The sequence below is a fragment of the Paenarthrobacter sp. GQ52 genome (assembly GCF_059759005.1).
Genome location: NZ_JCAXEJ010000021.1, coordinates 1 through 54,873, shown reverse-complemented (window position 1 = coordinate 54,873; position 54,873 = coordinate 1). Strand labels below are relative to the sequence as shown.

Sequence of the window (54,873 nt, the reverse complement as noted above, 5' to 3'; positions counted from 1 at the left end):
AGGAGAGGAATGCAGATGCAGTTTAGCTATGAGGTCAACGACTCCTACGCGGAGGTGAAGAGCGTGGGCCGGCTGAACATGGTGGCAGCGCCCAAGCTTCGGGAAGTAGTGGCCGAGGTTGTGGCCGCCGGCTCAAGCCGCGTGGTGGTGAACCTGGCAGAGACCGACTTCATGGATTCCTCCGGGCTCGGCGCACTCATCGGCTGCCTCAAAGCTGCGCGTCAGGCAGGCGGTGACCTTCGTATCGCAGGAGTGCAGCCGCAGGTCAAAATGGTCCTGGAACTGACCAACATGGACAGGGTACTCACTGCGTACCCCACCGCAGAAGCTGCGTTCGGCGATGACTGAGGTCATCGCCCACCGGGGCTTTCACGGGCCGTCCAACGAGGAAGCCATCGAGGCCATCCACAATGAGTTGGACGCCCTGTGGGACGACGCCTCCTTCGTGCCCGACATGGACCGGATGACCTTCGCTACGGCCGTCATCGAGGCTGCGGCGAACATCGTGCAGCATGCGCTTCCTGTGGCGGACGAGCCCGTGGAGATCGACGTGGACATCAGCGTCCGTCCCACTCGGCTGGTGGCACGGGTTAGTGCTTTCAACGCCCGTGAGCCATTTGCGAATGACATGCAGGCTTCGATGCCGGATTCGGATGCGGAGTCCGGGCGCGGGTTGGCTCTCATCGAGGCGCTGGTGACCACTGTGACTTTCGAGCGCCAAGACGGCACCAACACGTGGATTCTGACCCGCGATACCTGATCCTCTCTCACATCCCGCGCCCTTGAGCGCAACGCTCTATCACCTCCCGCGCGCTTGAGCGCCACGCTCTATCACCTCCCGCGCGCTTCAACCCGACGCTCTATCACCTCCCACCTGCTTCAGGCGCAACGCTCTATCACCTCCCACCTGCTTCAGGCGCAACGGGTTGTTCTGCCCATCGCCGCGCGACAAGTCTGCGTGAAAGCATTCGGTGAGATCCGCCGTCGAGCGCTAAACGAAACTGGGGACTAAATGAATTGCCGCACGCTTCGAACATCAGCACGCCCCTTCGCGCTGGCCGCTGCCCTTGTCGTGGGATCTGTTGGGATTGCCGGCTGCAGCGTCCCCGGCGAAACCAAACGGGAACCCAGCAAGGCACCTCCCATTACTTCCGAACCTGCTCCTGTGGCTGAAAGCATCGCCAAGTACGACGCTCTGACCGCGGAACTTGTTGCCGCCCTGGAAGAGAAGATGCCCGGCATCACCTGGGCCGTGGACGATACGGCAGACATGAGTCCAGCCCAAGACGGCAGATGCATGCTCTATCTGCAAAGCATGCAAAGCAGCGCGGACATCGTGGAACCGTCCAGGAACTTTGAGGATCTCTTCGCTGCGGCCGATCCCGTCCTGGAGAAGCACGGATTCCCTGCCTTCAACGGCATCGATCCCGTCCCCGGCGGGTGGGTGGTAACGCGCAGCACAGATGCTGTTGGCGCCACGGTGAGCATCCGATCAAAGTTCCCGGCCTACCTCGAACTCACAGCCCCGGTTAGGTCCGAGAGCTGCGACCCGGAGGAAATCCCGGCCAGCTGACCAAACCCGCGGGATGTGAGCGAGCGACCCACCCAAACCCGCGGGACGTGAGAGAGCGTGCGGGCTAGTCTTTCGCGATTGCCTCCTTTAAAGCGCCGAGCACCAGCGTGACAGAAGCCCTGTTGGCGTTCGGGCCCATCATGCCGATGCGCCATACAGTGTCCGCGAACTCCCCGACGCCCGAGCCGATTTCCATGCTGAAGTTCTCCAGAAGGTAAGCGCGGACGGCAGCCGAGTTGACGCCGTCGGGCACTTTCACGGTGGTGAGACTCGGCAACCGGGCGCCCTCGGCAGCGAACAATTCGAGCCCCATCTCCTGAAGCCCAGTCTGCAAAGCCGCGCCAGCTGAACGGTGCCGGGCCTGCACATTCTCAAGGCCCTCAGCAAGGATGCGGTCCAGGGCGGCTTCGAGCCCGGCGACCATGGTGACCGGCGCTGTGTGGTGGTACGTCCGGGCACCACTGGCGGCACCGACATACCCGCCCAGCAGCCCGATGTCGAGGTACCAGGAGCGCGGATCTTTGACGCGTCGCTCAAAGGCACGGTCGGACACCGTGAAGGGCGAAAGTCCCGGCGGCACACCAAGGCATTTCTGCGTTCCGGCGTATCCGACGTCGATCCCCCAGTCGTCCGCTCGGAGCTCCAGTCCGCCAATGGACGTCACGGCGTCAGTGATCAGCAGGGCGTCTCCCTTACCGACACCCAGCGCGGCAATGTCCGAGAGCACGCCGACGGAAGTCTCAGCGTGGACGGCGGCGATCACCTTGGGATTCGGGTGCGCGGACAGAACGCGCTCGGCATCTACGGGCTGGCCCCACTCGTGATCGACGCGGATCACCGTGGCCCCGCAACGCCGGGCGACTTCACACATGCGCGCCCCGAAGAGTCCGTTGACAGCGACTACTGCCACGTCGCCGTCGGACACGGTGTTCACGAAAGCCGCTTCCATCCCGCCGGAACCTGTGGCACTCAACGGGAGTGTGCGCGCATTGGAGGTACCCCAAACAGTCCGGAGGCCTTCGCAGGTGTGGTCGAGCCGTTCGATGAACACAGGATCAAGGTGGCCGAGCACGGGATAGGCCAGGGCAGCCATGGCTTCGGGGTAGCAATTGCTCGGGCCAGGACCGAACAGGAACCTGGACGTCAGAATGTGCGGCATGTGCGAACTCCTTCAGCTGGTTGAGGTCATTCTGCCCCAGCCTGCTGCACGGAGCTAACCAAACGCACCCCAGCACCCTGCAGCCGTGTCCGGTCAACGCCCCAGATCACCAAAGCGCCCAGCGCGAAGACTGCCCCAAGAACACTGGCACCGGCCCAACTCCAGGCGTCGAAGACCGGCGCAACGGCTGCTGCTCCCACGGCACTTCCCACCGAGTAGAACACCATGTAGCTGCCAATGATGCTGCTGGCCGAGTCTTCGGCGCCCGCCACGATCATGGTCTGACTGGTCACGTGGACGGCCTGCACCGCGGCGTCCAGCACCACGATGCCGGCGATGAACCAGAGCAGCGACCAGCTCCCCAGGGTCAACGCGAGCCACGAGCCCAGGAGCGCCACCAAACTGATGCCCGTGACCCGTTGTCCCCATCCGCGGTCGGCCGCAGCACCGGCCTTGGATGCGGCCAGTATCCCTACAAGACCGGCAAGCCCGAACAGCCCGACAACGCCCGGCGGAAGGTTCCAGGCGGGGCCGCTGAGCAGAAGCGACATGCCGCTCCACAGCACTCCAAAAGACGCGAACAGCAGCATGGTGATAAGCGCACGGGTACGGAAAACGGGATTGCGCCGCGTCAGGACCACCGCTGATGAAACGGCCTGCCAATAGCGCGCCTCGCCCCTTGATGTCTGCTCCCGTGGCATGGCGCGGAGGACTGCCAGCGACAGGACCACAGCAGCAAGTGCGGCAAAGATGTAAACCGACCTCCAACCCCAGAGGTCCGTCATGCCACCGGCCACGGTCCGCGCAAGGATGAGGCCACTCACGACGCCGGCGGTGACAGTTCCGATGTTTCCGCCTCTTTTGTCCGGGGTACTGGAGGCGGCGGTGTACGCGACGATGGCCTGTACAACGGATGAGGCCAACCCCAGTGTCCCGAACGCAAGCAGCAAGGCAGCTTCGGAGGAAGCCAGGGTCACGCCACAGGCACCCACAGCACTCGCTGCCACCTGAACGGTGATGAGTATGCGGCGGTCCACCAAGTCTCCCAATGGCACCAGGAGAACCAGCCCCACAAGATACCCGGCTTGTGATGATGCCACGACCCATCCGATGCTCGCCGCGGGGATACTCAGGTCGAAACCGATGCGCTCCAAGAGGGGCTGGCCGTAGTAGATGTTCGACACCATGAACCCGGCCACGACGGCGAGCAGCAGCAAGAGGCTACGGCTGAGTCCCTGTGTGGTTTTCGTCAGCTGATTACTGCTCATCTTTCCGGCCTCAAACTTTCGGTTTCAATATGCAACCATCCGAGCATATGGCAGAATGGTTTCATGTTGCAACCAAGTGATATCGCATGGACTGACCCCGAATGTCCGGTGGCAAGGGCAGCCGACCTCGTGGGCGACAAGTGGACCCTGCTGATCATTCGGGACTCACTGGACGGCAAGCGGCGGTTCTCAGAATTTGAGAGGTCGCTGGGGGTGGCGAAGAACATCCTTTCGGACCGCCTTCGCCTCCTCGTGGACAGGGGCGTCCTGACCCGTATCCCGAATGACCGCGGGACGCGGAGTGAATATGAGCTAACGAGCGCTGGGCGAGACCTCTTTACGTTGATCCTCAGCCTCCGGCAATGGGGCGAACGCAACGCCTTCAACGCCGGCGAAGCCCACTCCGCCCTCGTGGACCCAGCGACGGGTGAGCCGGTCCCGCAGCTCCGCCCACTCCGGGAAAACGGCGCGGAACTTACACCGGAACAAACACTGCTGGTCAAGGTTGGCGAATCGCTGCCGTAAAGCCGCCCTCTCAAGACCCGCCAAGTCCAAACTGCTAAGGTTACTCACCAATACTGAGGCCGCCACGAATAGGGGACGAGAGTGACGACTGAAGGAAAACAGGCGCCCGAGCAAGGCGTCAGCGGCGAGGTAAGCCAAGACCGATTCGTCGCCGGGCAGGACCTGACGCGCTGGAAATCCCCTGCCGGCCGGGCGCTGGCAGGCGGCGCTGAAAAAGTTACGTCCCTGCTCGGCCCTTATGCAGCGCTGATTATCACGCTTATTGCAGGACTTGGCATCGCCCTGTCACTGGCCCTTGTGTTCGGCGAGGTCTACGAGTCCGTGACCGAAGCTGACGGCGTGGCCGGATTGGATGATCCCGTGCTGGCGGCAGCCAAGACGGTGCGCTCCCCCGCCTTGGACGTAGCCACCACCGCCTACACGAATATTGGCGGCACCGTTGGCATGCCCATCATTGCCGTGGGCATCATGATTTTCCTGGCCACCAAACGGCGATCATGGACACCTGTCATCCTGATGCTCGCCGCCGGGCTGGGTTCCCTGATCATTACCATCCTGGGCAAGCCGCTCTTCGGCCGCGCCCGCCCGGACCTCGTTGATGCCATCCCTCCCTACGAGCACTCGGCATCTTTCCCCAGCGGCCACTCGCTCAACTCACTAGTGATCGCCGGAATCGTGGCTTACTTGATCATCCTCAGGCTCAAGACCACCAAGGCGAGGATCATCACTGTTCTCGTGGCGGCAGCGTTCGCCTTCACCATGGGTCTAAGCCGCGTTTATCTAGGTCACCATTGGCTGACGGACGTCCTGGCGGCATGGGCCATCGGCATCGCTTGGCTGGCGTTGGTAATTACCGCCCATCGCCTCTACCTCACGGTCCGAACACGCCGTCACAGGGCGATAGTCTCTTGACACCAGCCCGCTCACTCGGCTTAATTGAATTACGTATGCTGAAATAACAGTTCCATGATGCGGAAGCTTGAAGCACGGGCTTCCTCCTGTACCAGCAGGAGTTCCGCATAGCCCACACCATGGATGCCAGCATTTTGCATGAGGATGACACAAGCATGGAGCTTGCAGTATTCAACAGTGTTGACCGTGACGAGGCCATCAGGACTCTCACCCCCTGCCTGGACATCAGCCGCTGGGTGGAAGCAATCGTCGACGCGCGCCCCTACGCCGGCGTCGACGAGCTGCTGGGGCAAGCCCAGCGCGCCGCCGAGCCGTTTACCGCGGCCGAGGTGGAGTCCGCCATGGCACACCACCCACGGATCGGCGAACGTCCCAAGGCCCAGACCACCGAGGCGGCCATGTCGCGTTCGGAGCAGGCAGGTGTGGATCCCGGCGACAACCAGACAACAGCAGCACTCGCCGAGGGAAACCGCGCCTACGAAGAAAAATTCGGCAGGGTCTTCCTGATCCGCGCTGCAGGCCGCAGCGCGCAGGAAATGCTGGGGGCCCTACAGGAGCGCCTCAACCACACCCCCGAAGAAGAAGACACAATCGTGGCCGGCCAGCTGCGGGAGATCGCACTGCTGCGCCTCTCCGGACTGATCAGCGAAGGAGTCAACGCATGAGCGTTTCACAAGTAACAACCCACATTCTGGACACCGGTTCCGGCCGCCCGGCGGCGGGTGTCGCCGTCGTACTTTACGTCCGGGAAGGTGACGACTGGACCTTGGTGGCGAAGGGCGAAACCGACGCCGATGGCCGCATCAAGACCCTTGGTCCGGAACGGATTCCCGGTGGTGCTTACCGCCTGAACTTCGCCACCGGCGCCTACTACGAGGGCCTCGACACGGAGACGTTCTTCCCGGAAGTCGACCTGAACTTCACAGTTTCGGACGCCGGCGAGCACTACCATGTGCCGCTCCTGCTGAGCCCGTTCGCCTTCTCGACCTACCGCGGCAGCTAGCCACCCCCACCGAGTTCACAGATAAACCCCATGTTCTTCGGAAACATGGGGTTTATCTGTCACTTGGGCGGAGAAAGGTACGCTTGAAGGCATGGCTTCAGAGGACACCACCCCCAACTCCGCCCGTCGCGAGATCACGGTTCGCCGGGCACCCAAGTTCGTACCCTTCATGATTCTGGGAGCCGTGGTTGGTGCAATCGTGGCTGCAATCATCGCCTACGGCCGCCAGGCCGACCCCGCTTTTGATGCCGGCACGGTGTTTGGATTCTTCCTCATCGTCTGCGCAGGCGGCGGCGTCATCCTGTTCTCCATCCTCGCCCTGATCCTGGACCGCCTTAGCGTCAAGCGCACCCAGCGCGCCGTGGTGGAGCCCGTTCCGGACTCGGTTCCGGATGAAGGACCAGAGAACGACGACGTCCGCTAAGTCAGGCGCCCGGCCCGCCTCTTCACAGGGGTCCCGAATGTGAGACACACCGCATTTTCGCGGGAACACGCCAGTTCAAGGGGTCACATAGGCAGCGGGGGAACGTACCACGGCCACAACATGAGACAATCGACCAGTGGCACGTGGCGACGGAAAACTTTCTCATGATCTTCTCCCCGGCGAAAAAGGCCCCCAGGACGCTTGTGGCGTCTTTGGGGTTTGGGCTCCCGGTGAAGAAGTAGCAAAACTCACCTATTACGGGCTGTATGCGCTGCAGCACCGCGGACAAGAATCGGCTGGTATCGCTACCAGTGACGGCAAGCGCATCAATGTCTATAAGGACATGGGCCTTGTGTCCCAGGTCTTCGATGAGACAACCCTGAACACCCTTACCGGGCACCTGGCCGTTGGCCACTGCCGGTACTCCACCACCGGTGCAAGCCACTGGGCCAATGCGCAGCCAACCCTGGGTGCGACAGCAACCGGCACGGTTGCCTTGGCTCACAACGGCAACCTGACCAACACCGCTGAGCTTCGGGAAATGATCCTTGAGCGCAACGATGGCCAGCTGACCGGTGAAATGAAGCAGGGCAACACCTCGGACACCGCACTGGTGACCGCTCTCCTCGAGGGCGAAGAGGGCAAGACCCTGGAGCAGACCGCCTTGGAGCTGCTGCCCAAGATCAAGGGTGGGTTCTGCTTCGTCTTCATGGATGAGGGAACCCTCTACGCAGCCCGCGATACCTATGGCATCCGTCCGCTGTGCCTGGGCCGTTTGGAGCGCGGCTGGGTTGTCGCTTCCGAGCAGGCCGGCCTGGCTACTGTTGGCGCTAGCTTCATCCGCGAGATCGAGCCCGGCGAGTTCATTGCCATTGACGAGGACGGCGTCCGTTCGCAGCGCTTCGCCGAGGCAACCCCCGCCGGCTGTGTCTTCGAATACGTCTACCTCGCCCGCCCGGATGCTGCCATCGCCGGCCGCTCCGTGTACGAGGCCCGCGTGGAAATGGGTCGCCAGCTGGCCCGCGAAAACACGCATGAGGCCGACCTTGTTATCCCGGTGCCCGAGTCCGGCACACCCGCCGCTGTGGGCTACGCAGAGCAGTCCGGCATTCCGTTTGCGCACGGCTTCGTCAAGAACGCCTACGTGGGCCGCACGTTCATCCAGCCGTCGCAGACCCTGCGCCAGCTGGGTATCCGTCTCAAGCTCAACGCCCTGGAATCCGTGATCCGTGGCAAGCGCATTGTTGTGGTGGATGACTCGATCGTCCGCGGCAACACCCAGCGGGCCATCGTTCGGATGCTCCGCGAAGCCGGCGCCGCCGCAGTGCACGTCAAGATCTCCTCTCCCCCGGTTCAGTGGCCCTGCTTCTACGGCATCGACTTCGCGTCCCGCGCGGAACTCATCGCCAACGGCGCCACCATCGAGGAGATCTCCCAGGCAATCGGCGCTGACTCACTGGCCTACATCTCCGAAGACGGCATGATCGGCGCTACCCAGCAGCCGCGCGAACGCCTCTGCACGGCCTGCTTCACCGGCAAGTACCCCATCGAGCTGCCGCACGCGGACAAGTTGGGCAAGAACCTGCTGGAGCGCACCGACCTTGGCGGCCTGCCTGCTGCAGACGAGGCCGCTTCGGTGGACGATTCCGAGGACCCTGCCGAGAAGCCGGGCGCCACGGGTTGCGATCCCGGACCCGACGCCGAATTCGAAAACCTGCTTACCGACGCTGATCGTTTGACCGACGCCGACAAGAAAGAGTCTGTATGAGCTCCGCAACACCCGCCGCTGAGAATAACTCCGGTATCACCTACGCCTCCGCGGGTGTCGACGTTGAAGCGGGGGACCGCGCAGTCGAACTCATGAAGGGCGCCATCAAGGCGACGCACAACTCCTCGGTGATTGGCGGCGTCGGCGGTTTCGCTGGCCTGTACGACGTCTCCCGGCTGCTGACCTACAAGAAGCCGCTGCTGGCAACGTCCACTGACGGTGTTGGCACCAAGGTTGCCATTGCGCAGGCCATGGACATCCACGACACCATCGGTTTTGACCTGGTGGGCATGGTGGTGGACGACATCGTTGTGGTGGGTGCTGAGCCGCTCTACATGACCGACTACATCGCCTGCGGCAAGGTTGTCCCGGAGCGCATCGCGGACATCGTCCGCGGTATCGCTGCTGCGTGTTCCGTGGCCGGCACCGCCTTGGTGGGTGGCGAAACCGCTGAGCACCCGGGTCTCCTGGGTGAGCACGAGTACGACGTCGCAGGTGCCGCAACAGGCATCGTCGAGGCAGACGCCCTGCTCGGCCCGGACCGCGTCCGCGCTGGCGACGTGGTCATCGGCATGGCTTCCTCCGGCCTGCACTCCAACGGCTACTCCCTGGTCCGCCGCGTCATCAACCACGCCGGCTGGGCCCTGGACCGCCAGGTCTCCGAACTCGGCCGCACGCTGGGCGAAGAACTCCTGGAGCCCACCCGCGTCTACGCAGCTGACTGCCTTGACCTCGCCCGCACCTTCCCGGTCACGGGCAGTGCAGCAGTGCACGGTTTCAGCCACGTCACCGGTGGCGGCCTGGCTGCCAACCTGGCCCGTGTCCTCCCGCAGGGCCTCGTAGCCACCGTGGACCGCAACACCTGGGAACTGCCTGCGATCTTCAAGCTGGTCTCCGAGCTCGGCAACGTTCCGCTGGCCGACCTGGAGCGCACGCTGAACCTCGGTGTGGGCATGGTTGCCATTGTTTCCGCCGAGGCAGCCGATGCTGCAGTGGCCCGCCTCAACGACCGCGGCCTGCCGTCCTGGGTCATGGGTACCGTTTCGGCTGACAGCGACTCGATCGATAAGACCGGCCCGGACTACGTCCAGGGCGCCAAGGGCGTCGACGGCGGCGCTGTCCGTTTGGTGAACGCCTACGCCTAAGCGTTATCGCTTCATAGAGAGCGGCCGGGCAGTCATGGACTGCCCGGCCGCTCTTTTTGTATGCATTTGAGTCAGTAGGGACACCCATATTCGTTCCCGCTGCGGAAAAGAGCGTCCGACACCCACATCCGGGCAGCGCCGACCCGTTTGCGAGGCACTTGGGAATATGCGCGGCGCCCGGCCGCTCTTTCTGCTGCTGCCCCTCCTAGACCTGTACCAGGCTAAGGACACCACCCTGCGGGTCCTGAATGGTGGCAAGTGACCCCGTTTCGGGTTTGTCCTCCGGTTCAACGAGGAGCTCTCCCCCGGCTGCCGCTGCTGCTTCCGCTGCTTTTCGCAGATCCGCTACGCCGAAGTAGATCTGCCAGCCGGCCTCGTCGCCCTCCTCGGCAGGAACTATGCCAGCCACTTCGTCACCCTTGACCATCAGCGTGCTGTAGCTGCCGCCGTCGTCCTGGGGATATTCGGTGACCTCATGCCCGAAAAGCTGCTGGAAGAACGCGACGGCGGCTTGCGGCTCGGGCGTCAGCAATTCCGCCCAGGCCAACGCCCCGGGCTCGTTGAACAAGTGACTGCCCACATGGGTGCCGGCCTGCCAGATGCCCGTGGTGCCGCCGCCCGGAGGCTCGATGAACGCCAAGACCCCGGTGTCGGCCACGGCCTCTGGGCCGAACTGGAGTTTCCCTCCCGCGTGGACCGCGTCCTCCGCGATTTCCTCGGTGTCGGTGGCCGAAATGTATATGTTCCACTGGCCACGTGTTCCGGCGGCCTCCTGCATGGAGTTCTGCGGGGCGATCACAGCCACCAACTGATCCTTGACGAAGGCCTGCGCATAACTGCGGCCATCCGGCGTGGGCAGGTCCTTGAAAGTCCAGCCGAAGACCTGTTCATAGAAAGTCTTGGCTGCCGCGACGTCCCGTGTCTGAAGGTCGGCCCAGCACGGCTCTCCACTGGCATAGTGCTTTCGTGATGTCATGCTGCCAAGCCTGCCATGATGCTGAACGCTGCTCCCGCTGGATCCATGAGAACTGCCATTCGCCCAACTCCCGGCACATCAAAAGCCGGTGCAATGATATGGCTGCCCAGCTCAACGGCTTGCTTCACCGTGTCATCAATGTCCACCACGTTGAAGTACGTCATCCAGAACGGTGACAGGCCTTCAATAGGCAACTTAAGGGCACCCGCGATTCGCTTTCCATCCACCAGCAGGCTCGTGTACTCCTGCAGGTCACCGGCCGGCGCAGTCTCGCTGGTGCAACCTGTCACAGCCTCGTAGAACGCCACGGCCTTGTGGACGTCATCTGTCTGCAGTTCATTCCAAATCATGGTCCCGGGCTCGTTGACCAAGCCCGAACCGGGATGGTTGCCAGCTTCCCAGAAGCCGATCTGGGCGCCCGTCGGATCTGTGGCGAAAAACATACGTCCGCTGCCGTTGGGAACCGAATCTGGAGGGAAAAGCAGGGTTCCGCCAGCGGCTTCCACGCGGCGGGCGGCCTCGTCAGCGGAATCAACGGCAAGATAGTTCGCCCAATAGGAAGGCATTCCCTCCGGGGCATCGGGCAGTTGCTGCATCATTCCGGCGACGTAGCGGCCTTTGAGCTTGGCCATGTAATAAGTCATACCATTTCCGGCATCCATGGCATCCAGTTCCCACCCGAAGAGGTCGCTGTAAAACTTCTTGGAAACTTCTATGTCGGTGGAGGACAGGTCCACCCAGCACGGTGTTCCCTGCTGATAACTCTCGACCTCCGGCATGGATTTCCCTTTCGATGCGCCCGAACTCCAGCCTACGCAAAAAAGAGCCCCCAGGGTACGCCAAAGAATGGCGTGGCCTGGAGGCCCTTTTTCAAAAGATATACGGCATTCGGAAATGCGCGATGACCTTGCACGACGGCGGTCCGCAACTCAGTGCCATAAGCACCTGTTGGTTGCGACGGCTATCCGATCCGACGGGTATCTACCTCGTCGTCGTCATCTTCCGCGTACTTGTCCTCGTAGGCCGAATAGTCCGGCTCCGGGGGATCGTCGGGGAAGTGGCTCTTGACACGACTGGACGGACCCGTGAGCTCCCGCTCAAGTGCCGAATAGTCAGTGTTCGGGGAATAGTACTTAATATCCCGAGCCTGCTTGGTAGCTTTTGCCTTTTGACGGCCGCGCCCCATGGCGTGACCCCCTTTTGTACTTGGACCGGAGGTGGTCACCTTGGCTATCGGTGAGGCCCCGGAATGTTTGGTCAATTTGTCGTATGTCTAGATTACATGCTTTCGGGGGTGCCTGCGCGCCACCAGGACCCCGCGTCCGAGCCGACTAGGGTTGAAACCACGCGGTTACACCTCCAAGAGAAGCAAAAATTGGGTAGAGTCTGCCTCAATGCGGCTCCACAGCAGGAAGGCACACTCCGGAATATGAGCCAGGACAACACTTCACCCCATGACGGTTCACGACGCGAACAAGGCGAGGATGGAGTGCTCCCTGCGCCCCAAACACCACCTTCGCCGGGTCAGCAACCGTCATCCGCTCCCTGGGCGCCGCCCTCAGGTCTGCAACCGGATCCCGCACCCGAGCTCGATCCTGACTTTGTTACCAATCCGGCAGGCCAGCCCGATCCCGCGTTGCCACCCACGGATGCACAGCCGGCTGGGGACTCAGCGTCGCCGGAAAATGCCCATGCACCCGTTTACGCCAATGCGCCTGCTTACGCTGGGCAGCAACCCTTAGCCGGCCAACAGCCATACACGGGTCAGGAATGGAGGCCGGAACCACAGGGCGATCAAGCCCTGCACGGACAGCCGGAACCTCATGGTGATCCGGTCAAGCGGCAGCGGTTGGTTATCGGCGGAATCGTTGTTGGCGTGCTCATACTCATCGGAGTGGTGATTTGGGTCCTGCTCAACCTGCTGGGCACCCGTCCCGAAGCAGCCGTGTCCACACCCAGCGCGGCTCCGACCCCGGGCCCCCTCCCCCGCGATGCAGAGGCAAAGGACTTCCAAGTGGGCGACTGCTTTGCCGACTTTGATGCCAACGCCTCAAAAGCCAGGGCCGTAGCCTGCGACACCGAGCACTCAGCCCAACTCGGCGCCGTCCACACATACGGATCTGATGAATCCTTCCCTGGAACCAATGCTCTCAGGGACAAAGGGCGCGAGGTTTGCAAGGACGTGAAGCTCAACGCAGCGGCCGACAATTACGTGCTGCTTCAGCAGAACGTTTACCCGAGCACCACCAGTTGGGATCGGGGCGACCGCCGCGTTGATTGCTTCATCGTGGTGGATTCCGGCAACACCATCTCCGAAGATCTCCTCGCGAAGTAGCCTGAAACGCTACTTCCGACGAACCGTGAGGCCCGTACCTGCGGAAGTGCCGCCGTCGGGACCTGTCAGCGCTTCGAAGCCTTCAACGGTGAGTTCGTCGAGGTCCGCAGCGGTATCCACGAGCACTGTGTCGCCGTCGCTGATTTCGCCTGCAAGAATCTCCTTGGCGAGGCGGTCGCCGATCTCCCGTTGAACCAGCCTGCGCAGCGGCCGTGCACCGTAGGCGGGATCAAAGCCGGACATGGCCAACCATGCGCGTGCCCCATCGGTTACCTCAAGGCTTAGGCGGCGATCGCGGAGCCGGTTGCTCAGCTCGGCGACGTGCAGCTCAACGATCCGGGCAAGTTCCTCGACTGTCAGCGGATCGAAGAGGACGATCTCATCCAGCCGGTTCAGGAACTCGGGCTTGAAGGATGCCTGGACCACGGCCATGACGGCGTCCCGCTTGGCCCTTGCATCCAGCGACTGGTCCACAAGGAACTGGCTTCCGGAGTTGGAGGTCAGCACCAGGATGGTATTGCGGAAGTCCACGGTGCGGCCCTGGCCATCGGTGAGGCGGCCGTCGTCGAGTACCTGCAGGAGGATGTCGAAGACCTCAGGGTGGGCCTTCTCCACCTCGTCCAGCAGCACCACGGAGTAGGGCCTGCGACGGACAGCCTCTGTGAGTTGGCCGCCTTCTTCGTAGCCGACGTATCCCGGAGGGGCACCCACCAGACGGGCGACTGAGTGCTTCTCGCTGTACTCGGACATATCGATCCGGATCATGGCGCGTTCGTCGTCGAAGAGGAAGTCTGCCAAGGCCTTGGCCAGCTCCGTCTTACCGACGCCCGTAGGACCGAGGAACAGGAACGAGCCCGTAGGGCGGTTGGGGTCGCTGATACCGGCACGGGCACGCCGCACAGCGTCGGACACAGCCTGCACGGCTTTTGTCTGACCGATGAGGCGCTTGCCGAGTTCCTCTTCCATGTGGAGGAGCTTCTGGGACTCACCTTGGAGCATTCGTCCGGCAGGGATGCCGGTCCAGGCGGAGATGACCTCTGCAATGTCGTCCGCGGTCACGTCCTCGGCAACCATCAGTTCCGGTTTCGAATCGCTCCGGGCGGACTCCTCCTCAGCAGCGGCGCTCAGCTCCCGTTCGAGGGCAGGCAGTTCTCCGTAAAGGATCCGCGAGGCCGATTCGAGGTCGCCTTCGCGCTGGGCTTTGTCCGCGACGGAACGCAGTTCGTCGATCTTGGCCTTGAGATCGCCGACGCGGTTCAGTCCGGCTTTCTCCGCCTCCCAGCGCGCGTTCAGCGCACTGAGTTCCTCGTTCTTGTCCGCCTTGTCCGCGCGGAGCGCAGCCAGCCTCTCCACCGACGCAGGGTCAGTTTCGCCCTGGAGGGCCAGTTCTTCCATGGTCAGGCGGTCGACGGCGCGGCGGAGCTGGTCGATCTCTTCCGGTGCGGAATCGATCTCCATGCGCAGCCGGGACGCGGCCTCGTCCACGAGGTCGATTGCCTTGTCCGGAAGCTGGCGTCCCGAGATGTACCTGTTGGACAGCGTTGCGGCTGCGACCAAAGCAGAGTCGGCGATAGCCACCTTGTGGTGGGCCTCGTAGCGTTCCTTCAGACCACGAAGAATACCGATGGTGTCTTCGACGCTGGGCTCGCCAACATATACCTGCTGGAAGCGGCGTTCCAGTGCAGGGTCTTTCTCAATGTTCTCGCGGTACTCGTCCAAGGTGGTGGCACCAATCAGGCGCAGTTCACCGCGCGCCAGCATGGGCTTGAGCATGTTCCCCGCGTCCATGGCGCTTTCACCCGTGGCGCCGGCACCCACAACCGTGTGGATTTCGTCGATGAACGTCACGATCTGCCCGTTGGAGTTCTTAATCTCCTCCAGAACGGCCTTCAGGCGTTCCTCGAACTCGCCTCGATACTTTGCTCCGGCCACCATGGACGCGAGGTCCAGGGCGATGAGCGTTTTGCCGCGCAAACTTTCGGGAACGTCGCCGGCCACCATGCGCTGCGCAAGGCCTTCGACGACGGCGGTCTTGCCAACGCCCGGCTCACCAATCAGCACGGGGTTGTTCTTGGTGCGGCGGCTCAGAACCTGCACGACGCGTCGGATCTCGCTGTCACGCCCGATGACGGGATCCAGTTTGCCTGAGCGGGCCACGGCAGTGAGGTCCGTGCCGAACTTCTCCAGGGCCTGGAAGGTGTTTTCCGGATCGGGGGAATTGACGTTCCTGTCGCCACGGACGCCGGGCAGGGCAGCGAGCAGCGCCTCGTGGGAGGCGCCGGCGTCGCGCATTAACTTACCCACGGCGTCGCTTCCGGCCGAGAGTCCGAGCAGCAGGTGCTCCGTGGACACAAAGGAATCGCCGAGCTTGTCAGCTTCGTTCTGGGCAGCTTGGATGGCCTGCATGGACTGGCGGGACAACTGGGCCTGCTGGACAGAGCTGCCCGATGACGACGGCAGCGATTTAATGGCTGAGCTAGCCTGAACGCTCACGGCATCAGGGTCCGCTCCCGTGGCACGCAACAGCGCAACGGCAACGCCTTCGCGCTGGTCCATTAGGGCTTTCAGCAGGTGGGCAGGCTCAAGCTGCGGGTTGCCGGCAGTTGAGGCGTTCATGGCGGCCGCAGAAAGGGCCTCCTGGCTTTTGGTGGTGAATTTGACGTCCAAAGAGTGCTCCCTTTCTGGAGTGATACCTATGATTACAAAGTTGAGTCTACTACGCTCAACTTTGCATTTGGTCCATTAAGTTCCATGTTTGCCCACGGCGAAACCAGTGTCCAGAGTCCACCGAAATCAAGGGAAGTAGGCTGAGCCTATGGACCCCATCTCCAGCGTGGATGAACTCGAAGAACTGATCGGATTGCCCTTGGGCCGTGTGCGCCGGAAAGTGCGCACATCCCTCAGCGATTTCGACCGCCAATGGCTGGCAGCCAGCCCGTTTTGCGTGATCTCGACTTCGGACGCGCAGGGCCGCGTGGACGCCTCACCCAAGGGCGACCCAGCTGGCTTCATTCATGTCCTGGACGAGCACACAATCGCCATACCGGAACGCCCCGGCAACAAGCTCGCCTTCGGCTTCCACAACATCCTGGAGAACCCGAACGTGGGTATCCTGTCCGTCGTCCCGGGCAGAACGGACACCCTGCGGATCAATGGAACGGCACAAATTGTCCGTGACGCCGACTTCTTCGATCACTTGGTGGTCAAGGGGCACCGGCCGCGCGCCGCTGTTGTGGTTGCTGTGGAGGAAGTGTTCACCCATTGCGGTAAGGCCTTCATGCGGAGCGGACTGTGGCAACCGGAAACCTGGGACATGGACGGCCTGCCGAGCATCGCCATGTTGTCCCAGACCTACACGCAACCCGAAACACCACTGGAGGATCTGGAGTCCTACTACGGGCCGTCCTATGCGGAGCGGATGTATCGCGAGTAGCGCCAGGGTATTCGGCCAAGCGTGTTTCAGGCCGGGTAGACCGCCACCATCGCGGACTTGACCACAAACCTCACTTCCATGCCCGGCGCCAGGCCCAGGTCGGCGGATGCGGAGGGAGTGATGTCGGCTGACAAAGCTTGTGCCGATTGCACCCCGCTGGCACGGACGCGGATCTGATCACCGTAGGGTTCCAGGTCAGTGATGGTTACCGGGAAGGAATTGCGGGGGCTTCCGTGCACATCGCCCAGGAAGACGGAAACGCTCGACGGCGGGAAGGCGGCCACGCCTGCCTGGCCGGGTACTGGTGACCAGTCCGGATCATGCCGGCCCGCGAAAAGCCGGCCATCCGGCGTCGTAATTCCCTCGGAAGCAATGGTCCCGGCGACGAGGTTGAGGCCGGCGAGGCCGGCGGCAAAGTGGCTTCGTGGTCTTTCAAGGACCTGACGAGTGGGTCCTTCTTCCGTGATGCGCCCCTCCTCCACCACGATGACTCGGTCGGCGAGCATGTAGGCGTCCAGGATGTCGTGCGTGACGATGATGGCTTTGCGGTCCCGCAGGACTCGTTTGAGGACGCGGCGGAGCAATGGTGCTGCGTGAATATCGAGGGCGGCCATCGGCTCGTCAAGGAGCAACAACTCGGGCTGAGCAGCCAGGGCGCGTGCCACGGCGACGCGTTGGGCCTGCCCTCCGGACAACTGGGCGGGCTTCCGGTCAGCCAGTGGCAGGGCATCAACTTCGGCCAGCCAGTGTTGTGCAGTCTCCCGTGCGGCAGCCTTCGAAGCACCCCCGCTTCGCGGCCCGAATGCCACGTTGTCCAAGGCATTCAGATGCGGAAACAGGAGAGCCTCCTGGGCCAGAAGCGCAGTCCCCCGCAGATGTGGCGGGCTCCAAGAGTGAGTGCCGTCGTCGAGCTTGAACAGTTCTTTGTCGCCGATTCGCGCCGAGCCGGCATCCGGCCGCAGCAGCCCGGCGATCACGCCCAGCAGAGTGGACTTCCCGGCACCATTCGGACCGAGTACGGCCACAGTCTCGCCTTCAGCGAGGCTTAGGGACATGTCGAAGTTCCTGGCGCGGACGATTGCCTGCAGCTCGAAGCTCATGGCTGGACCTCCACAGGAGTGCTGCTTCGCCGGCGCCCATAGCTGAGCCCGACCACCGCAACTGCAACCGCCACCAGCACCAACGACAGCGCGACGGCGGCGTCCGCATCGGCCTCACGCTGCAAGTAAATTTCGAGCGGCAAGGTGCGGGTGATGCCTTCCAAACTGCCGGCAAAGGTCAAGGTGGCACCGAACTCGCCAAGGCTTCGCGCGAACGACAACACAGCACCGGACGCAAGCCCAGGCAGCACTAATGGAAGCGTGACACGACGAAGGACGGTAGTGGGCCGCGCCCCGAGGGTCGACGCGACAGCCTCATATCTGCTTCCGGCCGATCGCAGGGCGCCTTCCAGACTGACCACTAGGAACGGCAGGGCCACGAAAGTCTGGGCCAAAACCACCGCCGAAGTGGAGAACGCGATCTGGATCCCGGCCAGTTCAAGGGACTTTCCCAGGAGTCCCTGCCGCCCGAACGTGTACAGGAGAGCGAGACCGCCGACGACGGGCGGCAGCACCAGCGGCAGCAGGACGAAGGAGCGGAGAAGCCTTTGCCCGGGGAACTCGCCGCGGGCAAGCACCAGCGCCAACGGAACCCCCAGGACGACGCAAAGGACGGTGCTGGCCGCTGAGGTTCTCAGGCTCAGGCCCAGGGCGGAAAGGGACGACTCGGAGGTGATGAGTGGAATGAACTGCGGCCAATTCACCCGGAGCAACATGGCCGCCAGGGGAAGCACCATCAGAAGTCCACCCACAGCGGCGAAAACATAAATCCACCGCGGAATGCCGTGGTAGCCGCTGCGCTTGATCATGATGCGGTGGCCGCTACGGCGTTCCAAAGCCGGCGTCCGTGAGGACCTTCTTGCCCGCTTCACTAGTGACGTTTGCTATGAACGCAGTGGCCAGTTCCTTGTTCTTGCTAGTACCAACCGTGGTAATGGGGTACGTGTTGACGGCCCTGTCCGACTCGGGGAAGGGGACGCCCTTAACCTTGTCGCCGGCCGCTTTGACGTCCGAAACGTAGACCAGGCCGGCGTCGGCTTCGCCCGAGGTGACTTTGCCCAGGACATCGGTCACGGACGATTCCTCACTGACCGGGCTCAACGTGGTTCCTGTCGCCTTTTCAACGGTCTTCGTTGCAGCGCCGCAGGGGACCTGGCTGGCGCAGGTCACCACTTTGACGCCGGGCTTTGCGAGGTCCGCGAAGGAAGAGATCGACGCCGGATTGCCGGGCGGGACTGCGATCTCAAGGACATTGGTGGCGAAGTTGGTTGCTGTGCCGTCCACGAGATCTGCGTCGGCGAGCTTGGCCATGTTCTTGGCATCTGCTGAAGCGAAGACGTCAGCTGGAGCACCCTGGGTGATCTGCGTGACCAGGTCAGAGGACCCTGCGAAGCTGAGAGTTACTTTGGTGCCCGGGTGCTGGACTTCGAAGTCTTTGGCCAGCTGGGTGAAGGTCGATTTCAGGGATGCCGCGGCGAAAACGGTGATCTCTCCGGACATGGAGGACCCGGGGCTTGCCGAGCCCGTGGACGGACGTGTTGTCCCGGAGGCGCAGGCTCCCAGGCTCACCGCCAGGGCACCCGCAACCAACACTGCGGCGAAAGGCTTGCGGCTGAACCTCATATGACACTCTTTCCCTGCGGTGTTTCGATGATGACAGTGGTGGCCTTCACCACGGCTGTGGCTACCGAACCGAGTTCCAACCCGAGCTCCCGGACGGCTTCGCTGCTCATCAGCGACACAACGCGAAACGGACCACACTGAAGCTCTACTTGGGCCATGACCTTGTCCGCGGTAATGCCGGTAACCAGTCCGATGAAGCGGTTGCGGGCCGAACTTCCGGCCCGGGAGGGGTCGTCGGGGAGATGGGATTGGTCTCGGGCAAGCGTGGCCAGTTCCAAGCCATCCACCGCGAGGCGCCCGGCTGAGTCCTTCCGGGCAGTAAGCGTTCCGTTTTCCGTCCAACGCCTCACGGTGTCGTCGCTGACACCAAGAAAGCGCGCGGCCTCGGATATTCGTATCTGCGGCATAAATGCATCATAGTTCCGTATTTGCGGTTCTTCGGCATCAAACCCGCCGCATACGTTATGTGACCGCTAAGTTAGTGAGCGGCACGGTACTCCCATTACCGCATGACGCACCCGTAAGCTCTGGTGCGCTTGGCGCGAAATGGTGCGCCGCCGTCGTCGTACTTCTTTGCTTTACCCATGGTCCGATGGGAGGTGCGGACGTACCCTGTTCTAGGGGAGAGTTTCCGATGCGAAGGAACGTCCCATGGAATGGATTCGTCCGGACAGCCCGGACTATGACCAAGCCCGAAAACTCTTCAATGCGATGATCGACCGCAAACCGGCTGTCATCGCCAAATGCTCTGATCCCGGCGAAGTGGCTGAAGCGCTGAGCTATGCGCACAACCACAATTTGGACGTCGCTGTGCGCTCAGGCGGTCACTCGGTGGCGGGCATGTCCACCAACGACGACGGGCTGGTAATTGACGTCCGTCCCATGAAGTCCATCAGCGTGGACCGCGGGATGAAGACCGCCACGGTAGGCGCAGGGCTGACCTGGGGTGAATTCGACCGCGCAACCCAGCAGTACGGGCTGGCTGTCACGGGCGGGCGCGCATCCACCACGGGAGTCTCGGGATTCACGTTGGGCGGTGGTTCGGGATGGCTGGAGCGCTCGTACGGATTCGCGTGCGACAACCTGCTCTCCGTCGATCTGGTCACGGCCTCCGGGCAACGGGTTACCGCCAGTCCCGGCGAAAACCCCGAGTTGTTCTGGGCCCTCCACGGCGGGGGCGGTAACTTCGGTGTGGCTACGTCCTTGACGTTCAAGCTGCACGACCTTGGACCCACCGTGATGGCGGGCCTCATGTTGTTCCCAGGGGAGGATGCGAAGGATTTGTCGCGCGCCTTCCGGGGGCTTGCGTTGGAGGCGCCCGACGCCGTGGGGACAGCCCTCGTGTACCTCACCGCCCCGCCGGAAGAGTTCGTCCCGGAAGAGATGGTGGGCAAGCTCGCCGTCGGGATGGCTTACATCTACGCGGGTGATGTTGAAGCTGGCGAAGAGCACGTCAAACCGTTCAAGGAACTCGGCCCCTCCGTGGATCTGGTCTCGCCCATGCAATATGCGGACTTCCAATGCATGATCGATGACCCTCCGGACCACTACAACTACTGGAGCGCGGACTACCATAACGAGCTCAATGACGACGCACTGGATCTTCTGGTCGACTCGGCTCAACGCCTTCCGGGACCGCACTCGCAGCAGTTGGTGGCACGTTGGGGCGGGGCCGTGGGCGGCCCTGCTGCGGCGAACACTCCGTTGCAGCACCGGGGTGCAGCCTGGGTCAGCCACCCGTTCGGCCTTTCCGAAACACGGGAGGGCGGGCAGGAGGCAAAAGCGTGGGTCAAACAGTTCCGGCAGGACATCGCCCCGCACACCACGGGCGGCGTGTGGCTGAACTTCATCGGTGACGAAGGGCAAGATCGGATTATGGCGGCCTATGGAGAACAGAACTACCGGCGACTGTCCTTGGTGAAGCGCGAATTCGATCCTGACAACGTGTTCCGCGGCAACCAGAACATCCTGCCCGCCCAGCACTGAGTTCCCTGCACTCCTTCCCAGTTGCCGTGATCAGCGCGGGCAGTGAAGCCTGTACTTCCGGGACGGCAGCACGGCGGTAGACGTCCCGATGGCCGGCAACTGGGAAGGATCACATGGGTACACTTTGGCAATGGCCATCTACGTCGATCCGCCCCTGTGGCCAGCGCACGGAACTGTTTTTTCGCACCTCGTTTCGGACACCTCACTGGATGAGCTGCATGCATTCGCGGCCGCTTCCGGGGTTCCCGAACGGGCCTTCGACGGAGATCATTATGATGTCCCGGAACGCCGCTATGACGACCTCGTTTCCGCGGGCGCCATCCCTGTGGAGGCCCGCATCCTGGTCCGCAAGCTCATTGCCAGCGGACTGCGCATCCCGGCTCGTGAACGGAGCAAGGCATTGACAGTACCTTTGATGGAACGTTGGAACAGCAGCTACCCAGGTCACGAGGAGCTGGGCCTTGAATTGCTTGAACGTTGGGGCGAGGACGGCAGGAAATACCACAGCCGGACCCACCTCCTGGCAGTCCTTGAAGCCTTGGACGTGCTGACAGAACCCGAACAGCCTGCGCGAACCGTCTTGCTGGCGGCGTGGTTCCACGACGCTGTCTATGAAGGAGTTGCGGGACAGGACGAAGAAGAGTCCGCGCGCTTGGCCGAGGACCGGCTCACTGCCACTGGTTTGGCTCCCCACGAGGTGGCTGAGGTGGCGCGCCTGGTCCGCCTCACGACTTCGCACAGCCCAAAGACGGGTGACTACGCCGGTGCACTTCTCTGCGACGCCGACCTCTCCGTGCTCGGCGGCGACCCGGAGTCCTACGCACGCTACTTGGCCGCCGTCCGCGAAGACTACGCCCGCGTCAGCGACGAAGACTTCGCGAAGGGTCGCGCCGCCGTCGTGCGCCATCTCCTGCGGCTGGACCCGCTGTTCCATGGCGAACGCGCCAAAGCACTCTGGCTCGACGCTGCGCGCCGGAACCTCGCCAGCGAACTCGCGTGAGCGGCTCCCCATTCTTATGCCCGAATTAGACGCTCCGCTGCAGGCCAGACGGTAGGAATCGTCTGGCGTGCAGCGAGTCGTCTAATTGGGCAGTGCCGGTCTAGCGGTAGGTGCTGACGAACGGCTGGTTGGTGGGCACAATCTGCTTACCGAGAGGCATCAGCGAAACCGGGATCAGCTTCAAGTTGGCGATGGCCAGCGGGATTCCGATGATCGTGATGGCCATGGCGACTGCCGTGACCACGTGACCAATCGCAATCCAGATGCCCGCAACCAGAAGCCAGATCACATTGCCGAGGAGCGCGAACACCCCGGCACCGCCCGGCTTCTCAACCACCATCTGGCCGAAGGGCCACAGGCAGTACGCACCGATCCGGAACGAAGCGATGCCCCACGGGATGGTGACGATGAGCACGCAGCAAATGATGCCTGCCGCGAAGTAGCCCAACGCCAGCCAGAACCCACCGAAGACAAGCCAGATGATGTTAAGGAGCGTTTTCATAGTCTTCATTCTCCCCTGCGGGCCCGACAAAAAGCCTAGGGGTCTGCCCTGAATCTTCCCTGACTTGCAGCGGCACTCGCTGCGGGGCCATTAGCTCAACCAGCCAAGAGCCCGTCCAGCTTGACGAACGAGGTGCCCCAGCCGTCGCGTGTCATCTCAACCCACTCTTCGGAGGCAAACGGACCCTGCTTAAGATTCATCCGGGTACGGCCGTTGAGGTCCTCGAATTCAAGGTGCATTTCCTCGTACTCGTGGTCAGCGTCAGGAGCAGCTTTGGCCTGGGCAACCAAAAGAGCCGGGCTATTCAGCTCGGTGATGGTGGCTTCAATGGGGGCCGACTGCTCACCGTTCTCGTCCGACCACACCATGACCACCTGCCAGATGCCACCAACGCGGGGCTCAACGATGATCTGGTCCCGGGGAGCTTCCACCTCCACGGGCCCGAACCACTGGGTGAGCTTGTCCGGCTCCATCCAGGCCTCAAAAACCTTCTCGCGGGGAGCATCAAACTCGCGGCTCATGGTCAGGGTGTGCTGTTCCGTACTCATTGCTTAACTCCTGGTTTCGGTGATGTTCGATATCCAAGTAGTGGTGCGTTGGAGTAAATCGTGTCGTCGTGAGCGAGTCTAGGCTGTCCCACTGACACGGTAACCGAGCCTAGGCTTTGGCAGCTTCGACAAAAGCGCGGATCTTTGCGAGGTCCTTCACTCCGCGGGATGCCTCTACGCCGGAGGAAACGTCCACTCCCCAAGCACCGGCGGCAGCCGCAGCGAAAGCCACGTTGCCGGATTCGAGTCCCCCGGCAAGCAGCCACTCCCGGCCGTCCAGCCCCTTTGCCCGCACTGACGCATAGTCCCAGGACTCGCCTGAGCCCGGTACTGCCGCATCGATCAGGAATATTTCTTCGCCCAGATCCGCGAACTCGTCCTGGGAGGCGCCCATGGTGACGGCCCGGATGAGCCGCATCCCGGCGTCGTGCACTGTTTTGACGTCGCCGGCCGTTCGGTGACCGTGCAATTGCACCCACTCGAGTCCGGCAGCTCGAGCCGTCGCCACGGCGTCAGCGGCATCCTCGTGCCGGAAAACACCCACGGCGTGAACACCTTCCGGAACCAACGGCAGCAGAATGCGCACCTGGTCCGGGCTGACTTCGCGGGGGCTGGAAGTGAGCACGAAGCCGACCGCGTCTGCACCGGCGTCGACGGCTTCACGCACGGATTCCGGCGTACTCAAGCCGCACACTTTGACGAACATTCCAGCGCCTCCAGCTTTTAGTCGCAACGTTTTCCACATATGACGGTAGCAAGCCGCAATGCCAACGCAGAAGCTGCGTCCACCACTAGGCTGGTCGGATGGAGATTATCCGCTTTGCCGACATCCGTCCCGAACCCTGGCGCAACGGGGGCGGTGTGACACGCGAACTCGCCAGCCACCCGAAGGCCGCCTCGGCGCAGGACAATGCCTGGGATTGGCGAGTCAGCATCGCAGACGTTTCCAAGGCCGGAGATTTCTCCGTCTTCCCGGGGATGGAGCGCGTGATCACCATCATCGACGGCGAACTGCTCATCCTCACGGTGGACGGCTCCGAGCACCCGCTCGAGAAGTACCGACCGTTCCGTTTCTCGGGCGAGGCCGCATCGTCAGCCACTCTCCCAACCGGGGACATCCGGGATCTGAACGTCATCGCACGCGAAGGCGCCTTTAAGGGTTACACCTCCATAGTCGAGATCTCCAAGAAACGCGCACACCCGGTCTTCGAGGGCCAGCTGGCCATCCGGCTGGAGGGTAAGGCGACTGTTGCGCCCGGCGCGGCTGTGGAGGAAGAGTCCGACGGCGACGCCCCGGCAATCAGCGCGGCCGAACCTGTTGAGCTCTCACGGTATGACGCCGTGGTCGGCTCCGATACCCGCAGCCCGGAAATCTCGGGCCGCGGCTTCATCGCTGTGATCTCGATCGACCATGTGGAGTCCCACTCCTGAGCTGGTGACGTTAACCACCAGAGGTGGCCACCCCGCGCGCGAGTTGCTAGCCTGAAATGAAGGTTCCCCTCTGGAACCTCCGGACGACGGTTCAGTACCCGGCATGCGACAAGACTGGCCAAAGGAAATGTCATGTCGTGGATAATTCTCATTCTTTCCGGAGCACTCGAGGCCGTCTGGGCCGCAGCGCTCCACCGGTCCAAGGGCTTCCGTAAACCCGTTCCGACCGTCGTCTTCCTGGTGTCCGTTGTTGCCAGCATGGCCGGACTCGCCATCGCGATGCAGTCCATCCCCACAGGCACGGCTTATGCGGTGTGGGTTGGCGTCGGCGTCGTACTGACCGCAACGTACGCGATGGTCACCAAGGTTGAACGTGCGACGACGGCCCGGCTGCTTTTGCTTGCGGGCATCGGTGCATGTGTAGTTGGCCTGAAGGTGGTGGCGTAGCCATGACTGAGAACACTGGAAACATCAAGAACACCGGCAACACCGGGAGCTCCGGCAACGGAGTCTTCTGGATCATCCTCTTGGCATCAGCGCTGCTCGAAGCCGTATGGGCCACAGCTTTGGGCCTCTCCAACGGCTTTACGCAACTCATGCCAACTGTGGTTTTCGCCATCACTGCCCTCCTGAGCATGCTCGGACTGGGTATCGCAGTGAAGCGAATCCCCCTCGGCACTGCCTACGCGGTGTGGGTGGGTATCGGCGCTGCACTGACCGTTGGGTGGGCCATGATGACAGGAGTGGAATCCGCGAGCCCGCTGAAGCTGCTGTTCATCGCGGGAATCGTGGGCTGTGCTGCCGGTTTGAAGGCCCTGCCCGCTGACAAGGCCGCAGCCAAGGCCGAGTAGCACTGCTCCGTGGCGCTCCTGCCCTGTTCCTCGGGGAGGAAGCTCGCTCCATTTCGATGGCTCGCTGCGCATCGTGCCGTTCGCGCGGCACGTCACGCAGGGAACCCCCGAATCGGGCAAGCCAACCGGGCACCCTTCGCCCAATTCTGGCGCCAACAGGAATACCCATGTGAGCCACTGAGTTCATGCTTTCAAGAGCACCCAAACGCGCATTGGAGAAGTTCATGACTGCAGTTCAGCTCGGCGACGGCCTCAAGGTCAGCCCCCTCGGCTTCGGTGGAATGGCCCTCACCCCTGTTTACGGTGGGATTGAACCCGAGGAAGGCCTGCAGACGCTCAGGCATGCAGTGGACGCGGGCATCACGTTCATCGACACCGCAGACGTCTACGGCGCGGGCAGTAACGAGGAACTGGTTGGCAGGCTCTTGAAGGAGCGGCGCGACGAGATCCAGGTGGCCACGAAGTTCGGAATTGAGGGCAACCCCGCGGACGGGTACACGGGAGTCCGCGGGGATGCGCCCTACATCAGGCAAGCGGCGGAAGCGAGCCTCCGCCGCCTGGACACTGACGTGATTGACCTCTACTACATGCACCGCCGTGACCTCCGCGTTCCGATAGTGGAAACCGTGGAGGCCATGGCGGAGCTGGTCCGAGAGGGCAAGGTCCGGCACCTCGGACTGTCTGAAGTGACAGCCGAGGAGCTCAGGCAGGCCAACGCCGTCCATCCCATTGCCGCGGTCCAGAGTGAATGGTCCATCTGGAGCAGGGATGTTGAGCTCAACGTTGTGCCTGCGGCCAAGGAACTTGGCGTCGGGTTCGTGCCATATTCGCCGCTGGGCCGCGGATTCCTTACGGGAACCGTCAGCGCGAGCGACCTTGGCGAAAATGACTTCCGCCATAAGATCCCCCGTTTTGGTGACGAGGCACTTGATGCGAACCAGGCCGTAGTGGCCGCGGTCCGCGAGGTAGCCAGCGGGCTGGATGCAACTCCGGCCCAGGTAGCCCTGGCCTGGCTGTTTACCCAAGGTCAGCGCCTCGGGATTTCTGTGGTTCCCATCCCCGGCACGCGCAAGACGCACCGGATCGACGAGAACCTTGGGGCGCTGTCCCTGCAACTGGGAACAGCGCAGCTTGAGAGGCTCGACCAAGCTGCGGCCGCCGTCGTGGGTTCACGCTCTGCCGACCCCAACTGGGTTTCAGAGGGCCGCGAAGCCAACCCGGCAACTGCATAGACTGACACGATGGATTCGCTTATTCACTCACTGCGTGACGTCACTATCCGCAGCATTTCGGTCAGCGAGATGAACAACAACGTGTACCTGTTGACCTCAAAGTCCACGGGTGCGCAGTTGTTGATCGACGCCGCCGACGACCTTCCGGCCATTCAGCAGCTGCTCCAGGACAGTGCCGCAGATACTGCCGCGACGCCGAAGCTCGCCAGGATTGCCACCACTCACCAGCACTGGGACCACGTCCGGGCGCTGCCGGAGTTGGTCGCCGTTTCCGGGGCAACCACCTCAGCTGGAGCGGACGACGCCGATGCGTTGCCGGTTCCAGTGGATGTCCGGCTTGGTCACGGCGACGTCGAGCGGTTCGATGGCTTCGAGATCACGGCGGTCCACTTGCGCGGACACACCCCGGGCTCGATCGCTTTCGTGTACCAGGATCCGGACGGGCCGGCCCACATTTTCAGTGGAGACTCGTTGTTTCCGGGAGGCGTCGGCAACACACAGAACGATCCTGCACGCTTCACTTCTCTGTTGAACGACGTGTCGGAGCGACTGTTCGACGCTTATCCGGACGAGACCCTGGTGCACCCGGGCCATGGATTGCCCACGACCCTCGGCGCCGAGCGGCCACACCTTGAGGAGTGGCGCGCCCGAGGCTGGTGAGTTGCGGGGCCTACTCTGCACGCTAAACCTAGGGAATAGCGCGCAGAGCGGGCCTCACAACGGGGAGCCCATGCGTTGCGGGGCCTACTCTGCACGCCAAACCTAGGGAATAGCGCGCAGAGCGGGCCTCACAACGGGGAGGTTAGCGGCCGCGACGCTCGTTGGACGCGGGAGCCGACGCACGACGAGGACCGCTGCGTGCCGGACGACCTGCACCGGAACCACCGCGACCGGAGTTGCCTGAGGCACCCGAGCCGTAGGATCCGCCGGACGTAGCGCCCGTTGCGGAAGACCAAACGGCCTTGTTTCCGCCGGTACGAGTACTCGTGGTGGATGCCGTGCGCGGAGCCGAAGCTGAGCGCTGGCCGGTAGCCGGGCGGCCACTGCGACCGTTCTGGCCCTGCGAGCCCGGAACGTCGTTGCGGTGAGTAGCGCCAGCCTTGCCGCGACCGCGGGGGCTGCGGGCGACGTCGTCGTTCATTGCTGCGCGACGCTCAGCGCGGTTGACGTCGGTGCGAACCGGCTCAGCCGCGACCTTGCCGCGTCCGTTGCGACCGCCACGACCACCAGCGGTGGGAGCAGCCTGCGTGGAACGGCGTGCGCGCTTGCGCTGGGCGTTGGCGCCGGTGGACGTGCCGCCACCCTGCTGGGTTTTCGCAGCGAGGAGAGCCGCACGGGTGCGGGGATCAACCTTGTCCGCGATGTCACCCACGAGCTTTGAAACCAAGGGGGAGCTTGCCGTGACGCGCTCAAACGAAACGTCAACGCCGGCAGCCTTCATGAGCTTCTTGACGTCACTCTGCTGCTCGGGGAGCGTCAGCGTAACCACGGTGCCATCGGAACCGGCGCGTGCCGTACGGCCGGAGCGGTGCAGGTATGCCTTGTGCTCTGTGGGCGGGTCAACGTGGATGACGAGTTCGACGTCGTCAACGTGCACGCCGCGGGCTGCGACGTCAGTGGCCACGAGGACGCGGACGTCACCGTTGGAGAACTCGGCAAGGTTACGGTCGCGGGCGTTCTGCGACAGGTTGCCGTGAAGGTCGACGGCGGGGATGCCGGCGTCCGTCAGGGTCTTGGCAAGCTTGCGGGCGTGGTGCTTGGTCCTCATGAAGAGGACGCGGCGGCCGGCGCCGGAGGCCAGTTCAACGATGAGCTGCTTCTTGACGGTCTGGTCGTTGACCACCAGGACGTGGTGTTCCATGGTGGTGACAGCGGCCTGGGGATCGTCCACGGAGTGCGTCAGCGGGTTGGAGAGGTAACGGTTGACCAGTTTGTCAACACCGTTGTCCAACGTTGCGGAGAAGAGCAGGCGCTGACCCTGGGTGGGGGTCATGTCCATGAGCTTCTTGACGACCGGGAGGAAGCCCAGGTCAGCCATGTGGTCTGCCTCGTCCAGCACGGTGACCTCAACGGCTTCGAGGGTCAGGATGCGCTGGCGGATCAGGTCTTCGAGGCGGCCCGGGCAGGCGATGACGATGTCGACGCCGGCGCGCAGCGCCTTTTCCTGGCGTGCCTGGGAGATGCCGCCATAGATGACCGTGGTGTTCAGGCCCATGGCCTTGGCCAGCGGCTCGATGGTGGCGTTGATCTGGGTTGCCAGTTCCCGCGTTGGTGCAAGGACGAGGCCCATGGGGCGGCCCGGCTTACGGAAGTGCTTTGCTTCGCGTTCGGCCAAGCGGGCCACGAGCGGGATGGCGAAAGCGATGGTCTTGCCGGAGCCGGTGCGGCCACGGCCCAGGACGTCGCGACCTGCGAGCGTATCCGGGAGGGTCTTCACCTGGATGGGGAATGCCTCTTCGATGCCATCTGCGGCGAGGGATTCAGCAATGGGTTTGGGCGTGCCAAGGGCAGCAAAAGTAGTCATAAACTTCATGTCTTTCGGGCGGTGTCCAGTTGCGGACATCGGCCCCCGACGCCGGTTGGGCCAGGGGTTCGCCGAGGAAAAGTCAGGTGGTCTACCGGTTCGCTTCAACAGCGTTGGCCGGGACCAAATGGAACGCGTTCATCGACGCAGGATGTGCCTCTCACATGAAAAATGCCCCGTCGCGTAGCCTGTCAGGCCACCTGCTTCAGGGCGTCACCGCACATCAAGTGTTCCTAGCTTAGCAGTGTTTCTCCTGCGGGCCTGCATCGGGGCTGGTCAGGCCCCCGTTCCACCCCGCGTTGCGAGGCCCGATCTGCACCCCTCCGGGCGGCAATACCCTGCAGAGCGCGCCCAACAACGAGTCAGGCGCGGGTTGCGAGGCCCGATCTGCACCCTTCCGGGCGGCAATACCCTGCAGAGCGGGCCCCACAACGAGTCAGGCGTGATGCGTGAGCTCGGGTTGGGCGTCCGGGCGGCAATACCCTGCAGAGCGGGCCCCACAACGAGTCAGGCGTGATGCGTGAGCTCGGGTTGGGCGTCCGGGGCGTCCGGGGCGCCCGCTTGGGCACCTGGCTCACCCATGCCCGTCCCACCCCTGCTCATCCCACCCGAGCGGGCGGCGACCCTCGGCGCGATGACTACCCCGACGACGGCGATGATCGCCGTCAGTGCGAAGACCCCCGCAAACGAGTTCGTCGTCGTGAATGCAGCGAAGACAAGTCCCGTAGCGGCGAGGGACAGTGCCCCGCCGAGGGCATCGGAGATGGACATGGCCGCGCTGTTAAAGCCTTGGTTTTCCTCGGTGGAGAGAGCCAGTGTCATCACGGACAGCCTCGGGTACATGAGCCCCATGCCGCCGCCAGCAAGGATCCAACCAGCGATGGCAACTGCCGCGGGCAGGCTAAGCGCTGCGGTCACCAGCGTCGAGATCACGGCTATCAACACCAAAAGAGCGCCGATCTTCACGGCGAGATCGTCGGCCAGCCGGGCACCGAGCCGCCCCTGGATCGCCGATGCCCCGGCCCACGCCAGTGCGGCTCCGGTCAGCGTCAGCCCGGCGAACGTCGGCGTGAACGCGTAGCGCTCGGTCAGCAGGTACGGCAGGTACACCTCGGCCCCGAAGAAGGCCGCAGATGCCAGCCCGCGGACCAGGATCACACTGGGCAGACCGCGTCGGGCAGTGAGGGTTCCCCGCGGAACCAGCGGCTTCACCGCGATAAGGGCAATGACCAGCGCGACGACGGCAATCACCCCACCGAAGCCGGGCACCTCCGCGGACAGGTTCAGTCCGAGGACAGCGACGGCGGCGAGCGCCGCCCACCCCATACGACCGAAGGCCCAGGGAACGGCCTCGGAGGCGGGCTCGGAATTCATCCCCCGCACGGCCGGCACCACCATCAGCAAAGCTGGAACAACCAGGCCCACCACCCCCAGGAACACCCAGTGCCAACTGCTCAGTTGGGCCACCACACCCGCGGCGAACGGACCCACCAGGGAAGGAACCACCCAGGACGCGGCGAAAGCGGCGAAGATCTTCGGGTGGAGCACCGGCGGGTACACGCGGGCAACCAACACGTAGAGGGCCACGGTCATCGCGCCGCCACCAAGTCCTTGTACCAGGCGCCCCAGCACCAGCATCTCCATGGTTCCGGCCGTACCGGCGATCAGCAGGCCAGCCACGAACAACGCCACGGAAGAGTACAAAGGCGCCGCCGGACCACGACGGTCCGACCAGTTTCCTGCCGCCACCATGCCCATGACGCCTGTGGCCAGTGGGCCTGCGAAAGCCAGCGCGTAGAGGCTGGCTCCGTCCAGGTCGCGGCTGACGAGCGGCATGATGGTGGTCACTGCGAGGGACTCGAACGCGCTCAGGAACACGAGTGCGCACGCCCCTACGGTGGCAAGCAGGTATGGGCGGCGCAGTATCCCGGCCGTTGAGGTGTCAGAGGTCATGGACGTCAGCCTAGAACCTCAACTAATGTTGAGGTCAATCCACCACCCCAGTCACGGAAGAACGCCATGCCGCCAGTCGAAACGCACCGGCCACTCACCATTGGTGAGCTGTCCGAACGGAGTGGAGTGTCGGCGTCGGCCCTTCATTTCTACGAACGGAACGGGCTCATCGAGGCGGAGCGAACGGCCGGCAACCAGCGGCGTTACCGGCGGGACACACTGCGGCGGGTCGCGTTTATCAAGACCTCCCAACGGGTGGGCCTGCCCCTGAAAGACATCCGTGAGGCGTTGGAATCCCTTCCGGATGGCCGCACGCCCACCAAACGCGACTGGTCCAGGTTGTCGTCGCGGTGGCGTAAGGAACTGGACGAACGGATCGCTGCCTTGCAGCACCTGCGCAACGACCTCGACGGGTGCATCGGGTGCGGCTGCCTCAGCCTAAAATCCTGTACGTTGCAGAACCCTTCGGACGAACTCGGAGCCTCGGGCGCCGGCGCACAACGCTGGACTTTGCCGGAATAGCAACAGCCATTGCCTTTCAACGCGGCGTCGCGGCACGCTTGGGTAATGACTGAACACACGCACGACGCCGCCACTCACCAACACGGTCAACACACCCACGAAGGGGCTCAGCAGAGCGGACTGAACCTCCACGAGGACGCCGACAATGCCGTGGACATGTGGGACGGCATGTACCGGGAGCGTCCCAAGGTGTGGAGCGGAAACCCGAATCCGCAGCTGGTCGCGGAAGTTGCAGGCATCAAACCCGGAAGAGCCCTCGACCTCGGCTGCGGGGAGGGCGCTGACGCTATCTGGCTCGCGGCGCAAGGCTGGACGGTTACCGCAATGGACGTGTCCGCCGTCGCGCTTGAACGTGCAGCCGCGCATGCAGCAGAAAGCGACGTCAGCGAGCGGATCACGTGGCAGCAACAGGACCTCACGGAATGGGAGCCTGAGCCCGTCTTCGATCTGGTCTCGGCCCAGTTCCTGCACTCTCCGCTCCTGCCGTGGCGGGATTCCGTGGCATCAGCTGCGGCGGCCGTGGCACCGGGCGGCACGCTGCTGGTGGTGGGGCATCACCCACATGGACTCCCGTCGTGGAGCCATCATCATGAGTCCGGAATGTTCTTCACGCCGGAGCAACTGGCAGGTGCCCTGAGGCTGGACCGCGAGCCGTGGTTCGTCAACGTCCTGACAGACCGGGCGCGTAGTGTCACGGGACCCGACGGCGAGTCCGGCACCACCCTGGACACGGTCCTGAGGGCAACCAAGCACGCCTAGAAACCTGCACGCCCTAAATACCGGCTGGCAGCAGCTCTCCGTAGGGCGGCACCACTGTTCCTGTGGCGGTGGAGTCCGGATTGAGCATCCATCCCACGCGTTTGGCCGTGTTCAGCATGACCACGCTCTCCACCAGTTGGACGCCCGGGATCCGCTGCTGGATGGTGAGCTCCATTTCCATGACGTCCGCCAGCGAGCGCAACCACATGATCATGGTGAAGTTGGTGCGGCCTGTGGTGGACGCGGAGAAGCGGATGTTCCTGATGGCCCGCAACTCTGTGGCTGCGGCTTCGTGCTCACCTGCGGGAACGTTTGCGAACCATTGGACCGTGATGGGGAAGCCGGAGAATTGTTGGGCGATTTCGCAGCGGAACGACAACATCCGGCTGCTCAGGACCCTGCCCAATTGCCGCTGGACCGTGGCGGGGTTTCGGCCCAAGGCGCGGGCAATTTCGGCGGCTGTGGCACGGCCGTCGCGGGCGAGGAACGGGATGATCGCCAGATGACTCTCCGGTAGCGGGAGCACCATGGCGTCGCGGGCTGACGGGTTTGCCGATTCAGGTCCGGCGAGCGCCTTGAGGGCCTGCTGCTCTGCCTTGGTGAGGACGTTGAGCCGCCACGCATATCCGCTGGTGTGAATCCGAGTGCAGAGGGCTGTGTGGTACTTGGTGAGCCCTCTGATCTCCTTGAGTTTCGGCAACACCTGTGTGCTGAACTGCCCCAGGTCCTGCGTGATCACAGTGAGCGTGAGGTCGCGGTTGCTGGCAGCCTCTTCTACCGTGATGACCTCGGGAAGTCGGGCGACTGCGGAGGTGACATCCGGCCTAAGGTGCATTTCGCAGTCGATATCCACCATGGCCAGGCACATATCCTTGGGGTCGCCCATCAGGTGTGCGGTGGTCCATGCTGCACCGGCTCCCCTCAGGCGCTCCCATCGGGATGCCAGCGTGGTGGCGTGGACGGCCAGGACTTCTCCGGCGTCGGACCAGCTGATCCGTGGCGAGATCTGCAGGGCGTTGACCAGGCGCAGGTCTTCCTCACTGAGCTCCATGAGCCAATTCTTGCACAAGCGTGCATGATTCCTGCTTCAAAGCACTAGTTAGTGCATATTTACAGATGTTTATCATCATGTGAATCACGTCACCCCAGAATGGCATGAGGAACACGTCACCTAGGAAGACCAGGAGAACCCATGACCATCGCCACCGACGCCAAGGAACTGCAGGAGGACATCGTCCGCCTCCGCCACGACCTCCATCGCGAACCGGAGATCGGCCTGCAGCTCCCCCGCACGCAGGAGAAGGTACTCCAGGCGCTGGACGGGCTGCCTTACGAGATCACCCTTGGCAAGGAAACGACGTCGGTCACCGCGGTTCTGCGCGGCGGTGCGGCTCACGCTTCGGCTGAGAAGCCCGTGGTGTTGCTGCGTGCCGACATGGATGGACTTCCTGTGCAGGAGACTACCGGCGTGGACTACACCTCCCGCGTGGATGGAGCCATGCACGCCTGTGGCCATGACCTGCACACCTCCATGCTGGCCGGCGCCGCCACCCTGCTGGCCGAGCGCCGCGACCAGTTGGCGGGCGACATCATCCTGATGTTCCAGCCCGGCGAAGAGGGCTTCGACGGCGCGAGTTACATGATCAAGGAAGGCGTCCTGGACGCGGCCGGTCGTCGTGCAGACACTGCCTATGGAATGCACGTGTTCTCCTCCCTTGAACCGCATGGCCAGTTCGTCACCAAGCCGGGCGTCATGCTCAGTTCCTCCGACGGCCTTGTCGTCACTGTGCTGGGCGCGGGCGGCCACGGCTCCGCTCCCTACTCCGCCAAAGACCCCGTCACCGCAGCTGCCGAGATGGTCACTGCACTTCAGGTGATGGTCACGCGCCAGTTCAACATGTTCGATCCCGTGGTCCTCACAGTTGGCGTCCTGCACGCCGGAACCAAGCGCAACGTCATCCCCGAGACCGCCCGCATCGAAGCCACCATCAGGACCTTCTCCGAGGAGTCCCGTCGGAAGATGATGGAAGCAGTACCCAGGCTGCTTCATGGCATCGCTGCAGCCCACGGCTTGGAGGCGGACGTGCATTACCAAGAGGAATACCCCCTCACCATCAATGATGAGAACGAGACCACCACTGCGGAGAAGGTCATCGCCGGAATGTTCGGCGAGTCCCGGCACACCCGCATGGCCACTCCCCTGAGCGGTTCCGAGGACTTCTCCCGGGTCCTGGCCGAAGTCCCCGGCACCTTCGTGGGACTCAGCGCAGTAGCCCCCGGCGCCGACCACACGACGTCGCCGTTCAACCACTCGCCCTACGCAATGTTCGACGACGGCGTCCTCACCGACGGTGCCGCGCTGTACGCCGAACTCGCCGTGTCCCGTATCGCCGCCCTCGCCGGCAATTAACTCCCGGCCCGCCTGATCTTGGAGAAGCACATGACCACCACCGTAGGAACGTCCCCCGACGTCAAGGTCCACAAGTCGCACATGCGCACGCTGGTTGGCACCGGCATCGGCAACGCCGTTGAATGGTACGACTGGGCCATCTACGCCACGTTCTCGCCGTTTATCGCGAGCGCCTTGTTCAGCCAGGCCGATCCCACATCAGCAGTACTGTCCACCTTGGCGATCTTCGCCGTCGGCTTCGTTGCCCGTCCGTTTGGCGGCTTCGTGTTCGGCTGGATCGGCGACCGGATCGGCCGCAAGACCTCCATGACGGTGGCTGTTGCCCTCGGAGCCGTCGGTAGCCTCCTCATCGGCATCGCCCCAACGTTCGCTGCCGTTGGCGCCTTCGCTTCGGTGATGCTCCTGATCGCCCGCCTCATCCAGGGCCTGGCGCACGGCGGTGAGCTGCCGTCGTCGCAAACGTATTTGTCCGAGATGGCACCCAAGGAACACCGCGGCTTTTGGGCGACCCTCATCTACACCTCCGGCACCGCCGGAATCCTGGCCGGTACGCTGCTGGGCGCAATCCTCACGGCAACCCTGAGCAAGGAAGACATGAGCTCGTGGGGTTGGCGCATCCCGTTCCTCATCGGCGGCGCACTGGGGATCTACGCACTGTTCATGCGGGCCAAGATGAAGGAAACCGAAGCGTTCGAGGCCGAGGCGCCCACTGAGAAGCGCCTGCCCATATGGCCGCAGATCGTGAAGTACCGCAAGCAGGCCCTGCAGGTTATCGGCCTCACCGTGGGCCTGACGGTTGTGTACTACATCTGGGGTGTCGTGGCTCCGAGCTACGCCGCGACCTCGCTGAAGATGGACCGCGGAGAGGCGCTCTGGGCCGGCGTGGTGGCCAACGTGGTGTTCATCGCCGCGCTGCCGTTCTGGGGCAAGCTGTCCGACCGCATCGGCCGCAAGCCTGTGATCATCAGTTCGGCCGCGGGCGCCGCGCTCCTGCACTTCCCCATGACGTGGCTGCTCAAGGACTCACCGTGGCAGCTCGCCGTGTCCATGTCCGTGATGCTGTTCTTCATCGCCGGTAGCGCCGCGATCGTCCCGGCAGTCTACGCCGAGCTGTTCCCGACCCACATTCGGACCATTGGCGTGGGTGTTCCGTACTCCATCTGCGTCGCCGCCTTTGGTGGCACGGCTCCGTACCTGCAGACGTGGCTCGGCAGCATCGGGCAGGCCCAGTTGTTCAACGTATACGCAGTGATCCTGCTGCTGGTGGGCATCGCGTTCGCCTTCTCCATCCCGGAGACGAAGGGCAAAGACCTGACGGTCTAAGTTCTCCTCCCCAACCAGGTGACAGCACATGTTCCAATGAGCCCTCATTGCGACGTGTGCTGTCACCTACTTGGGTTTAAACGAAGCGGTCGCGGCCGGCCCTGTATCCGAAGAATGCTGCCAGGGAACCGACCACCAGGAACAGGATTCCAGCCGCTGCGAAGCCGCCCGTAGCCTGATGGAGCTGGCCTACCATCAGTGTGCCGAGCGAACCCACTCCATAGCCGACGCCCTGCATCATGCCGGACAGGTGTGCCGCGGTGTGGGCGTCGCGGGTACGGACCATGATCATCGTCAGGGCCACGGCAGTCAGCGAGCCCTGGCCCAGCCCGTTGAGCCCGGTCCAGACCCAGATCAGCTCGGTGGGGCCAAAGATGGTGAGGGCAAAACCGCCGCCGGTCATCAGCGCCACCGCCATGTTGATGATTCGCTGGTCCTTGAAACGCGTGGCCAGGGCAGGGGCAAACAGCGAGCCGAGCATCTGAAGCACGATAGACACGGACACGATCAGCCCCGCCGTTCCGCCGTCGATCCCCCGGTCGCGCAGGATCGGGGCCATCCAAGCGAACACACTGAACGACATCATTGCCTGCAGCACCATGAACAGCGTCACCTGCCAGGCCACGGCTGAACGCCACACGTTGACGCCGCCGTGGACCGCTTGGTGTTTTACCGAGGGCTGACGGATTGCCAGGGGCAGGAAGAGCAAAAGTACGACGGCGGCGGGCACCGCCCAGAACCACAGCGCCGATGTCCAGTGGCCGGTTGCCGTAAAGACCGGATACGTGAAGCCCGCGCCCAGTGCCGCCGAAGCGCAGATCGCCGTGGTGTAGAGCCCACCCATCAGGCCAAGGCGGTGTGGGAAATCCCGCTTGACGACGCCCGGAAGGAGGACGTTGCACAGTGCGATGGCAGCACCGCAGGCCGCCGTTCCGGCCAGAAGGGCGGGCAGGTGGCCCATTCCGGGGATCTCCAAGGGCCTGAGCACCAGCCCTGCGGTGAGGACAGCCATGGCGCCCAGGAGCACACGTTCCGCGCCGAACCTGCGGGCGAGGACTGGAGCAAGAGGCGCGAAAACGCCCAACAAGGTAACCGGCACCGTGGTGAGGACAACCAGCGACCAGCCCGGCAGGCCCGCGTCGGATGTAATTTCCGGAAGCACGGCGGAAAAACTGGAGAAGACCGTCCGCAGATTCAGGCCGATCAGCACCAGGCAAATGCCTAAGTAAACGAGACCCCGCTTGCCGCGGAGCTGAGTGGGGTCCGCGGCTGGTTCATCGTCAATCTCGGCATCCACCGCAATATCGGGAAGAACGGTTTTTTCTCGGTAGCCGGGCGTCTTGGAGGAGGTCACCCGTCCTATTCTGTCAGTCGGTCCTGATCCGGGCTTGTTGGGCGGGATGTGACCAGTGGACGATTTCCAGTGCAGTTATCCACATAGGGCTGATCACCCCTGCCTGTGTTGCTTGGCGATCCATAACGTTGAGGGCATGGATAGAGAGCCTGAATCTTCGCCGAACACCACTAAGAGTGATAAGCCCGCGCTGGGTTACGTGCTCGTTCCCCCGGCCCAGCCACCGGGAATGAATACAGGAATTGCAAGCGTCGTGTTTTCTTTGGTTGCGCCGTTGTGCTGGTACGTGACTATTCCCTTCTCTCTACTTGCGGTGCTTCTTACGAGGTCAGGCGCATCATCCGGCAGGTTTGCTTGGGTTGTTCCTGCCGTTCTGTGGAGCCTTCCGTGCACATGCGGATTTGTGGCACTAATACTGGGCATATCGTCGATGGTTTTGGCCAGAGGCCGCTCAACCGGTGGACGCCACACGAAGGCATGGTTTATGGGCATGTCCGGCTTGGCTGTTGTCGCGCTGGAGGTCTCGATCGGCCTTTGGGTATTGATAACGCGTCCTTACCTGATCCCCTTCTAAGAGCGCCCGCTACCCGTACTCGATCGGGTCCGCCGAACGTCTCGTCGGAACCAAAGTATTCTGGAAAGGATGAGTGAAACCCCAGATTCCCCGCGACCAGTCACGCCCGGCAGCCAGGCTTCCTTCGGTACCTACGGTGGTCGGCCAGTCAGCTTTGTGCGCCGTGGCACCCGACTGCAGGGACGCAGGCAAGCCGCATGGGAAGAGCACGCAGAACGCTGGGCCATTCAGGTGCCGCGCCATGTTGCCAACACCTCGGTCCACCCGGACTACACCTTCGACGCCGAGGCAGTCTTTGGGCGCAAGGCACCCCTGATTGTGGAGATCGGTTCGGGCCTGGGTGACGCCGTAGTCCATGCCGCGGAACAGAACCCGGACAAGGACTTCCTTGCGGTTGAGGTCTACACGCCAGGTTTGGCCAACACCATCATCAAGATCAACAGCCGTGGGCTGACCAACGTGCGGGTGGTGGAAGCCAACGCCCCTGAGGTTCTCGAGTCGATGCTCCCGGAGGAGTCGGTCAGCGAGCTTTGGGTATTCTTCCCGGATCCCTGGCACAAGGCACGGCACCACAAGCGACGCCTTATCCAACCTGCCTTCGCTTCAGTAGCTGCCAAGGCTCTCGTAAAGGGCGGTTACTGGCGCATCGCCACGGACTGGTCCAACTATGCAGTGCACGTCCGCGAAGTGCTGGCAGGATCCACAGAGTTCGAGAACATGCACGAAGGCGAGCGCAGCGGCGAGGAGAGCCCGCTGACGCAGGTATGGCAGTCCGGCGTCGAGTCTGTTGTGGGTGGTGCGCCCGTCCGCGAAGGCCGTGCGCCGGTCAGCACCGAGCACACCGGTCCGAACGAGGGCGTGGATGAAGAAGGCGGCTGGGCTCCCCGGTTCGATGGCAGAATCCGGACAAGCTTTGAAAACAAAGCCCACGAGGCCGGGCGCATGATCTTTGACCTCACGTACCGCAAGCTTTAGCCAACGGACTATGGGGGAACCATGAGCTATCAGCCGCCGATCGACTACTACCAGCAACCACAACGGTCCGGCACGCGGGGCCTGGGCGCCGGCATCACGAGCATCGTCGCTGCTGTCCTCTCCCCCGTCGCGGCCGTAGTGAGCATTCCCTTGGGTATTGCCGCTATCGCCTCGTCGATAAGCCGCTACAACGAGGGCAACGACGCTTGGTGGTTCGGTGCACTGATCCTGGCGGGAGTCGCGGTCCTTCTGGCTATTGTGGCTGTAGTCAGTGGGTTGCTCGCGGTATTCCGGGCAGGTCGCATGAACGCGGGCCGCATCACGGGAATCGTCGGTTTGGCGATCATGGCGGTCAATGTCTTTGGTGTTGCCTTCATGGTGTTCCTGGTACTCGGCGCTGGGCAGGGATCCTAATGCCACAGGTGCGTGCCGAGCGGCTGATCCGGCTGGATCCCGAGACCGCTTTTGCCCTCTCCCAGACCACGGGTGATTTCAGGCTCAAATGGGATCCGTTCATCTCCGCCCAAGCCTTTCTGGATGGGGCCAAATCGGCTGGCAAGGGCGTCAGGACGCGGACTGTCTCCCGCATGGGCCTGAAAATGGTCAGTGAGTACGTCTCGTACACGCCTCCACGAAACGTGGGTATGACCATGGTGTCCGGGCCTTGGTTCTTTGAGAATTTCGGCGGCGGCTGGCGGTTCACCCCGGACGACGGCGGCACCCGGGCAGTCTGGAAGTACACCTTTTCCTGCCGCCCGGCCCTGGTGAAGCCGTTGGCCGAGAGGATCGGAACCTGGCTCCTGGGCCGGGAGATTGAGCGTCGCATTGAGGCGTTCGCCCGGGCTTGCGAAAACCAGGCCCTGATTGCGGAACTGCGTGCCCAGGGCTCAGGGGTCACGGACCGCTAAGGTTCACGGCACCGAAATCGAGGCCACGGTCTTCTCTGCTTCATCACGAAGCTCAACACCGGCGATGCCGGCCAACTGCACGGGCGTGGCACCCGTGATCTTGATCCGGCCGCTCTGAGTGGCCGTCCATCCGCACGTGCGTTCTTCGGCACCATCCCGGCCTTTCACCCACAGGTAGAGCGTGCCTTCCTGCGGCATGGACCGGCCCTCCACAGCGAGTTCGGTACCCCAGTTCTTCTTCACCATGCCCACGGTTAGCTGCAATCCGCTTTCCGACTGAACCGAATAGCTTGCGTCCGGTTTCGCGGGCTGGTTCAGCAGGGGCCCGGCGAGGAAGCCAACAGCGAGGCAAGCAGCAGCAACCGCGCCCACCAAAGCCGCCCACCGCCGTCGTGATTGCCGCCTGCGGATCAACAGGTCCACTAAGACCTTCTCGGGGAGCGCCTCAGGTTTCGGTTCCAATGGTGAGAGCGCGTTCGCGCCTCCAGCAACGGTGAGGGCGACAGCGTCAGCTGCGGGAACGGCGTCGAGCAAGGCGGGCAGGCTTTCCAGTTGCTCCAACTCGTGGCGGCACTCAGCACATTTTGCGAGATGATCCTCAAACGTGCGTGCCTCCTCGGGATCGAGCCCACCCAGCAAATAGGCGCCCAGCGACTGGTGTGCGGAGTTGCCGTTCATCGTTCCACCCCCATTTCATCAAGGATCGTTCGGAGGGCTTTCACAGCGTAGAAAGCCCGGGATTTCACGGTTCCCGCCGGGATGTTCAGCTGCAGTGCTGCCTCGCTAACGGTGAACCTTTGATAGTGGAGGGCCACCAAAACCTGGCGGTGTTCGTGACTCAGGCGTAGCAGCGCTTCCTCCATGAGGACCCTGTTCAGGAGTTCATCAACGCGCTCCGTTGCAGGATGGTCCGGGAGGTCCTGCTCGCCGGCCTCGGCAGGGCGGCGCTGCGCCTTCCTGTAGTTGTCGATGATGACGTTTCGGGCCGTCCGGAAAAGGTAGCTGCGCAAACTTCCCGTGATCTGCGGGGCGTGCTGCCATACCTTGAGGATGGTTTCCTGAACGACGTCGTCCGCTTGATGGGCGTCGGACGTGCAGCTGAGAACGAAGCGCTTCAGAGCAGTGCCGTGGTCGCGGTAGATCGCAGCCACCACGTCTTCATCCAACGGCATAGCCACCTCCCTCTTTCAGCTGCCCCTTCGCCTATACGACGACGCGCGAACGGAAAAGGTTCAGACCCATGAACCATTCTTCCCCCACCGGCGTCGTAGGGGTTAGCGCCGGTCCTTTCCGGCCGGCTCGTCAAAGGAGCTAAACATGAAGAAACGACTCACTTTTGGATTCGGTGTGTTGGTCCTGACCGCCGCCTTGGCCGGGTGTGCCGGAAATCCTGGAACCACCGCTACCTCCGCACCACCTCCCGCGGCTACTCCCTCTTCGGCAGCTACCTCCGCGTCCCCGACAGCGGATTCCACCACCAAGGGCGCCGAAATGAAGGTGTCATCCTCCAGCGCAGGTCAGATCGTGGTGGACAGCAAGGGCATGAGCCTCTACTTCTTCACCAAAGACGTCAAGGACTCGGGAACCAGCGCTTGCGTGGACGCTTGCCTGGATGCTTGGCCCGTCTTCACCACGACGTCGGATACGCCCACGGTTGAAGGCGTCACCGGGACTATGGGAACCATTGCGACGCCTGACGGCAAGAAGCAAGTAACACTCAACGGCATGCCCCTGTACTACTACGCCAAGGACAAAGTTCCCGGCGACGTGACGGGTCAGGGCGTGGGCGGCGTCTGGTACTTGGTGAGCCCGGCCGGGGAGATGATCAAAGACGCTGCGGGTTCGGGCTACTGAAGCGTGGCACCGAGATCGCGGGAAGCCTGCCATGTCGCCGAAAGGTTCCTCGTGAACAGGCAGGGTTCCCACGAACTCGCAGTCCGGACTGATCACCTGAGCGCCCGAAGGATGCGTTCCTTGAAGGTGCGCTCTTGAAAAAGGTCCTTCCACTCGATTCGGATAAACCGCCAGCCCTCCTCTGCCAGTGCCTTTTCCCGCCGTCGTTCTTGAAAGATGACCTCGTCCATCGGTTTGAAGTCGAAGTATTTGGTTCGACCGTCGAACTCCAGAGCCAGTTTTTCCTCTTCCCAAGCGAAATCCATGCGGTGCCGACCCAAACGGGACTGCACCTCGAATTGGGGCTGTGGGGGCCTGATTCTGAGCCTTTGCATCAACTCCCGGGTCAGCGTCTCACCGGCAGACTCGGACCGCGGGTCTGCGTTGTCCAAAGCCTTGCGCAACGTGCGGATTCCCCGCTTTCCGGAGGAGACCGCTGCCATGTCGGCAAGTGCGCTGATATCGGCTCCGACTCGTAAACCATGGTCCATAATCACAAGTGCTTTGGGATAGCTAAGCATCCTGGCAGTGTCAAAGATGGTGCGCTCGAGTGTGGTCGCCCGCAAACCCTGAACCTGCACCACATCGTCCTCGGTGAAAGTTTCTGTGTGTCCTCGAACGTCCTTGCCCCAGCGGTCGGAGGAAGGCCTGGTTTGGTGCAGAACATGAACTTTGTCATCAACACCCCACACGAACAGACCATGGAGCCTTGCTGCCGACAAATGGCTGTAAACGAAACCACCTGTTGACGTGGTCAGCGTCCCATGCGCATGTGCCACGATCCGCTCCCTGGCCTGCCTCCTCGGCCCCAAGGAGTTCCACTTGCTGGCCCTGATATAGCAGCCATATCTCAAGCGATGCAGTTCACCGGCCTCCACAAGCGCCCTGATATTTCGACTGTTGAGACCGAATCGGAGTAATTCATCGGTCCTCCAGATATACCCACGCACAGGAAGCGGGCGGACTATCGGGGCGGTGCTTTCACGCGATGACGGCGGCTGCATCGGCTCAGCATGGCAACCAAACATACAGTCGCTAAAGAGGTGCGCGGCGCTATGTGGAAATCCGAGCGCCGAGGCCGCGGGAACGGTGCGAATACGCCGAAAGTTTGCCCACGAAGGCGCACGTTTCCAGCGAAGTCAGAAACAGCGCCGGGCTACGATCGGGATGTGGGCGAGACTTCTGACTTCAAGGCTGCGGCCAAGACGTGGCAAACCATGGTGGACACCAACCAGGCGTTGCTTCTGCGCAAGTCCGGACACGACGTCCATTGGTGGGCCGAAGAGGGCCGCGCCAAGGGCTTGAAGAACGACGCCGGGCTCCGCGACTGGATGCGCGACGAACACGGAATCACGGGCTACGCGCAATACGCAGTCTCGTGGGAAATGTTCGGCTACCCCGAGTTCATGCTCCGGGACGCCGATGAACTCTTTGACGGCCAATACGCCAACCACCCCCAGTTACGTCCCATAGCGGACGCTCTGATGGCATGGTCCGCTGAGACCGACGGCGTAGTGATCCAGATGCGCAAGGGCTATGTTTCGCTTCACAGCCCTCGGCGGAAGTTTGCCCAGGTCACCCGGACCAACAAAACCACCGTTGATATCGCCCTGCGTTTGGACGCTCCAGCCGAGGGCAGGCTCGAGGCCGTGAAGGTTCGGGAGGGAGACTCCTTCGACCGCCGGGTACGGCTGAAATCCATCGACGACGTCGACGACGAGCTACTCGGCTACCTCGCCAAGGCGCTGGACCAGAACAGCTAGAGGGCAAGCCCAGCGCGCCGGGTTCGTGGGAAACCTGCCGTATCGCCGAAGGTTCCGGGCGAGCACACAAGGTTCCAGCGAACTCGCGCAATACAACTATCGCCTCGCACTCCCGTAGAGCTGTCGCACCAGGTGCTCGATGTCGGGCTCGTGCAAGGACAGGTCGGCAACCTCGGCTGTGCTGGAAATCGCAGCAAGCACGGTGGCCGCTGAGAGCCTGCGCGGATCGAAGGAAACGCTGTGCCTGATTCCATCGGCCTCGATGCCCTCGTGCACTGCGCCGTCAGGCAGCGTAAAGAGAGCAGCGGAGTGCACGGGGGCGGTGAGGTCAACCACCATGGTGCGCACGGCTCCGGCCACCTCAGCCAAACCGGTGAGCGGACCGTCGTAGGCGATTGCGCCGTCGTCGACTACCAGGACGCACTGGCATAAACGCTGGATGTCGCTCATGTCGTGCGTGGTCAGCAGCAGCGTGGTGCCGTTCTCGCGGCGCTCAGCGTCCAGGAACTGACGCAGTTTCTCTTTGCTGATCATGTCCAGGCCAATGGTCGGCTCGTCCAGGATCACCAGCTCCGGCCGGTGCAGCAGGGCAGCCGCGACCTCGCCCCGCATCCGCTGGCCCAAGGAAAGTTGCCGTACAGGCGTGGTGAGGAACTCCCCCAGGTCCATCTGATCGGCCAGCTCACGGAACCTGGGCCGCCAGTCGGCCTCGGGCATGCGATGCATGGCGCCGAGGATCGGGTAAGAGTCCTGCAGGGGGAGATCCCACCAAAGCTGCGAGCGCTGTCCGAACACGACGCCGATCTTCCGGGCCAACGCTTTACGCTGAGGCACCGGGTTGAACCCGCAGACGGTCACGCGTCCCGAGCTTGGCACCAGGACACCCGTCAGCATCTTGATGGTGGTGGACTTGCCTGCCCCGTTGGCTCCGATGTAGCCGACGGCCTCCCCTGGTTCCACTGTGAAGTCGATCCCACGGACCGCGTGAACCGTCTTCTTGCGTCGCCGGAACCGCCCGACCGACTCCATGACTTGGAATTCCCGGCTCAGGTTTTCCACTTCGATGATGGGCATGTCAGCCTCCTGCGCCGGTGTACTTTTTGATGGCCGCCCGCCAGAGGAGCAGCATGAGTCCGCTAAGGACGACGGCGGCTGGCAGTCCCAGCCACCCCGTCCAGGCCGGGATCCCGGCTGGGCCGTCGAGGTCGAGGATGACCAGGCTGGGAGCGTAGGCCACCAACGTTGCCGGGATGACGAACGTGAAGAAGATTTGGATTGGGAAGAACAGCGCCGCTCCGGGCATGGAGGCCACATACCGCCCTCCGTAGGTGAAAGCATTGGCGAATTGCCTGCCGTCGAGGATCCAGAATTGCATGGCTCCAGCGCCAAGGAAGAGTGCGCAGAAGATTGCCGCCCCCGCAAGGGGCGTGATGAGGGCAAACGTGACCTTGGCAGGGTCCCAGTCGATTTCCGTGAGCAGGAGCGCTGCAATAAGCGCAGCCACTGCGAAGATCAGCCGCCCGACGCGTCTCAGTTGGAAATCGGAGGTCGCCAATTGGAGCAGGACAGGCAAAGGCCGAACCAGCAGTACCTCCAACTTGCCGGACCTGATGGTCTCGGACATGGAATCGGTCTCCCCCATCAACAGGTCACCGAGTGCGAACGACACCGAGGCGAGCCCGAATACCAGGAGTGTCTGGGCCAGGGTCATGCCGCCGAACGTGGAGACGTTGTGGACGATCGCGTAGAGCTCCACGAACTCAGTTAATCCCAGCAGGACTTGCCCGGCAACGTCGGAGAGGAAACTGCCCCGGTAGGCGAGCTGCGAGCGCAGCCGGGCGGAGACAAGGAGTTTGAGGAGGACCAAGTTAGTGACCGGGGCGTGAGGGTCCCGGGTTTCTCGCCGAGAGGTCGCGCGCGGACTAGCCACCTTGCACCACCAGCCTCCGCGAACCGAAGCGGACCATCACCTGCACAACCCCAAGCAGCACGGCCAGCCAGAAAAATTGGAGACCCACCATGGCAAGGCTTTCGGCGCCAACGGTCCTTCCCGCGAGAATGTCCACCGGGGTCTGCAGCATTGACGGGAACGGTGTTGCCCGGGCGAAGTCGAGCAGCCAGTCAGGAAACCAGGTCACGGGCACCAGGAACCCGGACAGCAGGTTCATCAGGACCATGTACAGCATCCAGAAACCGCGGATTTCGAGCACCCAGAAGGACAACAGATTGATGGCGAAGAAGCCCAGAAAGTTCAGGGATACGGCAGCCACGATCGACACGAATCCCAGCAGGTAGGGCCCGGGACTTCCGGGCATCGCCAGCCCTGTCACCAGGGCTCCGACGATGAGCGGCGGTAACCCGCGCGGCAGCACGTCGAAGGCGGCGCGGCCCAGGTCTTGAGCCCAGTAGGACGCGGTCAGGTTGACTGACCGGGAAAGGTCGACGGCGACGTCCCCCGACTTCACGCGGCTTGCCAGCTCAGTGTTGCCGAACAGTCCCAAAGGTGTCAGGAGCGCCTGACCCAACCACACATAGGTGGCGGCCTCCATCGCCGAGTATCCACCGATGGCCCCACCCGCCGTCGTAATGGCGCTCAGCAGCAGCGACGCCCGGATGAGTCCGAAGACCGAGTTGGTGAAAGCGCCGGCGACGGCGGCAGTACGGTACGTGGAATGGCGTCGGAATGATGACTTGGCCAGCTCCCAATACGCACGCACCGGTCGAGTCTATTACGACACACAAACCCACCTGACTAAAGCCGTGAATTCGCGGCCCGGTGTCCACAACCTCCGGCCGGACGGCAGGCATCCGGAAGCGTGCGTCAAAGCGGCCGGACGGCAGGCATCCGGAAGCGTGCGTCAAAGCGCAAAGTGGGCCCACACCGTCAGGGTTCCCTGGCCGAGCTTGCGAGGCTAGGGGGACGGCGGGGTACACGCGGAGGATGTCTGCCGTCCGGTAGACCAACCAGGGACTTACGCGTCGGCGAATTCCTCGGACTCCTCGAACTCTACGGCCGCGACTATCTCCTTGGTCTCCGGGTGAATCATGAAGGCCTCGTCGTCATCTTCCACCATGATGTAGTCGCCGTGGTCGGTGGAGAAGTGCCAGGCGAGGGTCTTCACGCCGTCGTGCTCGTAGTTGGGATCGCCCATGGTGATCTTTTCCAAGGCGTAGCCAGCCACGTCGCAGAGTTCGCGGATGATGACCTCGAACTCGGGGGCGTTGGCGAGGGCTTCTTCGTCGGCTTCGGCCTGGCGCTCGGCGAGGTCCGGGATCTGGGCGACGCGTTCGGCAATGTGCGCTTCGATTTCTTCGTCCGAAAGAACCAGCAGTTCGGACTGGCCGCGAAGGTAGGCAGCGTTGAGCTCGATGATGTCCTCTTCTTCCAGCAGTGCCTCGAACTCGCCGTCGAGCTCGTCCAGGGTAACTACAGCCGCAGGCTGCGTTTCGGACTCGTCCAGGTCGCCGTCGAGGTAGGCCTCGGCTTCATCTTCGGTTAGGGCGTCGAAGGCCGCGGCGGTGCGGTTGAAGAGGTCAAGGTGCCGGGTGGCTCCCATGCCCTCGAGCCCGGCGCGGATGTAGGCGTCCACTTCTTCACGCTCCGGTGCGGTGAAGACGTACTGGGCGAAACCGCCGGACAGCGCCTGGGTCAGGTAGAAGTCCACAAAGTAGCTGTTGAGCGCAGGGGTCGAGATTTCGTCACTGTTGAGGAGCTCCGCGTACATCTCGTTCACCACGTTGACGTTGGAATCCACTACATCCGCACTGCCGGCTTCGAAGCTGGTCTTGCTCAGGATGACGGGGTACTCGTTGGTAGTCATGGGGAATCCTCACTGCTGAAAGCTGATGGTGCTCCGGACACTTTCAACGTACGCGTGGGAGCGGCGCGGCAATCGAGGAAGAGGTTAACGGAGGGCGAAGTTTGGGAGCTGTTTTCTGCTGACTAAGATTGAACAGATATCCTCCTGCCGAAAGTAGCCCTACGCATGCCGTCCCACACAGACGAAAACTGGGAACTGGCCATTCAGACTCCTGCCATCACGGACCGCTCGCTCGCGGCCGGATTGGCCTATGCCATGGGCAGCCGCGTGAACGGGATTTCTTTCGACGCGGCTACGGGCCTCCTGATGGGCAAGGTCCGCGGCACAGGTCCGCAGCCTTATTCGACGTCGGCAAAACTGGTGCGTAAGCCCAGCGGCTGGAGCTGCACGGTGGGTATCTGCAGCTGCCCGGTCCGCAAGGACTGCAAGCACGTGGCCGCGTTGCTCTTCACTGCCGAAGATCACCCCACCATCCGCGCCCAACTTCTTTCCCAGGCTCCCGGAATTCAAACGTCGAGGGTGGGCTCCGGCCAACAAGGCGGCTCGGCACGTCCTGCGTGGGAACAAGCCCTCAACAGGTTGATCGCGAAACCTGGCACAGCTCCGAGCGCTGCCGGCATCCAGCTTGCGCTTCAGTTCGAGGTGGAAGAGCCTGCGGCCCACTTCTCCTATACAGGCCGCCGCGACCCCATGCGCAGCGTCCGCCAACTCAAGGCCCGCCCGGTCATGATGGGCGCCAAGGGCAAGTGGATCCGCGGCGACGTCTCGTGGAACAACCTGAGCTACGTCAGTTTCCGGCGTGAATTCAATGAGGTCCACGTCGAGTGGCTTCAGACTTTCCTCGCGGCACACGGCTCCAGCAACGGCCGGCAGCAACCGTCCGGTGCCATGTGGTTGAGCCTGAACGATTTCGCAGCCAAGAACCTCTGGACCCTCCTCGCCGATGCCACCAAGGCCGGCATTCCGCTCATCCACTCCGCTGGTAGCGAGCCTGTCCGCGTCGAGTCGCAACCCGCCGTCGTCGGACTCAGTTTGGCGCGGCTGGAAGCCGCTCCGGACACCGCAAAGCAGGAAGCACCCGACGGCGGCCTACAGCTCGCGCCGTCCGTGACCTTGGGCGGAGCGCCCGTGGATCCGGGGTCCGTGGGTTTCCTGGGCAAACCGGCCAACGGAATCTTCTTCACGCATTCCGGGGAAACCCTGCCCGGCGTGCCACAGCAGAAGAATCTCATCACCCTTGCGCCCATTGAGGGTGGCATCAGCGATGAGCTGCTGGAGTTCGTCATGGATGGCGACACACTTCAGATCCCGGCCGAGGATGAGAGCCGGTTCCTGACCTCGTTCTATCCGAAGTTGCGGCAGTCCACGCCGGTGCAGGCCGCGGATGAATCGGTGGAGCTGCCCACACTGGCCGTCCCCACCCTGTCCCTGCTGGCCAATTACGGCAACGACCACAAGGTCCGGCTGCATTGGGAGTGGCACTACAAGTCCGGAACCTTGGTCACCGCGCAGCCGTTGTGGCGGCACCCGGATGACCGGGGCTACCGCGACGACCTTGAAGAAGCGCGGATCCTCGAGTCACTCGGACGTCCGTGGGATGTGGTCCCTGCGCTGGCCGAATCGGCAACGGGTGGCTGGGGTGCGCCCCGCATCGCTGCCTCCGCTGAGCTCGGCGGCTTGGACACACTGGCGTTCACCGAAGAGGTGTTGCCCGCGCTCAAGGACCTGCCGGACGTCGTGGTTGAAACCTCCGGCGACATCGCCGACTACCGCGAAGCAGCCGAAGCGCCGGTGGTGTCCATCTCCACGAAGGAAACGGCGAGCGGTGACTGGTTCGACCTCGGCATCGTGATCACCCTGGAAGGCGAACCCGTCTCCTTCGCGGCTGTGTTCTCCGCGCTTGCTGCCGGAATGAGCCGCATGCTGCTGCCCAGCGGCGCCTACTTCTCGCTTGATCTTCCCGAGCTGCACCAGCTCCGCGCCCTGATCGACGAAGCCCGCTCCCTGCAGGACAACCCGGACAACAAGGACGGCACCCTGCAGATCAGCCGCTTCCAGGCCGGGCTCTGGGATGAGCTCGCCCAGCTGGGGATCGTTGACGAGCAGGCGGCCGCGTGGCGTGAAGCAGTTGGTGGACTGCTCGACGACGGCGTGACCGGGCTGCCACTGCCGGCAGGCCTTAACGCTGAGCTGCGTCCGTATCAGCTCGAGGGTTTCAACTGGCTCAGCTTCCTGTACAAGCACAGCCTCGGTGGCGTGCTGGCTGATGACATGGGCCTGGGTAAGACCGTGCAGGCGATCGCGTTGATTTGTGCGGCGAAGGACCTGGCTGCGGAGACTGCTGCCGCCGCCCAAGGTGATGCCTCGGCGGTGGCGCCGAGGGCTCCATTCCTGGTTGTTGCGCCCACGAGTGTTGTGAGCAACTGGGCTGCTGAAGCGCAGCGCTTTGCTCCGGGGCTCGTGGTGCGGACCGTCGGTGAAACCTTCGCCAAGAGCGGGCTGGCACCATCCGAGGCGTTGGCGGGCGCCGACGTCGTTATTACTTCCTATGCCCTGTTCCGGATTGATTACGATGCCTACGCCTCCTTCCAATGGGCAGGGCTGATGCTGGATGAGGCGCAGTTCGTCAAGAACCACCAGTCCAAGGCGTACCAGTGTGCACGCAAACTGCCGGCCCGTTTCAAGCTGGCCATCACGGGCACGCCATTGGAGAACAACCTCATGGAGTTCTGGGCGCTGACATCGATCGTGGCGCCGGGACTGTTCCCGAGCCCCAAACGGTTCGCCGAGAACTACCAAAAGCCGGTCGAAAAGAACGGTGACTCCGCGCAGCTGGGCAAGCTCCGGCGTCGTGTGCGTCCGCTCATGATGCGCCGCACCAAAGAGCAGGTCATCAAGGATCTGCCGCCCAAGCAGGAGCAAATCCTGGAAGTGGTGCTGAACCCGCGGCACCAGAAGGTCTACCAGACGCACCTGCAACGTGAGCGGCAAAAAATCCTTGGGTTGATCGATGACGTCAACAAGAACCGCTTCACGATCTTCCAGTCGTTGACGTTGCTGCGTCAGCTCAGCTTGGATGCGTCGTTGGTGGATTCATCGCTGTCCGGGGTGCGGTCATCCAAGCTGGACGTGCTTTTTGAGCAGCTGGAGGATCTCATCTCCGAGGGCCACCGGGCACTGATTTTCAGCCAGTTCACAGGGTTCCTGGGCAAGGTTCGGGAGCGTTTGGATGCCGAGGGCGTTGAGTATTGTTATCTCGATGGCAGCACCCGCAACCGCGGCGATGTGGTCAGCGAATTCAAGAACGGCGCCGCTCCGGTGTTCCTTATTTCGTTGAAGGCAGGTGGTTTCGGGCTCAACCTGACCGAGGCCGATTACGTGTTCCTGCTGGATCCCTGGTGGAACCCGGCATCAGAAGCTCAGGCCGTGGACCGAACGCACCGCATCGGGCAGGCCAGGAACGTGATGGTCTACCGCCTGGTCGCGAAGGACACCATCGAAGAGAAGGTCATGGCGTTGAAGGCCAAGAAGTCACAGCTCTTCGCGGATGTGATGGAGGGAGACGCGCTGGCTGGCGGCTCGCTGACGGCGGACGACCTGGCGGCGCTGTTCGCGGAGTGACCTCCCCGAACAGCGCAGCACTGGTTTAGTCGGCTCGTGAGGCAGCTGACTGGATGACCTTGGCGAGGTCGCGGGGGCGGCTCCACATAGGCCAATGTCCCGTCGGTAGGTCAATGACGTCGAGATGCTCGATGTTCGCGACTTCAGCAAACATGGCATGGCCTGTGTGGGCCAACTCCAGCACCTGCGCGCCAGGGATGGAGCAGCACACCAAGGTGGTCCGGACCTTGCGGCGGGCATCGTTCCGCAGCTCGACGGGCTGACGAAGCACGGGGCCAGGCTCAGGGACGGCCCGGGCACGAAAACGCTCGAGGACTTCTGTGCTCAAACCTTCGAGGCTGGCCTGCTGTGCGAGGACTTCGAGGGACGGCAGCGGGAGCTCCTCCAACCCTTCCGGGAGATCAGGGGCGAAGACGCTCCCTGTCGCAAGGGGGCCGGAGTCGACCCACACCACGCCATGAACAAGCTCAGGATGTCGGTCAAGGACAAGGCTGACAGGGGCGTTGGCCCCACTGTGAGCGACGATTGTCGCGGGCTGATCTTCGGAAGTACCGAGTCCGGCAAAGATGTCCAGAATGGCTGCAGCTTGATCGTCGAGGGTCTTCGTCGCCCGTTGAGGGTCGTCCCCATCGAGACCCGGAAGTGTCACCGCAACTGCACGGGAGTGGTCGGTTTCCAGGTGTTCAAGGACTTCATCCCACGCCCAGGCGCCCAGCCAGTGGCCGGCGATGAGGATGATATCCGGACTGCTTGTAGTTGTTGTCATATCACTACCCTCGCAGGCGCCAAGGACAAGTGTGTGTCACTATTTATGTCATGAATTTAGAGCGGCCTGAACGGTGAAGCGAACAGAACGCCTCCATGCTCTGTCCGAAATGCTTCGCCGCAGCGGAACGCGGGGGGTCTCCGCCGAGCGGCTGGCGAGAGAGTTCGAAGTGTCCGTACGCACAGTCAAGAGGGACCTGGATGCGTTGGAGAGCAGCGGTGCCCCCGTATGGTCGCGCCCAGGGCCGGGCGGTGGCTACGGGTTGGCCGCTGGCGCTTCCCTGCCGCCCGTAAGCCTGTCCCCAACGCAGGCCGTGGCGCTCATGGCAGCCGTGTCTGCTGCACCCGACGCCCCCTATGCCGATCTGGCAGCAGCCGGGATCCGGAAGATCGTAGATGTCCTCGATCCCAAGACCCGAGCAAGAGCCGACGAGCTTGCTGGCCGTGTCTGGGTTAATGCGGGTCCCCCATACTCGCGCACGATCAGGTCGGCTCTGGAGCAGGCGATGTCCGAGCAGCGGGTAATCCGCATCCGCTACACATCGAAGGACGGGAGCACGACCATCCGCGACGTCGAACCCGTGCTGTTCGCCTCAACGAACGGCCAGTGGTACTTGGTTGGCTGGTGTCGACTCCGCGACGCCATGAGATGGTTCATCGTGTCGCGCATCGATCGGGCCAGCGTAACCAAAACGGCTTGCGACGGCCATACTATCCACGAGGTCGGAGAACCCCCTGCGAACGCCAGACCCGTGCACGGTCGGGGCGTGTAAGCCGCGAGCTTCTCAGCTCAGTACAGCTAGTCGTCCAGCCGCACACCACGCAGCAACAACATGGTTCCACCCACGGCTACTGCGGATGCCAGGAACACTCCCGCCGCACCGAGCCCTACCGCCACGACGCCTATCGCGCTGGGCAGGACCACTTGGCCCACCCTGTTACCCGCCAACCGCAAGGCGAGCGCACGGCCACGTTGGCCTTCGGGCGCTTGGGCTGAGAGCCAGGACATGGTCAGTGGTTGGCCGATTCCGAGCCCCAGACCGAGGAATGCCATGACGATGAAGAGCAACCACACGGGCATGGGAATCGCGGCCACCCCCAGCGATACCGTGGAAATGGCCAAGCTGAGGACCAGCAGTTTCATCCTGCCAAGTTTGCGGGACATGCTGCCCAGCCCAAGCCGGGAGACCATGGAAAAAACGGCGCGAACCGTCAGCATCAGACCCACGGTGGCCGCAGTCAGGCCACGTTCGGCGCCGAGTGCCGGCAGGTACACGACGGTCAGGTCCACCACTGCCAGGACAGTAGCACTGGTGGCCAACGCCCGGACGACGCCGGGAGTCCTGAGAAGGGCGGCCGCACTGCCCTTTGGTCCTCCCTTGGCAGTGCGCCTCCCTCGGCTGACCTTCGAGGAAATCACGAACGTGGTCAGGAAGAGCACCAGGCTCATCGCCGTCGCGAGCAGGAAGATCGCGTTGGTGTTCGGGCGAACAGACGCACCGCCAACCACGGATATGGCCAACGGTCCAAGAGCCTGGCCCAGAGAGGCTGCGAAGGTCAGATAACCGAAAGCGGAGTCCAGACGCGTTGACGCCGCATTGTTCGCAACCACAGCCTGCTGTCCCACCACGCAGGCCAACTGCCCTGCACCCAGAAGCGCTGTGCCCGCCACCAGCGCGGGGACTGATGTTCCCCAGAACAGCAGAAAGGCGGAACAACCCAGTACGACGGCGGCCCCGATCGCCATGAGGCGACGCTCACCAAGGCGGTCCACCAGTCCGCCGATGGGCAGGGCGAGCAGTAGGGGAAACACAGCGTAGCTCGCGGCAAGAAGGCCGAGGGCGAACCCAGGAACATCCAGCTCCAGGGCGCGGTACGTGGTGGCTGGCCGGACCAGGAAGGTGACAGCCTGGATGAGGGCCGAGTGGACCAGGAGTGCGGTGGACGAACGCCGTCCGAGTTCGCCGATCATTCGACCACGAGGCCAGTGCTCGAGATGACGCGCAAGGTCTCATCACGTGCGCCAATGACATGATCGAAGGCGACCTTGGCTGCCTTATCCGCATCCTTGGAAACAATGGCTTCGACCAAGAGCCGGTGATTGGCAAGCGCTTCGTCACGGCGTTCGGGAGCGTTGTTGGTGAAGTAGCGGTAGCGTTCAACCTGGCTGGCGATCTGCTCATGGAAGCGCTGGGCCCAGGAGTTCCGCGCAATCCTGGCGATCGCAGCGTGCAGGGCAACCCCGTATTTCATGGCTTCGTCGGCAAACTCCACCATCGCGGCGTTGCGGGCCAGGATGCCGCGCAGTTCCTCAAGGTCCGCCGCGGTGGCGTTGGCGCAGGCCTCACGTGCCATCAGGGATTCCAACGCTGCGCGAACATCGTACAGCTCAGAAATCACCTTCTCATCCAGCGCGGGAACCAGGACTCCTCCGGTGGCCTGCTGTTCCAGCAGGCTCTCGGAAATCAGGCGGCGGATAGCTTCCCTCAGTGGGGTACGGCTGACCTGCAGGGCTGTGGCCATGGCGGGTTCGTAGATGCGCGCACCTGGCTTAAGTTCGAGGCTGAGGATCTGGCGCTTCAGCTCGCCGTAGACAAGGTGCGCCCCCGTATTTCGTGGTTGTTCTGCCATGACGTGCCGCCTTCAGGGAAGTGTACTTGTATACACCTATACACCGCTCTCAGGCGGGTGAGCAAAAGAGATTCAGCTGCGACCACTTAGGCAGCCAGTCGATGCCGTGGGACTCCACGGAAGCGCGACGCGCGAGGTGAGCTTCGCCGTCGGGCCTGACCTTGGCCCCGACGAAAAGTAACCCTCTCTCACCTCCCGAGCCCTTCCCACCCACCCTCTCTCCCTTTCTTCAGAAGAGTGATAGACGGTGCGGCACCAAAGTGTCGGGAGGTGATAGACGGTG

Annotated in this window: 58 protein-coding genes and 1 riboswitch (1 of these 59 only partly in view); of the genes, 31 read left to right on the top strand and 27 right to left on the bottom strand. The window is 63.0% G+C overall.

Translation table 11 applies throughout. The annotated features are described in order from the left end of the window. From AC6CH8_RS20020 to AC6CH8_RS20005, 4 genes are all read left to right on the top strand, one after another. Nucleotides 1-26 carry the end of a glycosyltransferase family 2 protein gene (locus AC6CH8_RS20020; protein WP_498192027.1) on the top strand. 1,951 nt of this gene lie to the left of the window's left edge, so the window shows 26 of its 1,977 coding nt (coding positions 1,952-1,977); its start codon lies off the left edge, out of view; the stop codon is at nt 24-26. Continuing rightward, nucleotides 16-348, top strand: a complete 333-nt coding sequence (locus AC6CH8_RS20015; protein ID WP_091470163.1) for an STAS domain-containing protein — start codon at nt 16-18, stop codon at nt 346-348. Before AC6CH8_RS20020 ends, AC6CH8_RS20015 begins: the two co-directional genes overlap by 11 nt. Continuing rightward, nucleotides 341-760 (top strand): ATP-binding protein, encoded by a 420-nt coding sequence (locus tag AC6CH8_RS20010; RefSeq protein ID WP_498192026.1) that lies wholly within the window; start codon nt 341-343, stop codon nt 758-760. Before AC6CH8_RS20015 ends, AC6CH8_RS20010 begins: the two co-directional genes overlap by 8 nt. 405 nt (nt 761-1,165) lie before the next feature. Further along, the gene (locus AC6CH8_RS20005; RefSeq protein WP_498192025.1) at nt 1,166-1,573 is read left to right on the top strand and encodes a hypothetical protein; all 408 of its coding nucleotides are present in this window, start codon (nt 1,166-1,168) and stop codon (nt 1,571-1,573) included. 64 nt (nt 1,574-1,637) lie between these two features. Here AC6CH8_RS20005 and AC6CH8_RS20000 read toward each other — a convergent pair whose 3' ends face one another. After that, nucleotides 1,638-2,732, bottom strand: a complete 1,095-nt coding sequence (locus AC6CH8_RS20000) for a pyridoxal-phosphate-dependent aminotransferase family protein (RefSeq protein WP_498192024.1) — start codon at nt 2,730-2,732, stop codon at nt 1,638-1,640. Between the two features lie 26 nt (nt 2,733-2,758). Continuing rightward, nucleotides 2,759-4,000: an MFS transporter gene (locus tag AC6CH8_RS19995; protein WP_498192023.1), complete on the bottom strand. Its 1,242-nt coding sequence runs from the start codon at nt 3,998-4,000 to the stop codon at nt 2,759-2,761. Nucleotides 4,001-4,063: 63 nt separating this feature from the next. On the opposite strand from AC6CH8_RS19995, the gene AC6CH8_RS19990 reads away from it, so the two are divergent. The 7 genes from AC6CH8_RS19990 (at nt 4,064) to purM (ending at nt 9,777) form a co-directional block, all read left to right on the top strand. Beyond that, complete coding sequence (locus tag AC6CH8_RS19990; protein ID WP_474661372.1) at nt 4,064-4,525, top strand: winged helix-turn-helix transcriptional regulator; 462 nt, start codon at nt 4,064-4,066, stop codon at nt 4,523-4,525. Between the two features lie 81 nt (nt 4,526-4,606). Then, the gene (locus AC6CH8_RS19985; protein ID WP_498192022.1) at nt 4,607-5,437 is read left to right on the top strand and encodes a phosphatase PAP2 family protein; all 831 of its coding nucleotides are present in this window, start codon (nt 4,607-4,609) and stop codon (nt 5,435-5,437) included. Between the two features lie 155 nt (nt 5,438-5,592). Next, nucleotides 5,593-6,102, top strand: coding sequence for a 2-oxo-4-hydroxy-4-carboxy-5-ureidoimidazoline decarboxylase (gene uraD, locus AC6CH8_RS19980; protein ID WP_498192021.1), 510 nt, complete (start codon nt 5,593-5,595; stop codon nt 6,100-6,102). Next, on the top strand, nt 6,099-6,440 hold the full coding sequence (uraH, locus tag AC6CH8_RS19975) for a hydroxyisourate hydrolase (protein ID WP_498192020.1): 342 nt from the start codon (nt 6,099-6,101) through the stop codon (nt 6,438-6,440). The genes uraD and uraH overlap by 4 nt, the downstream gene beginning before the upstream one ends. Nucleotides 6,441-6,531: 91 nt before the next feature. Then, nucleotides 6,532-6,864, top strand: a complete 333-nt coding sequence (locus tag AC6CH8_RS19970) for a hypothetical protein (RefSeq protein WP_014922809.1) — start codon at nt 6,532-6,534, stop codon at nt 6,862-6,864. Between the two features lie 136 nt (nt 6,865-7,000). After that, nucleotides 7,001-8,632 (top strand): amidophosphoribosyltransferase, encoded by a 1,632-nt coding sequence (purF, locus tag AC6CH8_RS19965; RefSeq protein ID WP_091470142.1) that lies wholly within the window; start codon nt 7,001-7,003, stop codon nt 8,630-8,632. Beyond that, entirely contained in the window at nt 8,629-9,777 is a 1,149-nt protein-coding gene (gene purM, locus AC6CH8_RS19960; RefSeq protein ID WP_091470140.1) for a phosphoribosylformylglycinamidine cyclo-ligase, read from the top strand. Before purF ends, purM begins: the two co-directional genes overlap by 4 nt. Nucleotides 9,778-9,982: 205 nt before the next feature. On the opposite strand, the gene AC6CH8_RS19955 is transcribed toward purM, so the two are convergent. The 3 genes from AC6CH8_RS19955 to AC6CH8_RS19945 all read right to left on the bottom strand — a co-directional run bounded on the left by AC6CH8_RS19955 (nt 9,983) and on the right by AC6CH8_RS19945 (nt 11,939). Further along, nucleotides 9,983-10,753, bottom strand: coding sequence for a VOC family protein (locus tag AC6CH8_RS19955; protein WP_474661378.1), 771 nt, complete (start codon nt 10,751-10,753; stop codon nt 9,983-9,985). Further along, nucleotides 10,750-11,532, bottom strand: a complete 783-nt coding sequence (locus AC6CH8_RS19950; RefSeq protein WP_498192019.1) for a VOC family protein — start codon at nt 11,530-11,532, stop codon at nt 10,750-10,752. The genes AC6CH8_RS19955 and AC6CH8_RS19950 overlap by 4 nt, the downstream gene beginning before the upstream one ends. Nucleotides 11,533-11,714: 182 nt before the next feature. Then, complete coding sequence (locus AC6CH8_RS19945) at nt 11,715-11,939, bottom strand: DUF3073 domain-containing protein (protein WP_011776148.1); 225 nt, start codon at nt 11,937-11,939, stop codon at nt 11,715-11,717. A 243-nt stretch (nt 11,940-12,182) separates the two neighbouring features. Between AC6CH8_RS19945 and AC6CH8_RS19940 the strand changes: the two genes are divergently transcribed. Then, entirely contained in the window at nt 12,183-13,088 is a 906-nt protein-coding gene (locus AC6CH8_RS19940; protein WP_498192018.1) for a septum formation family protein, read from the top strand. A gap of 9 nt (nt 13,089-13,097) precedes the next feature. On the opposite strand, the gene clpB is transcribed toward AC6CH8_RS19940, so the two are convergent. Then, nucleotides 13,098-15,755 carry an ATP-dependent chaperone ClpB gene (gene clpB / locus AC6CH8_RS19935; protein ID WP_498192017.1) on the bottom strand — a complete coding sequence of 886 codons (2,658 nt, stop codon included), beginning with the start codon at nt 15,753-15,755 and terminating at the stop codon, nt 13,098-13,100. Nucleotides 15,756-15,903: 148 nt separating this feature from the next. Between clpB and AC6CH8_RS19930 the strand changes: the two genes are divergently transcribed. Beyond that, nucleotides 15,904-16,521 (top strand): MSMEG_1061 family FMN-dependent PPOX-type flavoprotein, encoded by a 618-nt coding sequence (locus AC6CH8_RS19930; RefSeq protein WP_498192016.1) that lies wholly within the window; start codon nt 15,904-15,906, stop codon nt 16,519-16,521. Between the two features lie 26 nt (nt 16,522-16,547). Here AC6CH8_RS19930 and AC6CH8_RS19925 read toward each other — a convergent pair whose 3' ends face one another. The 4 genes from AC6CH8_RS19925 to AC6CH8_RS19910 are packed head-to-tail and all read right to left on the bottom strand — an operon-like array spanning nt 16,548 to nt 19,651. After that, nucleotides 16,548-17,621, bottom strand: a complete 1,074-nt coding sequence (locus AC6CH8_RS19925; RefSeq protein WP_498192015.1) for a sulfate/molybdate ABC transporter ATP-binding protein — start codon at nt 17,619-17,621, stop codon at nt 16,548-16,550. Continuing rightward, nucleotides 17,618-18,430, bottom strand: a complete 813-nt coding sequence (locus tag AC6CH8_RS19920; RefSeq protein ID WP_498192065.1) for an ABC transporter permease — start codon at nt 18,428-18,430, stop codon at nt 17,618-17,620. The genes AC6CH8_RS19925 and AC6CH8_RS19920 overlap by 4 nt, the downstream gene beginning before the upstream one ends. A 13-nt stretch (nt 18,431-18,443) precedes the next feature. Beyond that, nucleotides 18,444-19,244, bottom strand: a complete 801-nt coding sequence (modA, locus tag AC6CH8_RS19915) for a molybdate ABC transporter substrate-binding protein (protein ID WP_498192014.1) — start codon at nt 19,242-19,244, stop codon at nt 18,444-18,446. Beyond that, nucleotides 19,241-19,651, bottom strand: coding sequence for a TOBE domain-containing protein (locus tag AC6CH8_RS19910; RefSeq protein ID WP_054809108.1), 411 nt, complete (start codon nt 19,649-19,651; stop codon nt 19,241-19,243). The genes modA and AC6CH8_RS19910 overlap by 4 nt, the downstream gene beginning before the upstream one ends. 244 nt (nt 19,652-19,895) lie before the next feature. On the opposite strand from AC6CH8_RS19910, the gene AC6CH8_RS19905 reads away from it, so the two are divergent. Together AC6CH8_RS19905 and AC6CH8_RS19900 are read left to right on the top strand one after the other, a co-directional pair. Beyond that, nucleotides 19,896-21,230, top strand: coding sequence for an FAD-binding oxidoreductase (locus AC6CH8_RS19905; protein ID WP_429330592.1), 1,335 nt, complete (start codon nt 19,896-19,898; stop codon nt 21,228-21,230). Between the two features lie 130 nt (nt 21,231-21,360). Then, complete coding sequence (locus AC6CH8_RS19900) at nt 21,361-22,230, top strand: DUF4031 domain-containing protein (RefSeq protein WP_498192013.1); 870 nt, start codon at nt 21,361-21,363, stop codon at nt 22,228-22,230. A 100-nt stretch (nt 22,231-22,330) separates the two neighbouring features. Here the strand turns inward: AC6CH8_RS19900 and AC6CH8_RS19895 are convergent, their stop codons facing one another. The 3 genes from AC6CH8_RS19895 to AC6CH8_RS19885 form a co-directional block, all read right to left on the bottom strand. Then, a complete protein-coding gene (locus AC6CH8_RS19895; RefSeq protein ID WP_091470118.1) occupies nt 22,331-22,732 on the bottom strand; it encodes a YccF domain-containing protein in 402 nt (133 codons plus the stop codon). A 95-nt stretch (nt 22,733-22,827) separates the two neighbouring features. Then, nucleotides 22,828-23,280 (bottom strand): SRPBCC family protein, encoded by a 453-nt coding sequence (locus AC6CH8_RS19890; RefSeq protein WP_498192012.1) that lies wholly within the window; start codon nt 23,278-23,280, stop codon nt 22,828-22,830. A gap of 109 nt (nt 23,281-23,389) precedes the next feature. Beyond that, nucleotides 23,390-23,986, bottom strand: coding sequence for a phosphoribosylanthranilate isomerase (locus AC6CH8_RS19885; protein ID WP_091470114.1), 597 nt, complete (start codon nt 23,984-23,986; stop codon nt 23,390-23,392). Between the two features lie 98 nt (nt 23,987-24,084). On the opposite strand from AC6CH8_RS19885, the gene AC6CH8_RS19880 reads away from it, so the two are divergent. The 5 genes from AC6CH8_RS19880 to AC6CH8_RS19860 all read left to right on the top strand — a co-directional run bounded on the left by AC6CH8_RS19880 (nt 24,085) and on the right by AC6CH8_RS19860 (nt 27,454). Further along, complete coding sequence (locus tag AC6CH8_RS19880) at nt 24,085-24,711, top strand: HutD/Ves family protein (protein WP_498192011.1); 627 nt, start codon at nt 24,085-24,087, stop codon at nt 24,709-24,711. Between the two features lie 57 nt (nt 24,712-24,768). Next, nucleotides 24,769-24,834, top strand: a riboswitch (guanidine-III (ykkC-III) riboswitch). A 9-nt stretch (nt 24,835-24,843) separates the two neighbouring features. Further along, complete coding sequence (locus tag AC6CH8_RS19875; RefSeq protein WP_089596307.1) at nt 24,844-25,158, top strand: DMT family transporter; 315 nt, start codon at nt 24,844-24,846, stop codon at nt 25,156-25,158. Nucleotides 25,159-25,160: 2 nt separating this feature from the next. Beyond that, nucleotides 25,161-25,562 carry a DMT family transporter gene (locus AC6CH8_RS19870; protein WP_420179080.1) on the top strand — a complete coding sequence of 134 codons (402 nt, stop codon included), beginning with the start codon at nt 25,161-25,163 and terminating at the stop codon, nt 25,560-25,562. Nucleotides 25,563-25,786: 224 nt separating this feature from the next. Beyond that, nucleotides 25,787-26,794, top strand: a complete 1,008-nt coding sequence (locus tag AC6CH8_RS19865; RefSeq protein ID WP_498192010.1) for an aldo/keto reductase — start codon at nt 25,787-25,789, stop codon at nt 26,792-26,794. Between the two features lie 9 nt (nt 26,795-26,803). Continuing rightward, nucleotides 26,804-27,454: an MBL fold metallo-hydrolase gene (locus tag AC6CH8_RS19860; RefSeq protein WP_498192009.1), complete on the top strand. Its 651-nt coding sequence runs from the start codon at nt 26,804-26,806 to the stop codon at nt 27,452-27,454. Between the two features lie 142 nt (nt 27,455-27,596). Here the strand turns inward: AC6CH8_RS19860 and AC6CH8_RS19855 are convergent, their stop codons facing one another. Beyond that, the gene (locus tag AC6CH8_RS19855; protein WP_178995961.1) at nt 27,597-29,318 is read right to left on the bottom strand and encodes a DEAD/DEAH box helicase; all 1,722 of its coding nucleotides are present in this window, start codon (nt 29,316-29,318) and stop codon (nt 27,597-27,599) included. A 507-nt stretch (nt 29,319-29,825) separates the two neighbouring features. After that, complete coding sequence (locus AC6CH8_RS19850; RefSeq protein WP_498192008.1) at nt 29,826-31,271, bottom strand: MFS transporter; 1,446 nt, start codon at nt 31,269-31,271, stop codon at nt 29,826-29,828. Between the two features lie 66 nt (nt 31,272-31,337). Here AC6CH8_RS19850 and soxR point away from each other — a divergent pair, with 66 nt between their 5' ends. Further along, a complete protein-coding gene (gene soxR / locus AC6CH8_RS19845; RefSeq protein WP_498192007.1) occupies nt 31,338-31,793 on the top strand; it encodes a redox-sensitive transcriptional activator SoxR in 456 nt (151 codons plus the stop codon). Between the two features lie 45 nt (nt 31,794-31,838). Beyond that, nucleotides 31,839-32,552, top strand: coding sequence for an SAM-dependent methyltransferase (locus AC6CH8_RS19840; RefSeq protein WP_370629192.1), 714 nt, complete (start codon nt 31,839-31,841; stop codon nt 32,550-32,552). 13 nt (nt 32,553-32,565) lie between these two features. On the opposite strand, the gene AC6CH8_RS19835 is transcribed toward AC6CH8_RS19840, so the two are convergent. After that, complete coding sequence (locus AC6CH8_RS19835; RefSeq protein WP_498192006.1) at nt 32,566-33,603, bottom strand: Lrp/AsnC family transcriptional regulator; 1,038 nt, start codon at nt 33,601-33,603, stop codon at nt 32,566-32,568. Nucleotides 33,604-33,744: 141 nt separating this feature from the next. On the opposite strand from AC6CH8_RS19835, the gene AC6CH8_RS19830 reads away from it, so the two are divergent. After that, nucleotides 33,745-34,962 carry a M20 metallopeptidase family protein gene (locus tag AC6CH8_RS19830; RefSeq protein ID WP_498192005.1) on the top strand — a complete coding sequence of 406 codons (1,218 nt, stop codon included), beginning with the start codon at nt 33,745-33,747 and terminating at the stop codon, nt 34,960-34,962. Between the two features lie 30 nt (nt 34,963-34,992). Beyond that, complete coding sequence (locus AC6CH8_RS19825) at nt 34,993-36,285, top strand: MFS transporter (protein ID WP_178995951.1); 1,293 nt, start codon at nt 34,993-34,995, stop codon at nt 36,283-36,285. 76 nt (nt 36,286-36,361) lie between these two features. Here the strand turns inward: AC6CH8_RS19825 and AC6CH8_RS19820 are convergent, their stop codons facing one another. After that, nucleotides 36,362-37,639, bottom strand: a complete 1,278-nt coding sequence (locus tag AC6CH8_RS19820; RefSeq protein ID WP_498192004.1) for a CynX/NimT family MFS transporter — start codon at nt 37,637-37,639, stop codon at nt 36,362-36,364. Nucleotides 37,640-38,282: 643 nt separating this feature from the next. On the opposite strand from AC6CH8_RS19820, the gene trmB reads away from it, so the two are divergent. The 3 genes from trmB to AC6CH8_RS19805 are packed head-to-tail and all read left to right on the top strand — an operon-like array spanning nt 38,283 to nt 40,096. After that, on the top strand, nt 38,283-39,188 hold the full coding sequence (trmB, locus tag AC6CH8_RS19815) for a tRNA (guanosine(46)-N7)-methyltransferase TrmB (protein WP_498192002.1): 906 nt from the start codon (nt 38,283-38,285) through the stop codon (nt 39,186-39,188). Nucleotides 39,189-39,209: 21 nt separating this feature from the next. Continuing rightward, nucleotides 39,210-39,602 carry a hypothetical protein gene (locus AC6CH8_RS19810; RefSeq protein WP_498192000.1) on the top strand — a complete coding sequence of 131 codons (393 nt, stop codon included), beginning with the start codon at nt 39,210-39,212 and terminating at the stop codon, nt 39,600-39,602. After that, entirely contained in the window at nt 39,602-40,096 is a 495-nt protein-coding gene (locus AC6CH8_RS19805) for a type II toxin-antitoxin system RatA family toxin (protein WP_498191999.1), read from the top strand. Before AC6CH8_RS19810 ends, AC6CH8_RS19805 begins: the two co-directional genes overlap by 1 nt. 3 nt (nt 40,097-40,099) lie before the next feature. On the opposite strand, the gene AC6CH8_RS19800 is transcribed toward AC6CH8_RS19805, so the two are convergent. Then, nucleotides 40,100-40,774, bottom strand: coding sequence for an anti-sigma factor family protein (locus AC6CH8_RS19800; protein ID WP_498191998.1), 675 nt, complete (start codon nt 40,772-40,774; stop codon nt 40,100-40,102). After that, on the bottom strand, nt 40,771-41,268 hold the full coding sequence (locus tag AC6CH8_RS19795; protein WP_178995943.1) for a sigma-70 family RNA polymerase sigma factor: 498 nt from the start codon (nt 41,266-41,268) through the stop codon (nt 40,771-40,773). Before AC6CH8_RS19795 ends, AC6CH8_RS19800 begins: the two co-directional genes overlap by 4 nt. A 145-nt stretch (nt 41,269-41,413) precedes the next feature. Between AC6CH8_RS19795 and AC6CH8_RS19790 the strand changes: the two genes are divergently transcribed. Then, nucleotides 41,414-41,950: a COG4315 family predicted lipoprotein gene (locus tag AC6CH8_RS19790; RefSeq protein ID WP_498191996.1), complete on the top strand. Its 537-nt coding sequence runs from the start codon at nt 41,414-41,416 to the stop codon at nt 41,948-41,950. Between the two features lie 92 nt (nt 41,951-42,042). Here the strand turns inward: AC6CH8_RS19790 and AC6CH8_RS19785 are convergent, their stop codons facing one another. Beyond that, nucleotides 42,043-42,993, bottom strand: a complete 951-nt coding sequence (locus tag AC6CH8_RS19785; protein WP_498191994.1) for a type IV toxin-antitoxin system AbiEi family antitoxin domain-containing protein — start codon at nt 42,991-42,993, stop codon at nt 42,043-42,045. Between the two features lie 165 nt (nt 42,994-43,158). Here AC6CH8_RS19785 and AC6CH8_RS19780 point away from each other — a divergent pair, with 165 nt between their 5' ends. Continuing rightward, nucleotides 43,159-43,752 (top strand): DUF5655 domain-containing protein, encoded by a 594-nt coding sequence (locus AC6CH8_RS19780; RefSeq protein ID WP_498191993.1) that lies wholly within the window; start codon nt 43,159-43,161, stop codon nt 43,750-43,752. 96 nt (nt 43,753-43,848) lie between these two features. Here AC6CH8_RS19780 and AC6CH8_RS19775 read toward each other — a convergent pair whose 3' ends face one another. The 4 genes from AC6CH8_RS19775 to AC6CH8_RS19760 form a co-directional block, all read right to left on the bottom strand. After that, nucleotides 43,849-44,826 carry an ABC transporter ATP-binding protein gene (locus AC6CH8_RS19775; protein ID WP_498191992.1) on the bottom strand — a complete coding sequence of 326 codons (978 nt, stop codon included), beginning with the start codon at nt 44,824-44,826 and terminating at the stop codon, nt 43,849-43,851. A gap of 1 nt (nt 44,827) precedes the next feature. Beyond that, entirely contained in the window at nt 44,828-45,619 is a 792-nt protein-coding gene (locus AC6CH8_RS19770) for an ABC transporter permease (RefSeq protein ID WP_498191991.1), read from the bottom strand. Between the two features lie 55 nt (nt 45,620-45,674). Beyond that, nucleotides 45,675-46,469, bottom strand: coding sequence for an ABC transporter permease (locus AC6CH8_RS19765; protein ID WP_498191990.1), 795 nt, complete (start codon nt 46,467-46,469; stop codon nt 45,675-45,677). 255 nt (nt 46,470-46,724) lie between these two features. Then, the gene (locus AC6CH8_RS19760; protein ID WP_498191989.1) at nt 46,725-47,573 is read right to left on the bottom strand and encodes a DMP19 family protein; all 849 of its coding nucleotides are present in this window, start codon (nt 47,571-47,573) and stop codon (nt 46,725-46,727) included. 165 nt (nt 47,574-47,738) lie between these two features. On the opposite strand from AC6CH8_RS19760, the gene AC6CH8_RS19755 reads away from it, so the two are divergent. Next, the gene (locus AC6CH8_RS19755; RefSeq protein ID WP_498191988.1) at nt 47,739-51,194 is read left to right on the top strand and encodes a DEAD/DEAH box helicase; all 3,456 of its coding nucleotides are present in this window, start codon (nt 47,739-47,741) and stop codon (nt 51,192-51,194) included. A gap of 25 nt (nt 51,195-51,219) precedes the next feature. Here AC6CH8_RS19755 and AC6CH8_RS19750 read toward each other — a convergent pair whose 3' ends face one another. Next, nucleotides 51,220-51,960, bottom strand: coding sequence for an alpha/beta fold hydrolase (locus AC6CH8_RS19750; RefSeq protein WP_498191987.1), 741 nt, complete (start codon nt 51,958-51,960; stop codon nt 51,220-51,222). A 73-nt stretch (nt 51,961-52,033) separates the two neighbouring features. Here AC6CH8_RS19750 and AC6CH8_RS19745 point away from each other — a divergent pair, with 73 nt between their 5' ends. Further along, complete coding sequence (locus AC6CH8_RS19745; protein WP_498191985.1) at nt 52,034-52,732, top strand: helix-turn-helix transcriptional regulator; 699 nt, start codon at nt 52,034-52,036, stop codon at nt 52,730-52,732. Nucleotides 52,733-52,758: 26 nt separating this feature from the next. Here AC6CH8_RS19745 and AC6CH8_RS19740 read toward each other — a convergent pair whose 3' ends face one another. Together AC6CH8_RS19740 and AC6CH8_RS19735 are read right to left on the bottom strand one after the other, a co-directional pair. After that, nucleotides 52,759-53,931, bottom strand: a complete 1,173-nt coding sequence (locus tag AC6CH8_RS19740; protein WP_091470051.1) for an MFS transporter — start codon at nt 53,929-53,931, stop codon at nt 52,759-52,761. Then, the gene (locus AC6CH8_RS19735; protein ID WP_364309059.1) at nt 53,928-54,590 is read right to left on the bottom strand and encodes a GntR family transcriptional regulator; all 663 of its coding nucleotides are present in this window, start codon (nt 54,588-54,590) and stop codon (nt 53,928-53,930) included. Before AC6CH8_RS19735 ends, AC6CH8_RS19740 begins: the two co-directional genes overlap by 4 nt. Nucleotides 54,591-54,873 lie beyond the last annotated feature (283 nt).

Excerpts from the sequence above, each read along its gene's own strand:
- uraH (WP_498192020.1), top strand. The coding sequence starts at position 6,099 with ATGAGCGTTTCACAAGTAACAACCCACATTCTGGACACCGGTTCCGGC.
- AC6CH8_RS19970 (WP_014922809.1), top strand. The coding sequence starts at position 6,532 with ATGGCTTCAGAGGACACCACCCCCAACTCCGCCCGTCGCGAGATCACG.
- AC6CH8_RS19910 (WP_054809108.1), bottom strand. The coding sequence starts at position 19,651 with ATGCCGCAGATACGAATATCCGAGGCCGCGCGCTTTCTTGGTGTCAGC.
- uraD (WP_498192021.1), top strand. The coding sequence starts at position 5,593 with ATGGAGCTTGCAGTATTCAACAGTGTTGACCGTGACGAGGCCATCAGG.
- AC6CH8_RS19875 (WP_089596307.1), top strand. The coding sequence starts at position 24,844 with ATGTCGTGGATAATTCTCATTCTTTCCGGAGCACTCGAGGCCGTCTGG.
- AC6CH8_RS19750 (WP_498191987.1), bottom strand. The coding sequence starts at position 51,960 with ATGACAACAACTACAAGCAGTCCGGATATCATCCTCATCGCCGGCCAC.
- AC6CH8_RS19895 (WP_091470118.1), bottom strand. The coding sequence starts at position 22,732 with ATGAAAACGCTCCTTAACATCATCTGGCTTGTCTTCGGTGGGTTCTGG.
- AC6CH8_RS19955 (WP_474661378.1), bottom strand. The coding sequence starts at position 10,753 with ATGACATCACGAAAGCACTATGCCAGTGGAGAGCCGTGCTGGGCCGAC.
- AC6CH8_RS19755 (WP_498191988.1), top strand. The coding sequence starts at position 47,739 with ATGCCGTCCCACACAGACGAAAACTGGGAACTGGCCATTCAGACTCCT.
- AC6CH8_RS19990 (WP_474661372.1), top strand. The coding sequence starts at position 4,064 with ATGTTGCAACCAAGTGATATCGCATGGACTGACCCCGAATGTCCGGTG.
- AC6CH8_RS19890 (WP_498192012.1), bottom strand. The coding sequence starts at position 23,280 with ATGAGTACGGAACAGCACACCCTGACCATGAGCCGCGAGTTTGATGCT.
- AC6CH8_RS19850 (WP_498192008.1), bottom strand. The coding sequence starts at position 31,271 with ATGACCTCTGACACCTCAACGGCCGGGATACTGCGCCGCCCATACCTG.
- AC6CH8_RS19760 (WP_498191989.1), bottom strand. The coding sequence starts at position 47,573 with ATGACTACCAACGAGTACCCCGTCATCCTGAGCAAGACCAGCTTCGAA.
- AC6CH8_RS19920 (WP_498192065.1), bottom strand. The coding sequence starts at position 18,430 with ATGATCAAGCGCAGCGGCTACCACGGCATTCCGCGGTGGATTTATGTT.
- AC6CH8_RS19950 (WP_498192019.1), bottom strand. The coding sequence starts at position 11,532 with ATGCCGGAGGTCGAGAGTTATCAGCAGGGAACACCGTGCTGGGTGGAC.
- AC6CH8_RS19810 (WP_498192000.1), top strand. The coding sequence starts at position 39,210 with ATGAGCTATCAGCCGCCGATCGACTACTACCAGCAACCACAACGGTCC.
- AC6CH8_RS19860 (WP_498192009.1), top strand. The coding sequence starts at position 26,804 with ATGGATTCGCTTATTCACTCACTGCGTGACGTCACTATCCGCAGCATT.
- AC6CH8_RS19805 (WP_498191999.1), top strand. The coding sequence starts at position 39,602 with ATGCCACAGGTGCGTGCCGAGCGGCTGATCCGGCTGGATCCCGAGACC.
- AC6CH8_RS19995 (WP_498192023.1), bottom strand. The coding sequence starts at position 4,000 with ATGAGCAGTAATCAGCTGACGAAAACCACACAGGGACTCAGCCGTAGC.
- AC6CH8_RS20015 (WP_091470163.1), top strand. The coding sequence starts at position 16 with ATGCAGTTTAGCTATGAGGTCAACGACTCCTACGCGGAGGTGAAGAGC.
- AC6CH8_RS20010 (WP_498192026.1), top strand. The coding sequence starts at position 341 with ATGACTGAGGTCATCGCCCACCGGGGCTTTCACGGGCCGTCCAACGAG.
- AC6CH8_RS19865 (WP_498192010.1), top strand. The coding sequence starts at position 25,787 with ATGACTGCAGTTCAGCTCGGCGACGGCCTCAAGGTCAGCCCCCTCGGC.
- AC6CH8_RS19925 (WP_498192015.1), bottom strand. The coding sequence starts at position 17,621 with ATGAGCTTCGAGCTGCAGGCAATCGTCCGCGCCAGGAACTTCGACATG.
- AC6CH8_RS19800 (WP_498191998.1), bottom strand. The coding sequence starts at position 40,774 with ATGAACGGCAACTCCGCACACCAGTCGCTGGGCGCCTATTTGCTGGGT.
- AC6CH8_RS19885 (WP_091470114.1), bottom strand. The coding sequence starts at position 23,986 with ATGTTCGTCAAAGTGTGCGGCTTGAGTACGCCGGAATCCGTGCGTGAA.
- AC6CH8_RS19825 (WP_178995951.1), top strand. The coding sequence starts at position 34,993 with ATGACCACCACCGTAGGAACGTCCCCCGACGTCAAGGTCCACAAGTCG.
- AC6CH8_RS19795 (WP_178995943.1), bottom strand. The coding sequence starts at position 41,268 with ATGCCGTTGGATGAAGACGTGGTGGCTGCGATCTACCGCGACCACGGC.
- AC6CH8_RS19735 (WP_364309059.1), bottom strand. The coding sequence starts at position 54,590 with ATGGCAGAACAACCACGAAATACGGGGGCGCACCTTGTCTACGGCGAG.
- AC6CH8_RS19775 (WP_498191992.1), bottom strand. The coding sequence starts at position 44,826 with ATGCCCATCATCGAAGTGGAAAACCTGAGCCGGGAATTCCAAGTCATG.
- modA (WP_498192014.1), bottom strand. The coding sequence starts at position 19,244 with ATGAGGTTCAGCCGCAAGCCTTTCGCCGCAGTGTTGGTTGCGGGTGCC.
- AC6CH8_RS19790 (WP_498191996.1), top strand. The coding sequence starts at position 41,414 with ATGAAGAAACGACTCACTTTTGGATTCGGTGTGTTGGTCCTGACCGCC.
- purM (WP_091470140.1), top strand. The coding sequence starts at position 8,629 with ATGAGCTCCGCAACACCCGCCGCTGAGAATAACTCCGGTATCACCTAC.
- AC6CH8_RS19880 (WP_498192011.1), top strand. The coding sequence starts at position 24,085 with ATGGAGATTATCCGCTTTGCCGACATCCGTCCCGAACCCTGGCGCAAC.
- AC6CH8_RS19740 (WP_091470051.1), bottom strand. The coding sequence starts at position 53,931 with ATGATCGGCGAACTCGGACGGCGTTCGTCCACCGCACTCCTGGTCCAC.
- AC6CH8_RS19840 (WP_370629192.1), top strand. The coding sequence starts at position 31,839 with ATGACTGAACACACGCACGACGCCGCCACTCACCAACACGGTCAACAC.
- AC6CH8_RS19930 (WP_498192016.1), top strand. The coding sequence starts at position 15,904 with ATGGACCCCATCTCCAGCGTGGATGAACTCGAAGAACTGATCGGATTG.
- AC6CH8_RS19945 (WP_011776148.1), bottom strand. The coding sequence starts at position 11,939 with ATGGGGCGCGGCCGTCAAAAGGCAAAAGCTACCAAGCAGGCTCGGGAT.
- AC6CH8_RS19905 (WP_429330592.1), top strand. The coding sequence starts at position 19,896 with ATGGAATGGATTCGTCCGGACAGCCCGGACTATGACCAAGCCCGAAAA.
- soxR (WP_498192007.1), top strand. The coding sequence starts at position 31,338 with ATGCCGCCAGTCGAAACGCACCGGCCACTCACCATTGGTGAGCTGTCC.
- AC6CH8_RS19830 (WP_498192005.1), top strand. The coding sequence starts at position 33,745 with ATGACCATCGCCACCGACGCCAAGGAACTGCAGGAGGACATCGTCCGC.
- trmB (WP_498192002.1), top strand. The coding sequence starts at position 38,283 with ATGAGTGAAACCCCAGATTCCCCGCGACCAGTCACGCCCGGCAGCCAG.
- AC6CH8_RS20000 (WP_498192024.1), bottom strand. The coding sequence starts at position 2,732 with ATGCCGCACATTCTGACGTCCAGGTTCCTGTTCGGTCCTGGCCCGAGC.
- AC6CH8_RS19900 (WP_498192013.1), top strand. The coding sequence starts at position 21,361 with ATGGCCATCTACGTCGATCCGCCCCTGTGGCCAGCGCACGGAACTGTT.
- AC6CH8_RS19940 (WP_498192018.1), top strand. The coding sequence starts at position 12,183 with ATGAGCCAGGACAACACTTCACCCCATGACGGTTCACGACGCGAACAA.
- AC6CH8_RS19835 (WP_498192006.1), bottom strand. The coding sequence starts at position 33,603 with ATGGAGCTCAGTGAGGAAGACCTGCGCCTGGTCAACGCCCTGCAGATC.
- AC6CH8_RS19870 (WP_420179080.1), top strand. The coding sequence starts at position 25,161 with ATGACTGAGAACACTGGAAACATCAAGAACACCGGCAACACCGGGAGC.
- AC6CH8_RS19855 (WP_178995961.1), bottom strand. The coding sequence starts at position 29,318 with ATGACTACTTTTGCTGCCCTTGGCACGCCCAAACCCATTGCTGAATCC.
- AC6CH8_RS19785 (WP_498191994.1), bottom strand. The coding sequence starts at position 42,993 with ATGCAGCCGCCGTCATCGCGTGAAAGCACCGCCCCGATAGTCCGCCCG.